Annotated in this window: 50 protein-coding genes, 1 tRNA gene and 1 pseudogene (1 of these 52 running past the window's edge); 18 read left to right on the top strand and 34 right to left on the bottom strand. The window is 69.8% G+C overall.

Annotated features, from left to right (window positions below; all coding sequences use genetic code 11):
- Positions 1 to 191: 191 nt before the first annotated feature.
- From ACSMXV_RS22470 to urtA, 9 genes are all read right to left on the bottom strand, one after another.
- A complete protein-coding gene (locus ACSMXV_RS22470) occupies positions 192 to 1064 on the bottom strand; it encodes an alpha/beta fold hydrolase (RefSeq protein ID WP_473173111.1) in 873 nt (290 codons plus the stop codon).
- A 38-nt stretch (positions 1065 to 1102) separates the two neighbouring features.
- A complete protein-coding gene (locus tag ACSMXV_RS22475) occupies positions 1103 to 2008 on the bottom strand; it encodes a 3-carboxyethylcatechol 2,3-dioxygenase (RefSeq protein ID WP_473179036.1) in 906 nt (301 codons plus the stop codon).
- Positions 1983 to 3653: a bifunctional 3-(3-hydroxy-phenyl)propionate/3-hydroxycinnamic acid hydroxylase gene (locus ACSMXV_RS22480; RefSeq protein WP_473173112.1), complete on the bottom strand. Its 1671-nt coding sequence runs from the start codon at positions 3651 to 3653 to the stop codon at positions 1983 to 1985. The genes ACSMXV_RS22475 and ACSMXV_RS22480 overlap by 26 nt, the downstream gene beginning before the upstream one ends.
- A gap of 533 nt (positions 3654 to 4186) precedes the next feature.
- Positions 4187 to 4906, bottom strand: a complete 720-nt coding sequence (locus ACSMXV_RS22485) for an IclR family transcriptional regulator (RefSeq protein ID WP_473173113.1) — start codon at positions 4904 to 4906, stop codon at positions 4187 to 4189.
- Between the two features lie 66 nt (positions 4907 to 4972).
- On the bottom strand, positions 4973 to 5665 hold the full coding sequence (gene urtE / locus ACSMXV_RS22490; RefSeq protein WP_473173114.1) for an urea ABC transporter ATP-binding subunit UrtE: 693 nt from the start codon (positions 5663 to 5665) through the stop codon (positions 4973 to 4975).
- Entirely contained in the window at positions 5665 to 6501 is an 837-nt protein-coding gene (gene urtD / locus ACSMXV_RS22495) for an urea ABC transporter ATP-binding protein UrtD (protein WP_473173115.1), read from the bottom strand. Before urtD ends, urtE begins: the two co-directional genes overlap by 1 nt.
- Entirely contained in the window at positions 6498 to 7625 is a 1128-nt protein-coding gene (gene urtC / locus ACSMXV_RS22500) for an urea ABC transporter permease subunit UrtC (RefSeq protein WP_473173116.1), read from the bottom strand. The genes urtD and urtC overlap by 4 nt, the downstream gene beginning before the upstream one ends.
- Positions 7622 to 8509 carry an urea ABC transporter permease subunit UrtB gene (urtB, locus tag ACSMXV_RS22505; RefSeq protein ID WP_473173117.1) on the bottom strand — a complete coding sequence of 296 codons (888 nt, stop codon included), beginning with the start codon at positions 8507 to 8509 and terminating at the stop codon, positions 7622 to 7624. Before urtB ends, urtC begins: the two co-directional genes overlap by 4 nt.
- Before the next feature lie 92 nt (positions 8510 to 8601).
- On the bottom strand, positions 8602 to 9858 hold the full coding sequence (urtA, locus tag ACSMXV_RS22510; RefSeq protein ID WP_473173118.1) for an urea ABC transporter substrate-binding protein: 1257 nt from the start codon (positions 9856 to 9858) through the stop codon (positions 8602 to 8604).
- A gap of 488 nt (positions 9859 to 10346) precedes the next feature.
- Here urtA and ACSMXV_RS22515 point away from each other — a divergent pair, with 488 nt between their 5' ends.
- Both ACSMXV_RS22515 and ACSMXV_RS22520 read left to right on the top strand, forming a co-directional pair.
- A complete protein-coding gene (locus ACSMXV_RS22515) occupies positions 10347 to 10817 on the top strand; it encodes a MarR family winged helix-turn-helix transcriptional regulator (RefSeq protein ID WP_473173119.1) in 471 nt (156 codons plus the stop codon).
- A 190-nt stretch (positions 10818 to 11007) separates the two neighbouring features.
- Positions 11008 to 12690: a glycoside hydrolase family 13 protein gene (locus ACSMXV_RS22520; RefSeq protein ID WP_473173120.1), complete on the top strand. Its 1683-nt coding sequence runs from the start codon at positions 11008 to 11010 to the stop codon at positions 12688 to 12690.
- Between the two features lie 250 nt (positions 12691 to 12940).
- Here the strand turns inward: ACSMXV_RS22520 and ACSMXV_RS22525 are convergent, their stop codons facing one another.
- Entirely contained in the window at positions 12941 to 13207 is a 267-nt protein-coding gene (locus ACSMXV_RS22525; protein WP_473173121.1) for a hypothetical protein, read from the bottom strand.
- Positions 13208 to 13287: 80 nt separating this feature from the next.
- Positions 13288 to 13548, bottom strand: coding sequence for a hypothetical protein (locus tag ACSMXV_RS22530; RefSeq protein WP_473173122.1), 261 nt, complete (start codon positions 13546 to 13548; stop codon positions 13288 to 13290).
- Between the two features lie 268 nt (positions 13549 to 13816).
- Between ACSMXV_RS22530 and ACSMXV_RS22535 the strand changes: the two genes are divergently transcribed.
- Positions 13817 to 14299: a DUF5994 family protein gene (locus ACSMXV_RS22535; protein WP_473173123.1), complete on the top strand. Its 483-nt coding sequence runs from the start codon at positions 13817 to 13819 to the stop codon at positions 14297 to 14299.
- A 77-nt stretch (positions 14300 to 14376) separates the two neighbouring features.
- Here ACSMXV_RS22535 and ACSMXV_RS22540 read toward each other — a convergent pair whose 3' ends face one another.
- Together ACSMXV_RS22540 and ACSMXV_RS22545 are read right to left on the bottom strand one after the other, a co-directional pair.
- Positions 14377 to 14826 carry a DUF5994 family protein gene (locus ACSMXV_RS22540; protein WP_473173124.1) on the bottom strand — a complete coding sequence of 150 codons (450 nt, stop codon included), beginning with the start codon at positions 14824 to 14826 and terminating at the stop codon, positions 14377 to 14379.
- 563 nt (positions 14827 to 15389) lie between these two features.
- Positions 15390 to 15740 (bottom strand): MerR family transcriptional regulator, encoded by a 351-nt coding sequence (locus tag ACSMXV_RS22545; RefSeq protein WP_473173125.1) that lies wholly within the window; start codon positions 15738 to 15740, stop codon positions 15390 to 15392.
- Between the two features lie 502 nt (positions 15741 to 16242).
- On the opposite strand from ACSMXV_RS22545, the gene ACSMXV_RS22550 reads away from it, so the two are divergent.
- On the top strand, positions 16243 to 16617 hold the full coding sequence (locus ACSMXV_RS22550; RefSeq protein ID WP_473173126.1) for a hypothetical protein: 375 nt from the start codon (positions 16243 to 16245) through the stop codon (positions 16615 to 16617).
- 154 nt (positions 16618 to 16771) lie between these two features.
- Here ACSMXV_RS22550 and ACSMXV_RS22555 read toward each other — a convergent pair whose 3' ends face one another.
- The 4 genes from ACSMXV_RS22555 to ACSMXV_RS22570 all read right to left on the bottom strand — a co-directional run bounded on the left by ACSMXV_RS22555 (position 16772) and on the right by ACSMXV_RS22570 (position 20723).
- Positions 16772 to 17086 carry an SCO5918 family protein gene (locus tag ACSMXV_RS22555; RefSeq protein ID WP_473173127.1) on the bottom strand — a complete coding sequence of 105 codons (315 nt, stop codon included), beginning with the start codon at positions 17084 to 17086 and terminating at the stop codon, positions 16772 to 16774.
- Positions 17087 to 17490: 404 nt separating this feature from the next.
- Positions 17491 to 19011 (bottom strand): DEAD/DEAH box helicase, encoded by a 1521-nt coding sequence (locus ACSMXV_RS22560; protein WP_473173128.1) that lies wholly within the window; start codon positions 19009 to 19011, stop codon positions 17491 to 17493.
- Positions 19012 to 19264: 253 nt separating this feature from the next.
- Positions 19265 to 19468: a cold-shock protein gene (locus tag ACSMXV_RS22565; protein WP_037734387.1), complete on the bottom strand. Its 204-nt coding sequence runs from the start codon at positions 19466 to 19468 to the stop codon at positions 19265 to 19267.
- 703 nt (positions 19469 to 20171) lie between these two features.
- Positions 20172 to 20723: a tellurite resistance TerB family protein gene (locus tag ACSMXV_RS22570; RefSeq protein ID WP_473173129.1), complete on the bottom strand. Its 552-nt coding sequence runs from the start codon at positions 20721 to 20723 to the stop codon at positions 20172 to 20174.
- A 361-nt stretch (positions 20724 to 21084) separates the two neighbouring features.
- Here ACSMXV_RS22570 and ACSMXV_RS22575 point away from each other — a divergent pair.
- Both ACSMXV_RS22575 and ACSMXV_RS22580 read left to right on the top strand, forming a co-directional pair.
- Positions 21085 to 21192, top strand: a pseudogene (locus tag ACSMXV_RS22575) (TetR family transcriptional regulator); the annotation flags it as partial.
- A 24-nt stretch (positions 21193 to 21216) separates the two neighbouring features.
- Positions 21217 to 21687, top strand: coding sequence for an SbtR family transcriptional regulator (locus ACSMXV_RS22580; RefSeq protein ID WP_473179037.1), 471 nt, complete (start codon positions 21217 to 21219; stop codon positions 21685 to 21687).
- Between the two features lie 267 nt (positions 21688 to 21954).
- Here ACSMXV_RS22580 and ACSMXV_RS22585 read toward each other — a convergent pair whose 3' ends face one another.
- The 5 genes from ACSMXV_RS22585 to ACSMXV_RS22605 form a co-directional block, all read right to left on the bottom strand.
- Positions 21955 to 22359 (bottom strand): hypothetical protein, encoded by a 405-nt coding sequence (locus ACSMXV_RS22585; protein WP_473173130.1) that lies wholly within the window; start codon positions 22357 to 22359, stop codon positions 21955 to 21957.
- A gap of 60 nt (positions 22360 to 22419) precedes the next feature.
- Positions 22420 to 23661 carry a serine hydrolase domain-containing protein gene (locus ACSMXV_RS22590; protein ID WP_473173131.1) on the bottom strand — a complete coding sequence of 414 codons (1242 nt, stop codon included), beginning with the start codon at positions 23659 to 23661 and terminating at the stop codon, positions 22420 to 22422.
- Between the two features lie 59 nt (positions 23662 to 23720).
- Entirely contained in the window at positions 23721 to 24203 is a 483-nt protein-coding gene (locus tag ACSMXV_RS22595; RefSeq protein ID WP_473173132.1) for a hypothetical protein, read from the bottom strand.
- A gap of 168 nt (positions 24204 to 24371) precedes the next feature.
- Positions 24372 to 26690, bottom strand: a complete 2319-nt coding sequence (locus ACSMXV_RS22600) for an ATP-binding protein (protein WP_473173133.1) — start codon at positions 26688 to 26690, stop codon at positions 24372 to 24374.
- A gap of 454 nt (positions 26691 to 27144) precedes the next feature.
- Positions 27145 to 27218, bottom strand: a tRNA-Gly gene (locus tag ACSMXV_RS22605).
- A 672-nt stretch (positions 27219 to 27890) separates the two neighbouring features.
- Between ACSMXV_RS22605 and dcd the strand changes: the two genes are divergently transcribed.
- Both dcd and ACSMXV_RS22615 read left to right on the top strand, forming a co-directional pair.
- Positions 27891 to 28466, top strand: a complete 576-nt coding sequence (gene dcd / locus ACSMXV_RS22610; RefSeq protein ID WP_473173134.1) for a dCTP deaminase — start codon at positions 27891 to 27893, stop codon at positions 28464 to 28466.
- 17 nt (positions 28467 to 28483) lie between these two features.
- A complete protein-coding gene (locus ACSMXV_RS22615) occupies positions 28484 to 28975 on the top strand; it encodes a phosphoribosyltransferase (RefSeq protein WP_473179038.1) in 492 nt (163 codons plus the stop codon).
- 21 nt (positions 28976 to 28996) lie between these two features.
- On the opposite strand, the gene ACSMXV_RS22620 is transcribed toward ACSMXV_RS22615, so the two are convergent.
- Entirely contained in the window at positions 28997 to 29272 is a 276-nt protein-coding gene (locus ACSMXV_RS22620; protein WP_473173135.1) for a DUF5988 family protein, read from the bottom strand.
- 124 nt (positions 29273 to 29396) lie between these two features.
- The gene (locus ACSMXV_RS22625) at positions 29397 to 30662 is read right to left on the bottom strand and encodes a sulfite oxidase (RefSeq protein WP_473173136.1); all 1266 of its coding nucleotides are present in this window, start codon (positions 30660 to 30662) and stop codon (positions 29397 to 29399) included.
- 263 nt (positions 30663 to 30925) lie between these two features.
- Between ACSMXV_RS22625 and ACSMXV_RS22630 the strand changes: the two genes are divergently transcribed.
- Entirely contained in the window at positions 30926 to 32326 is a 1401-nt protein-coding gene (locus ACSMXV_RS22630; RefSeq protein ID WP_473173137.1) for an FAD-binding oxidoreductase, read from the top strand.
- 61 nt (positions 32327 to 32387) lie between these two features.
- Here ACSMXV_RS22630 and ACSMXV_RS22635 read toward each other — a convergent pair whose 3' ends face one another.
- Both ACSMXV_RS22635 and ACSMXV_RS22640 read right to left on the bottom strand, forming a co-directional pair.
- On the bottom strand, positions 32388 to 33329 hold the full coding sequence (locus ACSMXV_RS22635) for a Yip1 family protein (RefSeq protein WP_473173138.1): 942 nt from the start codon (positions 33327 to 33329) through the stop codon (positions 32388 to 32390).
- Between the two features lie 145 nt (positions 33330 to 33474).
- Complete coding sequence (locus ACSMXV_RS22640; RefSeq protein ID WP_473173139.1) at positions 33475 to 33921, bottom strand: ATP-binding protein; 447 nt, start codon at positions 33919 to 33921, stop codon at positions 33475 to 33477.
- A 214-nt stretch (positions 33922 to 34135) separates the two neighbouring features.
- Here ACSMXV_RS22640 and ACSMXV_RS22645 point away from each other — a divergent pair, with 214 nt between their 5' ends.
- Entirely contained in the window at positions 34136 to 34981 is an 846-nt protein-coding gene (locus ACSMXV_RS22645; protein ID WP_473173140.1) for a helix-turn-helix domain-containing protein, read from the top strand.
- 11 nt (positions 34982 to 34992) lie between these two features.
- Positions 34993 to 35181: a DUF397 domain-containing protein gene (locus ACSMXV_RS22650; protein WP_473173141.1), complete on the top strand. Its 189-nt coding sequence runs from the start codon at positions 34993 to 34995 to the stop codon at positions 35179 to 35181.
- On the opposite strand, the gene ACSMXV_RS22655 is transcribed toward ACSMXV_RS22650, so the two are convergent.
- From ACSMXV_RS22655 to ACSMXV_RS22680, 6 genes are all read right to left on the bottom strand, one after another.
- Positions 35175 to 36623, bottom strand: a complete 1449-nt coding sequence (locus ACSMXV_RS22655) for an FG-GAP-like repeat-containing protein (RefSeq protein WP_473173142.1) — start codon at positions 36621 to 36623, stop codon at positions 35175 to 35177. The two genes, ACSMXV_RS22650 and ACSMXV_RS22655, sit on opposite strands and share 7 nt — an antisense overlap.
- Positions 36624 to 36748: 125 nt before the next feature.
- Complete coding sequence (locus ACSMXV_RS22660) at positions 36749 to 38224, bottom strand: FG-GAP-like repeat-containing protein (protein WP_473173143.1); 1476 nt, start codon at positions 38222 to 38224, stop codon at positions 36749 to 36751.
- Positions 38225 to 38461: 237 nt separating this feature from the next.
- Positions 38462 to 39907, bottom strand: a complete 1446-nt coding sequence (locus ACSMXV_RS22665; protein ID WP_473173144.1) for an FG-GAP-like repeat-containing protein — start codon at positions 39905 to 39907, stop codon at positions 38462 to 38464.
- A 304-nt stretch (positions 39908 to 40211) separates the two neighbouring features.
- Positions 40212 to 41720, bottom strand: coding sequence for an FG-GAP and VCBS repeat-containing protein (locus ACSMXV_RS22670; protein WP_473173145.1), 1509 nt, complete (start codon positions 41718 to 41720; stop codon positions 40212 to 40214).
- Positions 41720 to 43120: an FG-GAP repeat domain-containing protein gene (locus ACSMXV_RS22675; protein WP_473173146.1), complete on the bottom strand. Its 1401-nt coding sequence runs from the start codon at positions 43118 to 43120 to the stop codon at positions 41720 to 41722. Before ACSMXV_RS22675 ends, ACSMXV_RS22670 begins: the two co-directional genes overlap by 1 nt.
- Before the next feature lie 191 nt (positions 43121 to 43311).
- Entirely contained in the window at positions 43312 to 45579 is a 2268-nt protein-coding gene (locus tag ACSMXV_RS22680) for a heterodisulfide reductase-related iron-sulfur binding cluster (protein ID WP_473173147.1), read from the bottom strand.
- Positions 45580 to 46003: 424 nt separating this feature from the next.
- Between ACSMXV_RS22680 and ACSMXV_RS22685 the strand changes: the two genes are divergently transcribed.
- From ACSMXV_RS22685 to ACSMXV_RS22715, 7 genes are all read left to right on the top strand, one after another.
- Positions 46004 to 47512 carry a tyrosine-protein kinase domain-containing protein gene (locus ACSMXV_RS22685; protein WP_473173148.1) on the top strand — a complete coding sequence of 503 codons (1509 nt, stop codon included), beginning with the start codon at positions 46004 to 46006 and terminating at the stop codon, positions 47510 to 47512.
- Positions 47509 to 48087: an arsenate reductase/protein-tyrosine-phosphatase family protein gene (locus ACSMXV_RS22690; protein WP_473173149.1), complete on the top strand. Its 579-nt coding sequence runs from the start codon at positions 47509 to 47511 to the stop codon at positions 48085 to 48087. The genes ACSMXV_RS22685 and ACSMXV_RS22690 overlap by 4 nt, the downstream gene beginning before the upstream one ends.
- Positions 48088 to 48532: 445 nt before the next feature.
- Complete coding sequence (gene dnaK, locus ACSMXV_RS22695; protein WP_181863017.1) at positions 48533 to 50383, top strand: molecular chaperone DnaK; 1851 nt, start codon at positions 48533 to 48535, stop codon at positions 50381 to 50383.
- The gene (grpE, locus tag ACSMXV_RS22700) at positions 50380 to 51048 is read left to right on the top strand and encodes a nucleotide exchange factor GrpE (protein ID WP_181656118.1); all 669 of its coding nucleotides are present in this window, start codon (positions 50380 to 50382) and stop codon (positions 51046 to 51048) included. The genes dnaK and grpE overlap by 4 nt, the downstream gene beginning before the upstream one ends.
- A 54-nt stretch (positions 51049 to 51102) precedes the next feature.
- Positions 51103 to 52287: a molecular chaperone DnaJ gene (dnaJ, locus tag ACSMXV_RS22705; protein WP_473173150.1), complete on the top strand. Its 1185-nt coding sequence runs from the start codon at positions 51103 to 51105 to the stop codon at positions 52285 to 52287.
- A 4-nt stretch (positions 52288 to 52291) separates the two neighbouring features.
- Positions 52292 to 52744 carry a heat shock protein transcriptional repressor HspR gene (locus ACSMXV_RS22710; RefSeq protein WP_181863015.1) on the top strand — a complete coding sequence of 151 codons (453 nt, stop codon included), beginning with the start codon at positions 52292 to 52294 and terminating at the stop codon, positions 52742 to 52744.
- Between the two features lie 287 nt (positions 52745 to 53031).
- Positions 53032 to 54642: a hypothetical protein gene (locus ACSMXV_RS22715; protein WP_473173151.1), complete on the top strand. Its 1611-nt coding sequence runs from the start codon at positions 53032 to 53034 to the stop codon at positions 54640 to 54642.
- A gap of 21 nt (positions 54643 to 54663) precedes the next feature.
- Here ACSMXV_RS22715 and ACSMXV_RS22720 read toward each other — a convergent pair whose 3' ends face one another.
- Positions 54664 to 55083, bottom strand: coding sequence for a VOC family protein (locus ACSMXV_RS22720; RefSeq protein WP_473173152.1), 420 nt, complete (start codon positions 55081 to 55083; stop codon positions 54664 to 54666).
- A 102-nt stretch (positions 55084 to 55185) separates the two neighbouring features.
- Positions 55186 to 55189: the 3' portion of a DUF397 domain-containing protein gene (locus ACSMXV_RS22725; RefSeq protein WP_473173153.1), read on the bottom strand. Its footprint extends 191 nt past the window's final position; the window shows 4 of its 195 coding nt (coding positions 192-195); the start codon falls outside the window, past its right edge; it ends in the stop codon at positions 55186 to 55188.

Raw genomic sequence — 55189 nt, forward strand, 5'->3', positions numbered from 1 at the left:
AGCGGCCGCGGTCTGGGGAGCCGGCCCTTGCTCAGCAGTGCCTGGCACGGCTTGGCGGCGCGCCGGGCACGGCCCAGTGGCGTCGGGCATGGCTCGGTGGCGTCGGGCGCGGCTCGTTGGAGCCCGGCCCGGCTCAGTGGCGCCGGGGCGCGGCTCGGCGCGGCCCAGGCTGCCGGGGACGACTCAGTGCCTCAGTTGTCCTCGGCCAGGAAGTCGATGACCAGCTTGTTGAAGTACTCGGCCTGCTCCCACTGCGGCCAGTGGCCCGCGTTCTCGACCAGCGCGAAGCGGCCCTGCGGCATCTTCTCGGCCATGTCCAGGCCCGCCTTGGCGGGACCCGACGGGTCGTCGGACGACCAGATCACCAGGGCCGGGGCCTTCACGGCGGCCAGCTCCTCGTCGGTGATCAGGTTGCGGCGGCGGATCTCCGGGTCCTGCAGGCAGAGCAGGGCGCGGGCCGACTCGGCGTAGCCCGGGCGGGAGTAGTGGGCGCGGCGGGTGGCGATCAGCTCCTCGGTGACCGTGGCCGGGTCGGCCATCAGCCACTCGAGACGGGCCTTCACGCGCTCGTACGACGGGTCGTCCGCGGCGGCCTGGCTGAGCGTACGGATCTTGTCCATCACCTCGGGGCGGGCCATGGTGCCGCCCGGGGTGTTCGGGATGATCTTCCGGGTGCGGTCCGGGTACTGGGCGGCGAACTTGATCGCGACCCAGCCGCCCAGGGACTCACCGCTGAGGTGCGCCTTCTCGATGCCGAGGACGTCGAGGAGGCCGAGCAGATGCTCGACGTAGTGCGGGAGTTCGAGGTCCTCGGTGGCGTGGGTGGTACCCGCGTGGCCCGGGAAGTCGTACGCGATCACGCGGTAGCCGGCGTCCGTGAACGCCTTCACGTTGTGCGCGTACGTCTCCAGGTGGCCGCCGGTGCCGTGCATCAGCACGAGGGGCTCGCCGTCGGCGGGGCCGGCGGTCAGCACGCGGGTGCTCCACTGGCCGACCTGGACCTGCTCGAGGGTGAACGACGTCTGGGAGAAGCCGAGCCAGACGGAGGGGTAGATGGCGGACATGTCTCTCCTGCCGTAGGTGGGTTGTGCGGGGAGCGAAGTCAGGCGGTGACGGCGGTGGTGACCGCGAAGCCCGCGATCCACGCCTCGATGGCCTCGTAGAAGCGGCTGGTGACGCGGTAGTCGCCGGCAGCGGCCAGTGCGGAGTAGGCGGCGATCCAAGTGCGCACCTCGTGCGCGGAATTGCCCGCCTGCTCGGCGAACCAGTCCGTGGTCCAGCCGTCCACGTCCGGGCGGCGCGCGGGGTCGCCCAGGGTGTCCAGGACGAGTTCGTCCCACTCCGGGTTGAGCGGGTGCATGTCCGACTCGCCCTTGGCGAACGCCTCGGCCGCGGCGATGGTGCGGGCCTGGCGGGCGGCGCGTGCCTCGTCCGATGGGTTGCGGTTGTTGATCAGCTTGCGGACCTTCTCCTCGGTGTCCGCCTGGGCCATACGCGGCACCGGCGGATCGTGCGAGAGGCCGCCGGAGCCGACCATCAGCACGCGCTTGTCCATCGCCGCGGCGGCCCGGCCGACCGCCTCGCCGAGCTGCCGGATGCGCGACACGGGCGCGAAGGGCTCGGCGACGGAGTTGATGAACACCGGCACGACCGGCTTCTTGTCGATGCCGCCGAGCAGGATGTCCAGCGGCTGCGAGAAGCCGTGGTCGACGACCATGTCCTCGGACAGCGCGGTGTCGATCCCGGCATCGAGGACTCCGCGAGTGATCGCGAGCGCCGCGTCGTGGTCCACGGACAGCGGGCCCTCGGGCGTCTTGAAGTCGCCGATGGCGTGGGCGCGTCCGCCGATGCAGAACGGCGGCATCATGTCGTAGAAGAAGCCGTTGTAGTGGTCCGGCGCGAAGATCACGACCAGCTCGGGGTCGAAGTCCCGGGCGAACGAGCGGGCGGAGGCGAGGGCCTCGTCCACCCGGCCGCGGACGTCAGCTTGCGGCTGCACGTACTCCATCAGCGGGGAGTGCGACAGGCAGCACAGGGCGAGGGGCATCGTTGCCTCCGGGGATCAGGTGCAGGGACTCGGCGATGCGGTGGGTGAGGGACGAGGCGTTCTGGGCGAGGCAGGCGCCGGCCACGAAACGGTCGGGGCGCACCACGACGAACGACTCCGGGCGCTGGTCGAACCAGGCCTTGAGACGGCCGGTCGTGTCGCCGACGAGGGTCACGCCCTCGGGCTGCTCGCCGTAGTGCAGGCCCGAGTCGGGACGGACCTCGACGAAGCGGGCGCCCAGCTGCCGCCAGACGGCTCGGGCCTGGTCGTCGAGCAGTGCCAGGGGGTTGTTGTTCCAGGCGACGACCGTGAACCAGGGGCCGGTGACCTCGTCCAGCAGCACGTCCGTCTGGTCCCGGGTCGAGACCCGCGGCTGTATGAACAGGCGTCCGGCACAGGGGGAGCCGGTCGTGTCCGCCTCGCGGTGGACGACTGCGCCCTGCTCGTAGAACGGCATCGGCTTGAACTTCATCTGCGCGACGTAGTCCTTGACGGCGGGCACCACGCCCAGGCCGCGAAAGACCAGGTCACGGGCCGATGCGAGCACCCGGCTGGTCGGTGAGATGACCTTGCCGACCTTGTCGGAAAGGTCGACCATCGCGGCCGCGTGCGGACGGCGCTCGCTGTCGTACGAGTCGAGCAGCCGCTCGCTCGCCGTGCCGCGCACCACGCAGGCCAGCTTCCAGCCGAGGTTCACGGCGTCGCGGATTCCGCTGTTGAAGCCCTGCCCCTGCCATACGGGCATGAGGTGCGCGGCGTCGCCCGCCACCATGACGCGGCCCTTGCGGAAGGAACCCGCGACGCGGGAGTGGTGGGTGTAGACGCGGCGGCGGATGATGTCGGCGCGGGCCGGGTCGGGGATGAGCTGGCCGAGCAGTTTGTGCAGGTTCTTGTCGTCGTCCGCGAACGTCTGGTCCTCGCCGGGCATCAGCATGAACTCGAAGCGGCGGATGCCGTGCGGCAGGCCGATGGAGACGTACGGACGGGCCGGGTCGCAGCCCATGTACGCGTTGGGGGTGCCCAGCGGGTCGTTGCGGATGTCCACGACCAGCCAGCTGGACGGCTCGGTCTTGCCCTCGAAGGGCAGGCCGAGGGCCTTGCGGGTGCAGCTGCGGCCGCCGTCCGCGCCGACCAGGTAGCGGGCGGTTACGGTCAGCGGGTCGCCGTCGGGGCCGATCAGGTCCACGGTGACGCCGTCGCGGGTCTCGGCGAAGGACGTCATCTGGTGGCCGAACACGACATCGACGTGCTCGAAGCGGGTGGTGCCGCGGTGGAGCTCCGCGTCCACCAGCGGCTGGATGAAGGCGTTGCGCCGGGGCCAGCCGAACTCGTCGGTCTGTGGGTCGAGTTCGGCGAGCAGCACGCCCTTGCCGTTCACGAACCGCATGATCTGGTGCGGCGTGGTGTGGTTGCGGACCTCGTCCACGAGGCCGATCTGCTGGAACGCGCGCAGGCTCTCGTCGTCCATGCCGACGCCACGCGGGTAGTCGATGAGCTCGTTGTTCGCCTCGACGAGCAGGGCGCGCACGCCGTAGAGACCCAGCAGATTGGCCAGCGTCAGCCCGGTGGGGCCGGCTCCCACGATCACGACGTCTACGGGATCCATGGCTGCTGGAGATGGGTTCTCAGGCATATCGCGTGCTCTCCGTCGAGGTAACGAGGCTGACGCAGGTTGTTCATTTATCGCTCACAACCGTGCGATAGATGCATCGTCTGGGGCGATGCGTGGAACTGTCAACCCCTGACGGGGAACCGGAGATGTGGCCCACACGGCCCTGCGGGCGCGTCGGGGGCGGTTCGCCACCTGCCGGTGGCGGGCCGGGGCGCGTGCGCGACCTCCGGCCGGTGGCTGGTTCGCCACCTGCCGGTGGGTGCCTCGGGCGTCCGCGGCCGCACGCCGCGGGTGGGTGCGGCACCTGCCGGCGGCTGGGTCGGGGCCGCGCAGGGATGTACTCCCCCAGTGCCTTAAGGGTCTGGGGGCACGCCCAGCGGGCGCACATCCCTCCCCCATTGTCGTAAGGGCATGGGAGCACCTCCCAGCGGAAGCTGGGGGAGGGGTGGGCACAACCCACGCCGTACGGTGCCGTCGCGTATGACCTGCGCCAGGCCAGAGGGCGGGCGCCCTCAGACGACGGGCGGTCAGCCCGCCGCGGCGAGCCCCGCGATCTCGTCGGCCACAGCCCGCATCACAGGAACCGCATCCCGCGCCACGTCCTCCCGGGACGTGATCAGGTTGACGCACATGTGCAACGCCGGGTCAGCGGTACGAAGCGGCACCGCCACCCCGTACGCCCCCGGCTCGATCTGCCCGAACGTCCGGGCGTACCCAGCAGAGCGCACCTCGCGGACCTCCTCCGGCTCCGTCGGGGACGGCGGCCGCATCGCCGCCAGCGCGAGCCCGGCCGCCCCGATCCCGATCGGGTTGCGGCTGCCCACCCGGTACGAGAGGTGGTAATCGACAGAGCGCGGTTCCACGACCGCCACGGCCACCGCCTCGTCACCCTCGGCCGAGATCAGGGCGACGGTCGCCCCCAGGTCGTCGGCGGCGCGCCGCAGCACTGGCAGCGCGGCCTCGCGCACCCCGGCCGCGTACCCGCGCGCGAGCGTCACCGTGCCGGAACCGGCCCGATAGCGGCCGTCCGGGCCGCGAACGGCCAGGTGGAAGTCGGAGAGCGTGGCCAGGATCCGGTACGCGATGGTCCGGTGCACCCCGAGCCGCTCGGCCACCTCCTGGATGGCGAGTCCCTGAGGATGAGCGGCGACGAGCTCCAGCGCCGACAGCCCCCGCGCGAGCGTCTGGGATCCGGTGACCCTGGAGCCCGTCGCGGCGCCGTTCTGCTGTGTGGCCTTCTCGCTCATCCGTGCATCCTATGCCGGTGACCGGCCCCGGACGCGGCCCGTTCCAGCGGCCGCCGGGGCCCTGCTTCATACGCTGAGCGCCGCCCGTACGGCCTGCTCGGCCTCCGCCCCGCCCTCACCCGAGGAGGTGACCCGGCCCGCCTCCAGTACGTAGTACCGCTGGGCCGCGCGCATGGCGAAGCCCACGTGCTGCTCGACGAGGAGTACGGACAGGCCGCCGCGCCGGGTCAGGGCGAGGATCGTCTCCTCGATCTCGGCGACGACGGAGGGCTGGATGCCCTCGGTCGGCTCGTCGAGCAGGAGCAGCCGGGGGCGGGTGATCAGGGCGCGGGCGATGGCGAGTTGCTGGCGCTGGCCGCCGGAGAGCAGCCCGGCGCGGCGACCGGACAGCTCGCGCAGGGCGGGGAAGAGGTCGAGCGCCTCCGCGATCGCCTCTTTTCCGTCCGGCCTTCCGTCCGCGACGAGTTGGAGGTTCTCGGCTGTGGTCAGGTGAGGGAAGGCCTGCTGGCCCTGCGGTACGTACGCCATGCCGCGGGGCACCCGCTGGTGCGGGGCGAGGCGGGTGATGTCCTCCCCGTCGAGACGCACCGTGCCATTGCCGGGCTTGAGCAGTCCCATGGCCGCGCGCAGCAGGGTGCTCTTCCCGGCTCCGTTGTGGCCGAGCACGGCGGCCACGCCGTCCTTCGGAACGGCGACGGTGACGCCGTGCAGGACCGGGCTGCGGTCGTAGCCGACCCGGATGTCGTCGATCTCGAGCATCACGCCTCCTGGGCCGAGGCCGTCGTGGTGGGGGTGGCTTCACCGGTGGCCGGTGACAGAACAGCGGGTGCCGCGTCGGCGGACTCCTCGTCACGGGCGCGCCCCAGATACACCTCCTGCACCTTCGGGTCCGCCTGGACCTGCGCCACCGTGCCCTCGCTGAGCACCTTGCCCGCGTGCAGCACCGTCACGCTGCGGGCGAAGGCGCGCATGAAGTCCATGTCGTGCTCGATGACGACGACCGTACGGTCCTCGCCGACCCGCCGCAGCAGCTCCCCGGTCGCCTCGCGCTCCTCGTGGCTCATGCCCGCGACCGGCTCGTCGAGCAGCAGCAGCCGTACGTCCTGGACCAGCAGCATGCCGATCTCCAGCCACTGCTTCTGGCCGTGTGCCAGCACGCCCGCGGGCCGGTCGCGCAGTTCGGTCAGGCCGGTGGTCTCCAGCGCCTTCGCCACCGTGTCCGGTATGCCCTTGCGGCGCCGCAGCATCGTCAGCGGCCCGCGCCCGGCCCCGGCGGCGATGTCGAGGTTCTGCAGTACGGTCAGCTCCTCGAACACCGTGGCCGTCTGGAACGTACGGCCGATGCCCAGCCGCGCGATCTTGTGCACGGGCTTGCCGATGAGTTCCGTACCGTCGCCGTTCGTACCGAAGCGCACCGATCCGGTGGCCTTCACCAGGCCGGTGACCGCGTCGACCAGCGTGGTCTTCCCCGCCCCGTTCGGGCCGATGAGGAACCGCAGGTCGCCAGGGTGTACGTCGAGATCGACGCCGTCGACCGCCGTGTAGCCGTCGAACGACACCCGCAGACCGCGGATGGTCAGCCCCTCGCCGCTCATGCTGCCTCTCCCGTACGAGTACGAATGCGGTTGCGCCGGATGACCGCCCCGAGGGATGCGAGTCCGCCGGGCAGGAAGCCGACCGCCACGACGAACAAAAGCCCCTGGAGGTACGTCCATGCGCCGGGGAACGCGTCCGAGAGCGTGCTCTGCGCCCAGGCCACCGCGATCGCGCCGAGCACCGCGCCCACCAGGGACGCCCGTCCGCCGACCGCCGCGCCGATGACGAAGCCGATGGACGGCACGACGCCGATCAGCGCGGGCGAGATGATCCCGACGGCCGGTACGAAGAGGGCCCCTGCGAGGCCCGCCATGCCTGCCGCCACGACGTACGCGACCAGCTTGACGTTGGCCGGGTCGTAGCCGAGGAACCGGACCCGCTCCTCGGAGTCCCTTACGGCGACGAGGAGTTCGCCGTAGCGGCTGACGAACAGCTGCCGGGCCGCGGCCATGAGCAGCAGCAGGCTGACGGCGATGATGAAGTAGACCGTCCGCTGGTTTGCGGGGTCGTCCAGGTCGTATCCGAAGAAGCCCTGGAAGTCGGTGAGCCCGTTGGTGCCGCCGGTGGTCGCCTGCTGGCCGACCAGCCAGATCGCGAGGGCCGCGGCGAGCGCCTGGCTGAGGATCGCGAAGTACGCGCCGCGCACCCGGCGGCGGAAGACGAAGAAGCCGAGCAGCGCGGCGACGGCCATGGGCAGCAGCACGGTCGCGGCGAGCGCGAAGACCGGGTTGCCGAAGGGTTTCCACCACCAGGGCAGCGCCTCTCCGGTGCCGTACAGCTGCATGAAGTCCGGCAGCGCGCCAGGGATGCCCGTGTCGGCCGCGTCGGCGAGTTTGAGGTGCATGGCCATGGCGTAGCCGCCGAGGCCGAAGAAGACGCCCTGGCCGAGTACGAGCAGCCCGCCCCGCCCCCAGGCGAGGCTGACGCCGACCGCCACCATCGCCCAGCAGAGGTACTTGGCGAGCAGCGCGAGCCGGAAGTCGGTGAGCGCGAGCGGTGCGATGCCGAGGAGGAGGACGGCGCCCAGGGCGAAGCCTCCGGGAACACGGAACCGCGTGACCGGCGAGACGCGCTCGGGAGCGGTCCCGGGCTCCGGGGTCGTGGGTGCGGATGTCGTCGTCATGCCAGGCTCCGGGTGCGCAGTGTGTACAGGCCCTGCGGACGCCACTGGAGGAAGGCCACGATCGCCACCAGCACGACCACCTTGGCGACGCTGACCGTCGTCGAGTACTCCAGTACGGACTGCAGGACGCCGAGGACGAAGGCCGTGATCACGCTGCCCTTCAGCTGCCCGATGCCGCCGACGACCACCACGAGGAAGGCGTCGACGATGTAGTTGGTGCCGGTCGTCGGCCCGATCGGGCCGACCAGGGTGATCGCGACGCCCGCCACGCCCGCGAGGCCCGACCCGATGAAGAAGGTCATCCGGTCGACCTTGCCGGTCGCAATGCCGGACACCTCGGCGAGGTCACGGTTCTGCACGACGGCCCGGATGCGCCGGCCGAGCGGGGTGAACCGCAGTACGAGGGTCAGCGCGAGTACGGACAGCAGCGCGAGCCCGAGGATGAACAGGCGGCTGTTGGCAAGGGAGATGCCGTCTGCCACTGCGATGTTGCCGGTGAGGATGTCCGGGGCGCGGGTCTGCACATTGGGCGCGCCGAAGATGTCCCGGGCGAGCTGCTGCAGCATCAGCGAGACGCCCCAGGTGACCAGCAGGGTGTCCAGCGGCCGGGTGTAGAGGCGCCGGATGAGCAGCCATTCGAGCAGCGCGCCCATGGCACCGGCGACCAGGAAGGCCACGGGCAGGGCGACGAGCAGCGAGACTCCGGCGCCGCTGATGGCTTTCTGCAGGACGTACGTGGTGTAGGCGCCGGCCATGATGAACTCGCCGTGCGCCATGTTGATCACGCCCATCTGCCCGAAGGTGAGGGTCAGACCGAGCGCGATGAGCAGCAGGACGGCACCGATGCTGATGCCGGTGAAGGACTGGTTGAGGATGACCGTCATGGAGCGGCTCCGGGTCGGGACGGGGTGCGGGCGCGGTGGGACCCGGCCTTGTACGAAGGCCGGGTCCGCATGACAGGGACCGAGGCCCCGACTCAGGAGAGGCCGGACGCCCAGTCGTAGCCCTTCAGATACGGGTCCGGCTTGACCGGCTTGCCCGAGTTCCACACCTCGGTGATCAGCCCGTCCGAGCCGATCTTTCCGATCCGGGCCGTCTTGTAGACGTGCTGCGTGGCGCCGTCGACCGTGACCTTGCCCTCCGGGGCGTCGAAGGTGATCCCGTCGGCCGCCGCCTTCACCTTGGCGACGTCGAACGAGCCCGCCTTCTCGACCATCGCCTTCCACAGATAGACCGAGATGTACGCGGCCTCCATGGGGTCGCTGGTCGGCTTCTTCGCCCCGTACTCGGCCTGGTACGCCTTGACGAACTTCTCGTTCGCCGCTCCGGGCGTGGTCTCGTAGTAGTTCCACGCCGTCAGCTGGTCCTCGAGGTACTGCGTGCCGATGGACGCTACCTCCTCCTCGGCGATGGAGACCGAAAGCACCGGCATGCTCTTCGCGGTGAGCCCCGCGGACTTGTACTCCTTGAAGAACGCCACGTTGCTGTCGCCGTTGAGGGTGTTGAACACGGCGTCCGCGCCGGAGCCCTTGACCTCGTTGACGATCGTGCTGAACTCCGTGGAGCCCAGGGGCGCGTAGTCCTCGCCGACCACCGTCATGCCGTTGGCCTTCGCGTACGCCTTGATGATCTTGTTGGCGGTGCGCGGGAAGACGTAGTCGCTGCCGACCAGGTAGAGCCGCGTCAGGCCCTGCTTCTTGAGGTAGTCGAGGGCCGGGACGATCTGCTGGTTGGTCGTCGCGCCGATGTAGAAGATGTACGGCGACTGCTCCAGGCCCTCGTACTGCACGGGGTAGAAGAGCGGCGACTTGTACTTCTCGAAGACCGGCTTGACGGCCTTGCGGCTGGCCGAGGTCCAGCAGCCGAACGTGGCCGCGACCTTGTCCTCCTTGATCAGGCTCTCCGCCTTCTCGGCGAAGGTCGGCCAGTCCGACGCACCGTCCTGGCTGACGGCCTTGAGCTTCTTGCCGAGCACGCCGCCGGCGGCGTTGATCTCCTTGACGGCCAGCAGCAGCGCGTTGTGCACCGTCACCTCGCTGATGGCCATGGTGCCCGACAGCGAGTTCAGCAGGCCGATCTTCACCGTGCTGCCGGAGGTGTCCGCCGTGGCCCCGGCCGCTTCCGAGGACGTGTCGCTGCCGGTCTTCGCGCCACAGGCGCTGAGGGCGGCGGACGCGCCGACGGCCGACGCGGCCGTCAGAAGTCCGCGTCTGGTGATGCTGAGCCCGGACATGGAATACCTCCTTGCCCAAGAAGGGCGGTGGGAAAATCGAGGGCGAATCGGTGAGGTGTGTGAGGGGAATGAGAGGGCAATGGGGGGAGGGGAGCGGAGGGGGTTGGGGAAAGAGACACAAGGCGCTTCAGAGGCGGCGGCGTTGGCGCGCGAATTCCCAGCCGTCCAGTGGTGGTGTCCGGGCCGGATCCGCTGAAGTGCGGTCCACAGCCTGGGGGGATGCCGTTTCCACGGCGTTTCGGCGGACTTAAAGAGCGGTTTCGCCTCGCGCACGGAACCGGCCGGTGAAAAGAAAAAGCCGCCACCGGAGATGCGCGCGTTCGGCATCTCGGCAACGGCTTTGATAACGGATTGGGGAAGGTCAATTAATGCTTCCTGCGGGAAGTATTGGCTTTCCGTTGAAGGCTGTCAAGAGTGCAGGTCCCGGCAGTACGCTGCTGGGGGTTCCCGCGGACTGGCGGGCCAAGGAACCGAGTTGAGGAGTGCCGATGGCCGGCCGGCCCCACGAACTGCTCCGGCTGCTGACGCGGGCCGAACGCCTCTCCGTACGCCGAGTGCAGTCCGTACTCGACGAGTTCGACTGCTCCATCGAGGCCTGGCGGGTGCTGGACCTGCTCTCCGACGGCCGGGGGCACAACATGTCGGCCATCGCCGACTGCGTCTTCCTGCCGATGTCCAGCCTCACCAAGATCGTCGACCAACTCGTCGACCAGAACCTGGTGTACCGGCGGATCGACCCCGCCGACCGGCGCCGCGTACTCGCCCAGCTCACCCCGCGCGGACTCCAGCGCCAGCAACAGATGGACCATCAGATATCTGCGTGCCTTGTGGACTTGGGCCACCTGTTCACGAAGGACAACGGGGAGCAGCTCCGTACCCTCCTGGCGCGGCTCGCCGACGCGCTCGACGACCCGGACGCCGCGCTCACAACAGGTCGTAGGGAGCGGACGGTCGGGTGAGCACGTTGAAGTCGAGGCCGTCCGCCTGCGCCAGATTCCCGGGCATGAATGCCCGGGCCAGGTGAACGCCGCCGTGTGCGGCATCCGGCGCCCTTGATTCCGTGCCGCAGGGGGAAGGCATGTGAGAGTCCCGATCGTAGCCACGTGCTCTTGGACCCGCCGACGAATTCCGCACCCCCAGGGAGACCGCGTGACCGAACGCTCCGCGTCCGCGCCCGACATCTCACCCAAGGACCCCAGCTGGTGGCGCCAAGCCGTCATCTACCAGATCTATCCGCGCAGCTTCGCCGACGCCGACGGTGACGGCCTCGGCGACATCCGGGGCATCACCCACCGTCTGACACATCTGAGCACCCTCGGCGTCGACGCCCTGTGGCTCAGCCCCTTCTACCCGTCCGAGCTCGCCGACGGCGGCTACGACGTCGCCGACCCCCGGGACGTCGACCCGCGCCTCGGCACGCTCGACGACTTCGACGCGATGGTCGCCGAGGCCCACCGCCTGGGCCTGAAGGTGCTGGTCGACATCGTCCCGAACCACACCTCCGACCAGCACGTCTGGTTCCAGGAGGCGCTGCGCTCCGGGCCGGGTTCGGCCGCCCGCGACCGGTACGTCTTCCGGGACGGCCGAGGCGCCCACGGCGAACTCCCGCCCTCCGACTGGCAGTCCGTCTTCGGCGGCAGCGCGTGGCGGCGGGTGCCGGACGGGCAGTGGTACCTGCATCTGTTCGCCCCCGAGCAGCCCGACCTCGACTGGGACAACGAGGAGGTCCGCGCCGACTTCCGCACCACACTTCGCTTCTGGTCCGACCGCGGCGTCGACGGCTTCCGTATCGATGTCGCGCACGGTCTGGCCAAGGACCTCACGGAACCGCTGCGGGACCTCGGCGACGACCTGCAGGGCGAGGAAGCACTGGTCGCCATGGCGGACGGCACCCATCCGTTCTACGACCGGGACGAGGTCCACGAGATCTACCGCGACTGGCGCAAGGTCCTCGACGCCTACACTCCGCCGCGGATGGCGGTGGCCGAGGCGTGGGTGCCCAACCACCGGCGCGTGCTGTACGCCCGCGCGGACGAACTCGGGCAGGCGTTCAACTTCGAGTACCTGAAGACCGGTTGGTCGGCCCGCGAACTGCGCGAGGTCATCACCGTCTCGCTGGACACCGCACGCGCCGCCGGTGCCTCCGCCACCTGGGTGCTGTCCAACCACGACGTGGTGCGACACGCCTCGCGGCTCGTCCTCCCCGAGGGCACCGACCCGGACGCCTGGCTGCTGTCCGGCGGCCGTGCCCCCGCGATCGACGCGGCACGCGGACTGCGCCGGGCCCGCGCGGCGACCCTGCTCATGCTGGCGCTGCCTGGTTCCTCGTACGTCTACCAGGGCGAGGAACTGGGCCTGCCTGAGGTCGCGGACCTGCCCCCAGAGGTTCTCCAGGACCCGATCTGGGAGCAGACCGGCCATGTCCGCAAGGGCCGCGACGGCTGCCGTGTCCCGCTCCCGTGGACCCGCACCGGCCCGTCGTACGGCTTCGGCCCGGGCGCCGCCTGGCTGCCGCAGCCGGAGAGCTTCGCCTCCTACTCCGTCGAGGCCCAGGAAGAGGCCGAGGGCTCCACACTGGAGCTCTACCGCACGGCCCTGCGCCTACGCCGCAAACTGCTCGGCGACGAGTCGCTGACCTGGGCGGACAGCGCCCCCGGCGTACTGCAGTTCGCCCGCTCCGGCGGCTGGAGCTGCATCACGAACCTGTCCCCCGAACCGGTCCCCCTGCCCCCGGGCGAACTCCTCCTGACCAGCACACCACTCGAGAACGGCCACCTCGGCCCGGACACCACGGCCTGGCTCGGCACGACGTCACAGCGACCCGGCACCTGACGGTTCGGCGCCCTTCCCGTCCTTCTCGCCGTTCCCGCCGTTCCCGTCCTCTTCGCCGTTTCCGTCCTTTCCGTCCTTCGTGCAGTTCCCGCCTTCTCGCGCGCCGTCCCGCGCCGGCCAGAGACCCGCCGACCAGAGACCCGCCCGTCAGGGGCCGGGGGATCGATGCCCCGGCCCCTGACGCACGACGCCCGCCCAGCCGCCGCGGCATTGCGGCGGGCGACCGTGACGGCGGGATGCCTCTCGTGCTTCAGTCGCGTTCTTCCTCCGCTTCCATGAACCGGATGCCCTCATGGGTCAGCGAGACGGTCGCGGGTGTCTTGTGCGATGTCCAGTCGACGGTGATCAGGCCTTCGCCGACGAGGTAGGCGCAGGCTGCGGACAGGTCCTCGTCGGGCATACCGAGCGCGTCGCGGAGTGCGGATCCGCTGACCTCCGGGCGATTGGCTGCGACGGCCGCGTACAGAGAATTCATGACCGCCTGCCGGTAGTTCTTGCGTTCACGCAGTGTCGCCATGGCTGTCGCTCTCCCGATCGTGGCCGGCGGTGCGGGCGCGCGGGTGTGAGGCCGGGCTTTTCGCGGTCCTCTCTGTCCGGTCACACTTCGTCCGCCTGTTGGTGGTCCTCGAAGGACGACTGGCTGGTGGACAGCCAGGTCCGTGCGGGCTCCGCGGCGTTCGTGGTGTCGATGGTGAGATGAAGGCGCGTCGCCCCTTCGTCGCCGGCGGGGTAGCTGCGCTGTTCGGTCGAGGAGAAGCAGCGGCGGAGCACTTCGGCGACGCGACGAGCGACCTCGGGCGTCGCCGCGACGATACGGACCTCGGCGCGGCCTGCGGAAGGCAGTGGTTCGTGATCCATGGCGTACCTCCTGCAGGGCGGCGGCGCTGAGGATCGATGAGGTCGCCGCTTCACATGTCCGGGTCGGGGCACAAAGCGCCGCACTCCCACGTACGCCCCTTCTGCAGCGTATGCCCGGTCCGGTGGTCCCTGCCCGCCGAACGGGCACCGGCAGTCACGGTCACGGGGGTCCCCGGAGGGCCGATGCTCGTCGGCACGCGGAGTAGCGTGGTAGCGGCGAATCCCTGTTCGCCGGACGCACCGACCTCGAAGACGGGCGGTCCTCCTCATGGCCGACTCCGACACCCCCTCCGCCCTCGGGCATCTGCCGAGCAGCATCCGAGAGGCTGTGAAGCCGGGGAGCGCGCTCCTCCGCCTGGAGACGACGCCGTCACGCGAGGGCATCCTCGACGGAGCGTGGTGGCCGCGGTCACGCGACATCGTGGGCGAGCTGCCCGCTCTGGTGCGAGCCCTCACCGAGCACCTGGGCCCGGTCACCCGCGTGGGCCTCGACGCTGCGGCCTGGGAAGCGCTTCCGACACGTCTGGTCGTCGATGACCGCGTGGTGCACATCGACTCCTCCCCGGTCGGTGACGACACCGTCCTGATCACCCGAGGCGACCAGGACCACTTCTCGCTGCTGGTGGTCCCCCCGCACGCCACACCGGAGGCGGCGCGCGCCGCGATGGCCCAGGCTGTCAGGGCCGACAATGTCGCCCAGGCGGAACAGATCCTGATCGACACCGGAACCGGGCTGAAAATCTCGACTTGACCCGGCCGTGTCATCGACGCCTCGCGAGGTGGCGCGGCGCGGAGCTGGGTGGCCATGCGGAGCGGACAGGGGAGAGGTCAGCCGCGGTGCCCTCCTTCTGTCTCCCAGGCGGCCTCTCCGGCAAGGTCGGCCTCGGCGAGCGCCAGCATCCGCGCGGCCGTCAGCGGGTTCCACGGATCGGCCGCGGCGGTCAGCATGCGGGAGGCCGCTCCGGCGGGCTCGTCGGGCGGAATGACCAGCAGCTCCCAGCGGCCCACGGTGCCGCAGTCCACGGTGATGACATGCGCCCCGGTCGCGGTGTCCGTCCGTGTCACCTCGATCACGTGGCCAGGCGCCATGACCGTGCCCGGGGCGTGAGGCCACGAAGCCGCGCCCACGGTGACACGGGTGACAGTGCCGCAGCCCGGGTCCAGCGCCCCGACGAGCGAGGGCAGTTCCAGTTCGAGGGCGGAACATCGCGGCCACCAGGCTCCGTCCAGCGGGCCGTGGCTGACGTCGGGCGCGAGGGCCAGACGGGGCAGGGGCATCGAGTACGTTCGTGCCCCCACTGGTGACGTGCATGCGGCGGGCATTTTCGCCAGGTCCATCACGCGATCCCGTTCCGGGTGCCTTCTCGGCTCCCCGTGTCGTCATTCGCCGGGAACGGCACCGCCGTGGTCGCGCTGCGCGAAGTGCCCTCGGTACGGCCACGGTACTCCCGGCCGTGCAGAAGGGCGAGGCACGGCCTTTCCGTACATGGGCCGTGCCGCTGGCGCAGGAGGCCACCTCGTGCCGTCCCACAGCCGCCGTAACTCCTCGCTGCACGCGGGCAGTTGGGTCGCCGGTGCGAGGGCATGGTGCCGGGCATCGTGGGACGTGGCGCTCATCCCGTGGGCATCGCACCTTGAACGCGAGCAGTTCCGCGAAGCGGCTTTCCGGGCGGTTGGCGGGACCGCGGCGACTCGTCGCCGGGCCATGGGCTCAGCGCCTGTCGGCAAGGGCGGTGGCAGCCCTGGGGAGCGCGGCGCACAGTGTTTCGCGTGGACGGTACAGGTGCCGCCAGGCCTCTCGCGGGACGCTGTTCGAGCCGACCGGCCCGGCGCCCACGTGATCAGCTGGAACCGGGACGCGAACCGTCGGCCGCTTCGTTCGCGGCGCGGCGGTACTCGGCGTTGATGCGCTGAGCTTCCTCGAGCTGGTCCTCAAGGATGATGATGCGGCAAGCAGCCTCGATGGGGGTGCCCTTGTCGACGAGCTCGCGGGCGCGAGCGGCGATCCGCAGTTGGTAGCGGGAGTACCGGCGGTGCCCGCCCTCCGAGCGGAGGGGAGTGATCAGTCGGGCCTCGCCGATGGCTCGGAGGAAGCCCGGGGCGGTACCGAGCATCTCCGCGGCTCGGCCCATCGTGTACGCGGGGTAGTCGTCGTCGTCCAGACGACCGCTGAGCGGAATATCTGCTGTCATGTCACCTCGTAGTGCAACGCGTCGAGGGGCCCTGGCGCCGTACGGCACCAGGGCCCCGAAGGAAATTCAACACCATCTGTCGGCCCTACTGCTGTGCCGACCTTCTGCTTCCGCTACCCGGCCCGGCAGACGGGCGGGTGTGCGGGGATCGCGGCTGCGTGACCGGGGACCACCTTCCATTCCGGGGTCTTGCGGTACCCGGACCGAATGCTTCTCGGGCCGGGCGATCCTGATGGCGTCTGCTCCTCCGTCCTTCCTCTGAATCAACCACTTGCAGAACTGGTACTGCGGTACTTCCACCCGCCAGTTCGTGTCTGCCGGGTCTCTTCTGACCGTATCTACGAGAGAAACCTTAACCAGCCCAAGGGGCAATGTCTACTCCAGCAAAAGTAGATTTTCAGCGCTCGTGGGCCGCAGATATGGGGCACCTGTCTCTCGACGCCCCCGCAGCCGCTACGCCCAGGGGTCCGCCTGGACAGGCCGCTGAATAGAATGGGCTCTCATGCCGAACGCTGACGAGCTGCTGGTCGCCATCTGCGCCATGGTGGAGTCCGAGCAGAGCAATCAGATGTCACTGACCGTGGTCGTCGGCGGTGCCGTCATCACCGGCCGACTGGCTCCCGAAGCCGTGTGGAGGGAGCGTGTGTCGGAGGTCCTGAGGGACTCCGCCCGTCTCGGCCCGTTCGCCGACGTCTTCACCTTCGACCGGCGAGAGGGCCGGCCCGACCGGGGCGAGGCGCCCACGCATCTGCACTTCCATCTCGCCCGGATCCTGCAGGGCAGCCTCGGTATCCCCGAGACGGGCGGAATGTACCGTGTCGCGATCAAGGACGTCAGCGCCTGGACCGTGGGCGATTTCAGCTACTCCGACCAGTAGGACGCTGTTAACGCCCTCCAGCTGTCACCGCCGCTCGGTCGCCGCCCTCTACTGGCCGGGACTCTCCGGGAGGACGACGAGAAGCGGTGAGGGCCCTGTCGACATCTGTCGACAGGGCCCTCACCGCTGACCTGATGGCGGTCTCCGCCCGTCCTCACACTTCCAGGGGGGCGGGGCTGCCGAGCAGTGCCGACGCGGTCTGGAGCGGGGTGAGGACGGGCACGGGCGCGGCCTCGGGGTGGTCGTGGCACGTGAAGCCCAGGCGTGCCATGGCCCGGGTGACCTCGCCGCTGGTGAAGTCGCGGCGGTCCTGTCGGGTGATGACTTCGCCTACTTGCTTGACGGGGTAGCGGCGGCGGCCGATGGTCACGGACTCACCCGTGATGAGCTCGGGCTTGACGCCCTTCATCAAGGCCAGCACTCCGCTCTTGGAGAGGTCGAACGGGTACCGGGCGATGACACAGCGCATGATGCCTCACAGACAGAAGGAGAAAGGGCCAGCCGGGGCGAGGTGGGTCAGCGGGAGAGGGTGCGAACGCCCAGGGCCCGGCCATGCTCCCCGACGGTGGCGGGTCGAGCGCCGGGCTGCCGGTGCCGTACGCTGCCGGTGCCGTACCGGGTGTCCGGCTCCGGCCATCGCGGCGACAGGCGAGCTGAACGGTCCGCCGAGGACGTCCCGTAGACGGATCTGGTCCGTCTCGGGGAAGTGAGGCACGCCCCCACGCCGCCCGGCACGGCACCTCGCCGCACTGCCGAATCACCCAAGTACGTCCCGTACGAGGGCGATCCGGCGGCACGCCGATGCACCGCACCGCGGTGACATCAGCCGCTCCGCGGCGGGCGCGGGAACGCACCCCACTTCCCCGAGGCGGCCTAGGCCGCCGGGTCGAAGGCGGACTGCCGCTGCGCCCTACGGCGCGCCGCTTCACCGGTGGGCCGGGCCTGACCGGTGCGGCCACGGCCTCCCCGGGATGAAGAAGACGCGGCGCGGCGGGGACGCTCCACGGCCGGCACGGTGATGACGACCGGGACACCGGAAGGGGCCTGGGCCCCTGTGATGCGGCTCAGCTCCGCCTCACCGGAACGTACTCGGGTGATCTGCGGGGTGATGCCGGCCGAAGCCATCAGCCTGCTCATGCCGCGGCGCTGGTCGGGGGTCACCAGGGTGACGACGCTGCCGGACTCGCCGGCGCGGGCCGTCCGGCCGCCGCGGTGCAGGTAGTCCTTGGGGTCGCTGGGCGGATCCACGTTGACGACCAGGTCGAGGTTGTCGACGTGGATGCCGCGCGCCGCGACATTGGTCGCCACGAGTACCGTCACATGTCCGCTCTTGAACTGGGCGAGGGTCCTCGTGCGCTGCGGCTGGGACTTGCCACCGTGCAGGGCCGCGGCCCGGACGCCGCTGTTCAGCAGGTGCTTGGTCAGCCGGTCCACCGCGTGCTTGGTGTCCAGGAACATGATCACCCGGCTGTCTCGCGCCGCGATCTCGGTGGTCGTCCGATGCTTGTCCGCGTCGTGCACGTGGAGTACGTGGTGCTCCATCGTGGTGACCGCACCCGCCGACGGGTCGACGGAGTGGACCACCGGGTCGGTCAGATAGCGGCGGACCAGCAGGTCGACGTTGCGGTCAAGGGTGGCCGAGAAGAGCAACCGCTGCCCCTCGGGACGCACTTGGTCGAGCAGGGCGGTGACGTGGGGCATGAAGCCCATGTCGGTCATCTGGTCGGCCTCGTCGAGGACGGTGATGCCGACGTCGTCCAGTCGGCAGGCGCCACGGTCGATGAGGTCCTTGAGCCTCCCCGGCGTCGCGATGACGACCTCCACCCCGGCACGCAGCGCACCGGCCTGTTTGCCGATCGACATCCCGCCGACCACGGTGGCCAGCCGCAGCCCCACAGAGCGGGCGTACGGAGTGAGGGCGTCGGTGACCTGCTGGGCGAGCTCGCGGGTGGGTACGAGGACGAGGGCCAGCGGTTGCCGTGGCTCGGCACGCCGACCCTCTGTACGGGCCAGCAGCGCGAGGCCGAAGGCGAGAGTCTTGCCCGAACCGGTGCGGCCACGGCCGAGTACGTCACGGCCGGCCAAAGAGTTCGGCAAGGTCGCCGCCTGGATCGGGAACGGTACGGTCACGCCTTCGTGGCCAAGCGCTGCCAGCAACCGCGCCGGCATGGCGAGATCGGCGAACGACTCGACGGCGGACAGGGCGGGCGTGATCGTCGCCGGCAGCGCGAACTCGCCTGGTGCTGCGGCCTGTCGGATTCCGTAGCCCTTGGGGCGGCGCTGGGCACCGGAGCGGTTGGTGGCAGAGGCTCCTATGCGGCTGTCGCTCCTCCCGGAGCCCGAACTCCCCGTGCGAGTGCGGGAGAATCGATCGTTTGTGCGTGCGCGGTTCATGCGGAACCTTCCTTGATGTGGCACGTATCAAGGAATTCCCGCAGCGAATGGGCAGCCCAGAAATCGCAAGAACGAGCCAAAGGTGATGGGGCCGGATCGGATATTCCACCCGGTCGGCTTGGTGAATTCACGCCGAGATGAATTCATGCCGAGAGTGCTGGCGGGTGGAGCATTCCCGTAAGGCGCCCTGAAATGCAGCGAGCTGGGGCCCGCACCCCAAGGTGCGGGCCCCAGCTGCGAAGTAAGCGTCGCGTCAGGCGGGAACGATGTTCTCGGCCGTCGGGCCCTTCTGGCCCTGTGCGATGTCGAACGTCACCTTCTGGCCTTCCGACAGCTCGCGGAAGCCCTGGGTGGCGATGTTCGAGTAGTGGGCGAAGACGTCGGCGCCGCCGCCGTCCTGCTCGATGAAGCCGAATCCCTTTTCCGCGTTGAACCACTTCACGGTGCCAGAGGCCATGTCGAATCTCCTTCGGGGCGGTGCTCGGAGTTCGCCGTGTGCGGACTCCGTGTCGCCGTGATGATCACCCCGCCGGGAAAATAACCGGGCACACGAAAATGCTCCACCGGTCCATAAAACCGGTGCGGAGGCCTAAAGCTTTTGGTAACCACAACTGCAACTGAGATCGACAGTAGCACGGCGCGATCGGTCATGCACGGTCAATAATTCCGCGCCGCCCGTGGACGGCGGAATCCTCATCGCGTATCGCGGGAATCCTCATCGCGCATCGCGTCGATTTCTCATTTCGTGGCCATAGATATTGGCCCGCCCGGACCGCAGCGTTTCTGCCAAGGGGACGTGCGGCGGGGGCCGATACCGCGCTCAGGGGGTCGGCCGGCCCCATGTCCCGCGCGACCTCGCGCGCTATGGAACCGAAGAGTTCTGTCGCCCGGTTTGCGGCCGCTCCTGCCTGGTCGGCGGGACCGGCCGCTCATGTGACGCCGGGCGGTGATCCATCCAGGAAACAGCGCGATGCGACTGGCAACGGCTCCGCCGGGCATCGTCCCCTGCACGGGGACGACGTCGCGGGTCACGACCAGTACGAACGCCACGCGGCCGGTCGGCACTCGCCTCCGCGCTCGAAAGCGGGAGTCCTGAGCGGGGCAGCAGCCGTGCGCTCGCGTCCGCCGAGTGGTCCGGCCACCTACGGCGGTACGTGTCGTCAGAGGCCGAACTCCTGGGTGGACAGGCCGAGTACCGAGCACGCCTCGCGCAGGATCTGCTCCTCGGCCGGCGCGACGTATCCGTCCGCACCCGCGACGACGAAGCCGGTCTGCACGACCGCCCTGGCCTCCGTCGGCTTCTTCGCAGCCTTGGCGATCTCCTGCAGGGCCTCGGCCTTGCCCTGCTGGAAGTTGAGCGCCAGCTGGTCGACGTGCTTGTTGAAGCGCTGCCGCAACTGGTCGGACGGGAAGTTCTGCAGGACGTCGTTGTGGAGGATCAGCGACTCCACATGCTGCCGCTCGGCCGGGTCGACATGCCCGTCGGCGGCGGCGACCAGGGCGCACATGGCCATGCTGGCGTCCCGGTAGGCGCCGCTTTTCAGCTCCGTCTTGAGGGAAGTGAGCTGGGACTTGAGCGTGTTCACCAGCTGCGCCCGCGATCCCCCGGCGGACCCTGCGCCGGGCCGCCCGTGTCCGCCGGCGCCCCTCGCCCCCTGCGCCTGCTGCTGCAGACCCTTGGCCTGGTCCTTGATCCGATCCCACATCGCCATCCGTGCCACCTCTGCTTCAGCCCATGTCGTTCCGGTCGTCCGCGTGCGTTCCGCGTTTCCTCCTGCCAACTCCTCCCAGCTCCCCGAAGTTCCATGGCCGGCCTCCGGCCTCGCGGAGTGGGGCACCGGTGCCCACGGAAGGGAGCGCCCGCCCCGACGTGTGCGCCGGGACACACACCGGGATCACGCCCTTACCCGTGCTCGGGCCGTGCGGGTCAGGCCGGCGCGATCCTGATCTCCGCGATTTCCGCTGGTGCTGCGCTCCGGGACTTCGCCCGGCATTTTCTCCTGCTGGTGTTCCTCTCCACGGGCCCAGTAGTGACCATCGCCCTGGTGACGCTCATGGACCGCTGCCGGGCGCACGGTGTTCGGACGCGACGGCCTGAACGCCTCCATGGCCTCCGTGGCCCGTGAGGCAGGAGTGGGGATCGCCACCATCCTCCGCCACTTCCCCGCGAAGGAGGACCTGGTCGCCGCCGTCTTCCTCGACCGCATGGACGCCTACGCCGACGCGGTCGCCGTCGCCCTCGACGACCCCGACCCCTGGAACGGTTTCACCGGCTACATCGAGGCCGCCTGTGCGATGCAAGCCGCCGACTACGGCTTCGCCGACGTCCTGACCATGACCTTCCCCACCGCCAAGGCTCTGGAGAAGCGCCGCAACGAGGCGTACGAGGCCATGGTGGAGCTCATCAACCGTGCCAAGGCGACGGGCCGTCTGCGCGAGGACTTCGACCCCTCGGACCTGGTGCTGATCCACATGGCCAACGCCGGTGTCGTCAACGCCTGCGGCGATGCCGCTCCCGATGCCTGGCGACGCGTCGTCGCCCTGATGATCCAGTCCCTGGAGGCCCCTGCCCGCGGCCCCCTGCCTGCCTCGCCCGAGCACGACAGCCTCTACAAGGCCATGCTCCGCGCCAGCCCGGCAGGCGTCACCTCGCCGGAGCCGGGGAAGAGCAGCTGAGCCCCACTCGACGCGGACCCGAAAATGCGTGGTCGCCCGGTCGGTGGCCGACATGGCCGTGCAGGAGGCTCTCGCAAGTCGCCCTTGGATCGGCGGGACATGCGTGAGCGCGGTGGTCGAAGCGGCGGAGCCGACTCGCTCTGCTGCCCGGACGAGAAGCCGGCGATCAATCCTTCGCGGTGTGCAAGGGCGCGCCATATGGCATGAGCGTGCGTTCACGTTGCACGCCCATGCCAATCAGGTCGCCCCGCGCGGGCAGGCGTCCAGTCAGGCCGCGTCGAGGACTTCGGTGATCTTGCGGGTCATCTCGGCCATGACGGGGCTGGGCTTGCTCTGGTGGGCCTGGGCGGCTTCAACCGCGATGAGGACGGTGCGGCGAAAGTTGTCGGCCTCGGCGGGGTCCTGCTTGCTCAGCAGGCCCATGGCCGCGGTCAGGGCCGGCAGCACGCGGTCGGCGATCTCGGCCGCGGACCTGCCCGCCAGGTCCTTGCCTTCGGGGTACTCGGCGAGCACGTGGCCGACCAGGCCGGTCGCCGAGGCCAGGGCTATGGAACCGTTCTTGGCGATCTTGTGGGGCTTGTCGGTGGCGCCGGCGGCGGCAAGCAGCGTGACGGCGCCGTAGGCGGCGGTCCGCAGGGTGGTCTCGTCCTGCTCGGTCAGGGTGACGGACATGGTGGTCTCCGTGGGACGAAGGGCTGGGGCGATGGGTGAGGGCGAGCCGGTTCGACGTCGTCAGTCGTCGATCGCCTGGTAGAGCGTGGTCCAGAAGTCGAGCATGATCCGGATTCCGTCCGGGACGGTCGCGCCGACCTGGGTGAGCAGGATGCCGGTGATCCCGTTGACAGGGTCGGCGTACGTCGACGTACCGCTTCCGCCGTCCCAGCCGAACTGGCCGACGGACGCGTAGTCGCCCTGGTAGGTCCGCACCGCCATTCCGAGGCCCCAGCCGCCGTGCTGGCCCTGGCCGAAGGAGATGTGGACGTTGTTGAGGGCCAATTGCTGCCGGGCGGCCTGCTGTTCGGAGGTGAGGCGGTTGGTGGTCATCAGCCGGACGGCGGGCCTGGACAGGATCCGCTCGCTGCCGTGCTTGCCCTGGCCGAGGAGCATCCGGAAGTAGGCGTGGTAGTCGTCGGCGGTGGAGTTCAGCCCGCCGCCACCTCCCTGGAACGCGGGTGGCGCGCTGTGGCGTCCCGTCGCGGCTTCGTCCCACACCTGGAACTCGCCGGTCTCCGGGTCGGGGGCGTACAGCGGAGGCAGCCGGTGGATCTGGTCCGCGGGGACGTGGAACCCGGTGTCCTTCATGCCCAGCGGCTCGAAGATCCGCTCGCGCAGGAACGACTCGAACGACTGGCCCGTGACCCGGGAAACCAGAACGCCGACCAGGTCGCTGCTGATCTGGTACTGCCAGCGCTCTCCCGGCTGGTACATCAGCGGAAGCGAGCCGAGGCGGCGCATCCACTCGTCCGGCTCGGGCATCGGCACCGGTCCGTTGGGCGTGATCCCCTGCTCGAAGACCGCGTTCATGATCGGCGTGCCGATCACCGTCATATCCATGCCGAGCCCGAACGTGGAGGTCAGCACGTCCCGTACGGTGATCGGCCGACGCGCCGGCACGGTGTCGTCCACCGGACTGCCGATCGTCCTGAGCACCTGGCGGTCGGCCAGCTCCGGCAGCCACTCCTCCACCGTGTCGTCCAGGCGCAGCCGGCACTCGTCGAGCAGGACCATCGCCGCCGCGATCGAGACCGGCTTGGACGTCGACGCCATCCGGAAGATCGTGTCCCGGCGCATCGGCGCGCCGCCGTCGTGCCGCATCGTCCCGAGGGTCTCCACATGCGTCTCGTCCCCCTTGCTGAACAGGGCGACCACTCCCGGGATCCTGCCCGAGTCGACATGCCGGGCCAGCACGTCGCGCACTCGTTGCAGTCCCGTCTTGGAGAAGCCGTGGTGCTGGTCGGTGTGGCCGATGGACATGGCTGTGTGCTCCCTTGTCGATTGAGCGGAGGGGTGGTGCGGGCGGGTGGTGCGATGCGTCAGCAGCCGAGCCGGTCGGCGATCACGTCCAGGACCTGCTTCAGATCGCGTGACATGCGGGCGTGCATGCCGAGCTCGGCGATCCCGGCCGCGAACCCGGGATGGCCGGGGAGAACCCGATGGACGCGATGGGTCACCCGGGTGCCGTCAGGGCAGGTGGTGACGGTGTGCACTCCGGCGTACCAGCTCTGCACCGCCAGCCTGGACCGGGCCCGGTCCACCTGGATCTCCACCGGCTCCACCGGCCCGGCGAACTCGGCGCGGTAGGTGTCGGCGCCGGAGCCGGCCACGACGGTCATCGCCCCCTGTCGAGCGGCCGAAGCCCTGGCCAGCACCAGCAGGTTGTCGCCGCCGACCCGTCCCTCGGCGACGGCGAGCAGGAGCGCGGCGACCGCGGCGACGGGCGCGGCGAGCGTCCGTTGCACCTCCCATTGGGCGGGCAGCGCGTCCAGTTCGGCGAGGAGGGAAGGCGTGGTGTGCATGGCGAGAAGGTTCGTCGCGGCGTCCCGTCCGGGACAGCCCTTGCCGCGCCTCCGGGACGGGGGACACCCCACCGACATCCGGCCGACCTGCGCTGTCACGTCGGCGTACGGCTGCATTGCGGGTGTCCCGGGACGGGACGGGACACCCGGGCCGGCATGGGGACGAGCTCAGTGCACCCGGGGCACTCCTGGAACAGCCCCAGGCACCCGCGCCAGTCCCGAACGCGCAGTCGGCACCAGATAGGTGACGCCGTGCGCGGTGGCGAGCTCCAGCGCCTGCCGGAAGTGCCGCGCCGCGGCTTCCCGGTCGCCCGTGGCCAGGCATGCCTCCGCGTACGAGAGGAGGCTGCGCACCATCCGATGAGACTCGCCGGCCTCTTCGAGCAACGCCATGGCCTCGGCGTGCACGGCCATCGCCTCCTCGGTGTCACCGAGGTGGCGCAAGGCCACGGCGACGTCCGTCAGGCTGACGGCCTCCAGGACCGGATGACGGGTCTCCCGGCTGATCGCGACGGCCTGCTCCGCCAGGTCGAGCGCGGTCCGGGCGTCACCCCGGCCGAGTGCCGACCGGCCGAGCACGTCCAGGCACATGCGCACCTTCTGCCGGTCCAGCTCGCGCGCGATCTCCAGCAGGTCCGAGACGACCTCGTGGGCTTCGCCGTGCTCTCCCCGCAGCACCAGGGCCCGCCCGAGGCGTACGCCTATGTACACGCGGACGGCGCCCTCGCGGGGAGGCACCAGTCCGGCCGCCTCGCGCAGGAGTTCCATGGCGCCTTCGGAGTCGGCGGCGTACAGCCGGACCTCCGCCAGCTGTTCGACGGCCAGGGCCTCGCCGACGATGTCGCCCTCAGCGGCCATCAGCGTGCGGGCTCCCTCCAGCTCCGGCACCGCCTCCTCCAGCCGGCCCACCCGCAGCAGCGCGGCGCCCAGCAGGTACCGGTGGGAGGCGAGTATCCGGCGCGCGCCGAGCGCTTCGGCGGCGGGTCTGCTCACCTCCAGTCCGCGGCACAGCTGCGGCATGCCACCGCGTCGTCCGAGGGAGATCACGAAGGCGAACTGGGCGAGTCCGACAGCGGGTGCGTCGACGCGCAGTTCCACGGCGAGCGAGAGCGTCGCGGTGACGTTGGCCCACTCGGTGTCCAACCAGTCGAGGGCTTCGTCATGGGAGAGGTCGGGAAGTGCGGGAGGCCGCTGCGACACGATGACCGGTACGGGGACGACGACCAGCTCGATCAGCTCCGTCGCGGCCAGCATGCCGCTCAGGTAGTAGTCGGCCAGCCGGGCGATCGCCGCTCCGGGGTCCGCCGCGGCGTCCTCGGTGCGGGCGGCCTGCCGCAGCAGGTCGTGCATCCGGTAACGGCCCGCCGTCGGCTCCTGCAGCAGATGGACGTCGACCAGGTCCTCCAGCAGGGAACGGGCGTTGGCCAGCGGGATCCCGGCCAGGGCCGCCGCGCCGTACGCGTCGATGTCCTCGCCCGGCACCAGACCCAGCAGCCCGAACATCCGCCGCTGAGCGGAGTCGAGCTGCCGCAGCGACATCTCGAACACGTCCGAGACCGCCAACTCGCCCTCGCGCAGCCGCACCACCAAGGTGTCGAGGGTCCACGCGGGCCGGTGCCGCAGCCGTGCGGCGGCCACCCGGATGGCCAGCGGCAGGTTCCCGCAGCGGCGCAGCACCTCGCCGACATCACCGGGACGGGCCCCGCCCGCGGACTCGACGAACAGCTCCGCCGCCTCCTGGGCCGGCAGGACGTCCAGCGATATCGGCTGGACGCCGTCCAGCCCCACCATCCGCCGACGGCTGGTGATCAGGACGAAGCTCTGCCCGGCACCGGGCAGCAGATCACGCACTTGATCGGCGTCGGCGGCGTTGTCCAGCAGCACGATCGCGCGCCGCGCCGCCAGCTCCGACCGCCACAGCGCGGCCCGTTCGGTGACCCCGTCGGGAATCCTGCCGGGCGGCACCCCGAGCGCGGCCAGCAGCACCCGCAACGCCTCCACGGGCTCGACCGGCTCCCGGCCCGGAGTGAACCCGTGCAGGTCCAAATAGAGCTGGCCACCGGGGAATTCGGCGGTCAGCCGATGCGCCCCGTGCACGGCCAGCGCGGTCTTGCCCACCCCGCCCATACCGTCGATCGCCACCATCGTCGTGGCCCGCGCGGAGCCGAGCAGCGCGGCCAGCTCCTTGCCGCGCCCGGTGAACGCGGTAATGTCGTGCGGCAGATCGTTGCGCACAGGCGCGAGCGCGGCGGTGACGCTCGGCTGGGACGCGTCCTTGGCCCGCTCCCACACCTCACGCAGCGGCCTCGGGTCGCGCCCGGCCGCCTTGCACAGCGCGACCACCGTCGGCCAAGGCGGAACGGCCTGCCCGGAGAAGTACCGCGACAACGAGGAACTGCTCCCGCGCACATCATGGGCCAGCTCCCGCAGACTCCGCCCGGTCAGATCACGTAACTGCCGTAACTGCCCCGCCAATTCCTCACGCATGCTTGCCAGCCCCCTCCAGCTTCACGCGAGCTTCACGCGGTGATCCTGCGGTGATCCTAGAGGGAGCGAAGTCGACTGAGGCTGGTCCCGGGGCATCCGCGTGGATCGCGCGGACGGAGTTCCAACGCAGATCCAACGGAGATCCAGGGGGAACCGCATCCGACGAACATGGGGACGCCGAAAGCATGAGATGCCGACCTCGTTCCGCCGCCCGCCCGGGGGCAGGCAGCATTCGCCCACTGCGCCGGAGCCTCCGCAGATGGTGGGGCCGCCCCGCATCACCAGCCGAGTCCGCGCCGAGCGCGCGAAGCATCACAAGGGCGACGTCGACGATCCCGCGCACCATAAGGAGGAGGCTGCCGAGAGCTGATGGTGCGGTTGTGGTGAGCGACGCGACCGGTCCGCCGGTCTGGACAACAAAGAACCCCCGGGTCTCTGACCTGGGGGTTTCGCATGGAGCGGGTGACGAGAATCGAACTCGCGCTCTCAGCTTGGGAAGCTGATGTTCTACCATTAAACTACACCCGCGTAAGACGCCGACCTGATCGGTGTCGTTACCGTCGCACACTGTACCTCATGCAGGGCCCCTGATGCTCAGGCGTTGGGGGCTCGCTTGCTGTCCGGGCCTGGGCCGAGGCGGGCTGGACCTGGGGGAGGCGGGCTGGGCCTGGATGGGGCTTCGGGGTGGGCTCGGGCGCGGCCGTCGACACGACGCCGACGTGCCTTCGACGCGGCTGGGGGCATGGGCCGGACTCGGCTGCGGACGGCGTGAGTTGAGGCGTACGGTGGGGCGCGGCCCGCGCGTTCCCGGGGGCTTGAATGTGGCCGGAGTGCCGCTTGAAGAGCCGTCCTCTTCATCCCGTAATGTGGCGTTCGCCGTCAGTCGTTTCCGGTTGTTCGGCGGCAGTCATTCAGCGGCTCGTGGGGAAGGACTCCAGGTCTTGGTGGAGCGCACCGTCGTCCGTTGTGCCGAGGGGCACGTGTTCAGCACATCTTCGTTCCCGATGCAGCAGGCCGACCGGCTCGGCCCCGGCCGGCTCATCCGGTGTCCGCGGTGTTCCCGGCTGAGGAACGCCGTCCCGGTGGCGCTCGAGAAGCGCTAGCGGCACGCGCGTACGTACGTCCGAGGAGCGCGGGTCCGTCGCAGTGTCGCAGTGACCGCGTTTCGGCGAGCCCGCGCCCTCTGCGTATCCTCAGGACGTGCTTCTCTCAGACAAGGACATCCGGGCCGAGATCGACGCGGGGCGTGTGCGCATCGACCCGTACGACGAATCGATGGTGCAGCCCTCCAGCATCGACGTGCGTCTCGACCGCTTTTTCCGGGTGTTCGAGAACCACCGCTACCCCCACATCGACCCCTCCGTCGAGCAGGCCGATCTGACCCGCCTCGTGGAGCCCGACGGCGACGAGCCGTTCATTCTCCACCCCGGTGAGTTCGTGCTCGCTTCGACGTACGAGGTCATCTCGCTTCCCGACGATCTCGCCTCCAGGCTGGAGGGGAAGAGCTCGCTGGGGCGGCTCGGGCTGGTGACGCACTCCACCGCCGGCTTCATCGACCCCGGTTTCTCCGGCCATGTGACGCTCGAGCTGTCGAATCTCGCCACGCTGCCGATCAAGCTCTGGCCGGGCATGAAGATCGGCCAGCTGTGCATGTTCCGGCTCACCTCGCCGGCCGAGTTCCCGTACGGGTCCGAGCGCTACGGCTCCCGTTACCAGGGGCAGCGCGGGCCCACCGCCTCGCGCTCGTTCGTCAACTTCCATCGGACCCAGGTGTGAGCGCTGTGAGCGATCCCATGAAGCGCGAGAACCTCACGTACGAGGACTTCGGCGTCGCCGTCCGTGAGCTGGCGCAGACGATCGCCGACGACGGGTACGAGCCGGACATCGTGCTGTCCATCGCGCGCGGCGGCGTCTTCGTGGCGGGCGGGCTCGCGTACGCGCTCGACTGCAAGAACATCCACCTTGTGAATGTCGAGTTCTACACCGGAGTCGGGACGACCCTCGAAATGCCGGTCATGCTCGCGCCCGTCCCCAACGCGATCGACTTCACCGACAAGAAGATCCTGATCGCCGACGACGTCGCCGACACCGGCAAGACCCTGAAGCTCGTGCACGACTTCTGCCTCGACACCGTGGCCGAGGTGCGCTCCGCGGTGATCTACGAGAAGTCGCAGTCGCTCGTGAAGTGCGAGTACGTGTGGAAGCGGACCGACGAGTGGATCAACTTCCCGTGGAGTGTTCAGCCGCCGGTCGTGCGGCGCGGTGGGCAGGTTCTCGACGCCTGACGGGTGGGTGGTGGCGCCGCGCTACTCGGCGATCTCCGTCCGCTCCCACCACTCGTAGACCGGCACCTTTCCCTCCGGCGTCTTCTTCTGCCGTTGGGTGGCGCGGTAGTGCTCGTAGCCGCCGCGGTGCGGGATCTTCAGGTCCTGTTGGGCGGCAGGTTCGGGAGCGGTGAGGGGCACGATCTGTTCGCGCAGATCGTCCGGGCCGCCCTCGAGAGCCGCCTTGTCCGCCTTTGCCGCTTTGCCTGCTTCAGCCGCCTTGCCTGCGTTGCCTGATGCGCCTGCCTTTGTCGCCATGAACCCAGTTTTCCCGGCCCTCGGGGGCCGCGCATTTCGGGCGGTTCGAGTGCTTCGGGTGGTTGGGGTGCTTCAGTTCAGGCGGATCAGGCGGTTCTGGCGGTGGTGGTCCAGCCTGTCCGGTTCAGTCGCCCTGTGGCAGGCAGAACACGGCGATCCGCTGGACGAGGTTGTTGCCGAAGCCGCCTCGGTTCCAGGACTGGGCGAGAGGCTGGGAGTGGCCCGCGGCGTCGGTGGCGCGGGCACTCAGGACATGGGTGCCGGGTGCGGCCGTCCATGTCGTCCGCCAGCTTCGCCAGGCCCATCGTGCGCGGCCGTCGTCCCCGTCCGGGCCCTCGGGCGATGCCAGCTCCGCCTCCTGCCAGGACTCCCCGTCGTCCGTGCTCACCTCGACCTTCGTGACCGGGGCGTGGCCCGACCACGCCCGGCCCTCCAGCTGGACCGTCCCCGGCCGTACGACGCGGGTCCGGGACATGAAGTCCGGGAAACCCGGCGGGATCATCAGCGCCCGTGGGGCGATACGGGTGACCGGGTCGCCGAGGTCGTCGGGCGACTGGCGGTAGCGGTAGGCCACCGCCTGCTGGAAGCCGGTGAAGGGCGTGCTGGTCAGGGCGATGTCGCGGAGCCATTTCACATGGGCCATGCCGTACCAGCCGGGGACCACCAGCCGTAGCGGGTGTCCGTGCTGCGGGGGGAGCGGGGCGCCGTTCATCTCGTACGCCACCAGTACCTCGGGGTCGTCGGCGGTGGCGTCCTCGAGCGGCAGGCTCCGCTGGTAGTCCTGTTCGACGCCGCGTTCGACTCCGTGGTCGGCGCCGGTGAAGACGGCCTCGAGGGCGTCCGGCTCGATACCGGCCTCGGCGAGCAGCGTCCGCAGCGGGACCCCGGTCCAGTCGGCGGTTCCGACTGCCTCCACCAGCCAGGGCTGGCTCACGGGCCGCGGTGTCAGCCGGGCCCGGCCGTTCCCCGCGCACTCCATCGTGACCCTGTGGGTGACCGGCGGGAACGAGCGCAGGGCCGTCATGTCGAGGCTCAGCGGTGTGCGTACGCGGCCGCCTACGGTGAGCGTCCAGTCGTCGGCGTCGGCGACGGGGATGTCGTAGTGGACGAGTACGTAGTGCAGTCCGGGCGGGGTGAGGTCGTAGCGGAGGGCCTCCAGCGGCAGCCCGTGGTTGCGGGCCGCGAGCGCGAGTTCCTCCGGACTGATGCCCTCGACGGGCTCGGCGACGCGCGCCGGTGCGCTGACGGCCCGTAGGGCGCTGATGTGCGCCTCATGGGTCTCATGCGTCTCATGGGCCTCATGTGTCCGACCGTCCGCCTCGCGTGCCTGACGGCCCGCCTCATGTGCCTGACCGCCGGCCTCGTGTGCTTCACCGTCGCGTCCGCCCATGTACCCATGGTGCGCTCGTGCCCCGGGCCGCGCGAGGGCGGCGATTGCGAGTCCCCCCGTACAGCGGGACGCTGGTGACGTCAGCCATGTGGCGTCGGTTCTGCTCTGCGGCCCATGAGGTCCCCGAATCCGGACGGGACGGGCACCGGCGCGCACCACCTGTCCCGGCCACCGCCCGGAGGGTCACGGACGACGGAACCGTCATTCATCCCCACACCCGTACCCGCACCCGTTCCCGTACCTCGCCTCGCAAGGAGATCGTCATGGCCAACGTGGACGACACGACCCTGGAGGCGATGCGGACCGTGCTGCGCGGTCCGGTCATCTCCCCGCAGGACCCGGAGTACGACGAGACCCGCAAGATCTACAACGCCATGATCGACCGCCGCCCTGGGGCCATCGTGCGCTGCATGGATGCCGCGGACGTCATGAACGCGGTCGACTTCATACGGGACCACGGTCTCGAGCTCGCCGTCCGCGGCGGCGGACACAGCGGCGCCGGGCTGTGCCTGGTGGACGGCGGTGTCACCGTCGACCTCGCCCCGATGCGCTGGGTGCGCGTCGATCCGGCGACGAAGACCGCGCAGGTCGGTGGTGGCAGTCTGCTCCGCGACCTCGATCATGCCGCGCACGCCTTCGGTCTCGCGGTCCCGTCAGGGATCAATTCGAGGACAGGAGTCGGGGGCCTCGCCCTCGGCGGCGGACACGGTTACCTCACTCGCAGGTACGGCCTGACGTCGGACAGTCTGCTGTCCGCGGACGTGGTGCTGGCCGACGGCAGCTTCGTCACCGCGAACGAGAAGGAGCACGCGGATCTCTTCTGGGCGCTGCGCGGCGGCGGTGGGAACTTCGGGGTCGTCACGTCGTTCACCTTCCAGCTCCACCCCGTGCACACCGTGGCCGTCGGGATCACGGTGTGGACGCTCGACCACATTCGTGAGGTGCTGGAGTGGTACCGCGGCTTCATTCCGCAGGCGAACGAGGACCTGAACGGCTTCTTCAGTTCTTTCGTCGTGCCGCCCGGACCGCCGTTCCCGGAAGAGCTCCACGGCCGGAGGATGTGCGGCGTCGTGTGGTGCTGGACGGGGGACATGGGCCGGGTCGACCAGGCCTTCGCCGCGGTGAACGAGCCCGCCGAGCCGGCCTTCCACTTCGCCGCGCCGATGCCGTATCCCGCGCTGCAGTCGATGTTCGACGATCTGTTGCCCCCCGGCTTCCAGTGGTACTGGCGCGGGGACTTCTTCGACCGCATCACGGATGAATCCATCGCCGTGCACGCGAAGTACGCGGAACGCATCCCCACCGACCTGTCGCTGATGCATCTGTATCCGGTCGACGGGGCGGCCCACCGCGTGGCCCCGGAGGACACGGCATGGGCGTACCGGCACGCCCTCTGGTCCGGCGTGTTCGCCGGCATCGACCCCGACCCGGCAAACGCCGGGACCGTGAAGCAGTGGTGCGTCGACTACTGGGAGGAGATGCACCCGCACTCGATGGGCGGCTCCTACGTGAACTTCATCGGTGAGGGCGAGACCGAGGACCGCGTCAAGGCCACGTACCGCGACCACTACGACCGCCTGGCGGAGATCAAGCGGACGTACGACCCCCACAACCTCTTCCACGCGACCCAGAACATCAAGCCGGCCCCGGCCCCGGCGGCATAGTGCCGCAGGAGACGGGGCCGGTACGGCCGGTAAGGCCCTTAACTGGGCTGGGCGTCGCTCGTCAGAACGTGCCCAGCTTGATCAGCGACAGCAGGGCGACCAGCTGGATCGCGGAGGCCGCCAGGGCGCGCGGCCACGGCAGGTCGTGCGACTTGGAGACCATCGACGTGAGCAGCGCGCCCGCCGCGATCCACGTCACCCACCCGAGGACCTGGACGAAGGACTCGTCGCCGCCCAGGAACAGCGCCACGACCAGGCGTGGCGCGTCCGTGAGGGACGTGATCAGCATGGACAGGCCGACCGTCGGCTGCCACGCCCCGTCACCGCCGAGCTGGCGCGCGAGCGTGTGCGTCACCACACCCAGGACGAAGAAGCTGATGACGATGGCGACGCCGGTGAAGAGGACGTACGGGATCGCCGACGACAGGGTGGCGTTGATCGCGTCCTCGCGGGCGCCGTCGAACCCGAAGAGGGCCAGCAGGCCGTAGAGGAAGGTGACGACGAGGGCCGGACCCCACATCGTGTAGTCGCGCATCTGCAGGAAGGTCGCGCCGGGGCGCAGCACGATGCCGCTGAGCAGCTGCTTCCAGTGCAGGCGCGGGCCGGCGGGAGGCGCGGTGGTCTGGCCGGCGCGGTACGTCCCGCCCTGGTTGTACGGGTCCTCGCCGACGGAGAACGCCTGGGTGTGACCGGGGTTGTCCGCCGCGTACGGGTCGGGGCCCTGCTGGTATCCGTGCTGGTGGCCGCCGTCGCCGAAGTACTCCGGCTCGCCATGGCCACCGGCGCCGTTCGTCTGGGCCCACTGATGTCCGCCGTACTGCTGCTGTCCGCCCGGCTGCGTCCCGCCGTACTGCGGGTGCGTCTGCGGGCCGCGCGGCGGGTAGCCGTACGGCGCCTGCCCGCCGCCGCTGTGCGGGGCCTGCTGTCCATACGGCTGCTGCTGCCGCGGTTGTTGTTGCGGAGTGCGGTTGTCCCGGCCGCGTCCGATCCTGAATCCAGCCACGTAATCGAACGTACCTGGTCCCGACGGGTGACGTGCCCAGCCTGGGACAAGGCGTGGGCTTTGCGGCCGAGCTGTGACATCCCTTACGGGGACCCTCCGGGGGACCTGGGGGAACTCTGGGGGATTTCTGGGGGACGCGAGAGGCTTACGCCGGGCTTACGTCAGGGGTTACCGGACTCGCCCCGAGTTCACACCAGACGTATTTGCCCGAGCCGCCGCCGTACCCCGGACTGACCTGGAACCAGCCCCAGTCGTCTGCGTACGCCCGCACGAGCCGGAGCCCGCGGCCCGCCTCGGCGGCGAGCGGTGGCGCGACGGGCGCCTCCGGCGGCGCGGGGTCCGTGTCCCACGCCCCCAGCCGCAGGGCCCCGCGGGACCGCCTTAGTTTCAGGGCGGCGGGCCCTTTCGTGTGCCGGATGGCGTTGCTCAGCAGCTCGGAGGCGAGGAGTTCGGCGGGTTCGAGGAGGGCCGGGAGGTGGTGAGTGGTGAGGATGTCGCGAAGGGTGCGGCGACCGATCGCCACGGCGCGGGGGTCGTGGGGGATGTAGAGGGTGTACTCCCACGGTTCTTCTTCGTCAGCGCATTCAGGCATACGGAACTCCGGTGGAGGAGGGGAGTTGAGGGTGAGCGGCGGAGTCGGGCGGTGGCTTTGTCGCGGCCGGCATGGCAGGGCGGGGCGGTGCGCATCCGGGGTCCCGGCGTTCCGCAGCGTGTGCGTCGCGTCACTAAAAGTAGGGGAGCAGCTTGACCCGGGTCAAGCTGCTCCCCGATTATTGTGTCCTCAACTCGCGTGAAAGCAGGGGCACATGGTCGCAAGGAGCGTCATCACGGTGCGGCAGGAGCGCCTGGGCAGGGAGCTTCGCAAGCTGCGGGAACAGGCGGGACTGGGCCTTCGGGAGGCGGCCCGCTCGATGGGAATCAACGAGGCCAAGCTCTCCAACGTGGAGTCGGCGCGCGTCGGCGTGAGTGCGGAACGCGTTCGGTTCTTGGCCAGTTATTACGGAGCTGGGGATACCCCGCTCGTCGATGCGCTGGCGGTCATGGCGACCGAGCGGGCGCGCGGTTGGTGGGAGGAATACCGCGGCCAGCTCTCGAGGGGTTTCCTCGATCTGGCGGAACTGGAGCACCATGCAAACCACGTGAGGTCGTTCGAGCTTGTGTTCATCCCTGGTCTCTTGCAGACCGAGGAGCATGTTCGGGCCGTCTACGCCGAATCCACCTGGGGGATGGCTGAGGAGCAACGTGAGCTTCGTACGCGGTTCCGTTTGCGGCGCCAGAAGATCCTCGACAGAGACGACCTCATGTACGAGGTGGTGATCCATGAGGCGGCTCTGCGTATCAGAAGGGCTGACCACGGTGTTGCCCGGCGGCAGTTGCTGCACATCCTCGAGCAGTCCGAACGACCTCACGTCACCGTGCGTGTGGTGCCCTTCGACCTGGACGGCTTCAATATGGGCTATTCGCCGCTGATCCTGGGCGGCCGCGTCCCGCAGTTGGACACCGTCCTGATGGATACCCCGCACGGGGGGAACCTCCTGGACGCAGAGGCGCAGCTCAACCGGTACCGGCGGGCGTTCGTCCACGTGCAGAAGTCAGCGCTGGGCGTCGTAGAGTCGAGGGACTTCATCCACCGCTTGGCTCAGGACGTCTGAAAGGCCCCGACATGGCAGAGGCCCTCGTATGGCAGAAGTCGTCGTTCTCCGGTGATGACGAGGACGCCGACTGCCTGGAGCTCGCCGCCCGCCAGGGCATCCCCCTGCTCCGCGAAAGCGACGAGCCCGGCACGGTGTTGGTAACCACCCGTTCCGGACTCGCCGCTCTCATACGTCACCTGCGCGACGACCGCTACTGAAGCATCCGGCCGCCGAACCCCGGGTAGCCGGACGTCGAGACGCCCGCGGACGAAGCGCCGAAGGCGACCGCGTTGTTCGTGGTCACGCCCGATGACGAGCCGCGCAGGCTCCACAGGGCGCCGTCCGCGCTGTTCTCTCCGTCGGCGCCGACGGAGAGATCCGCGTGGCCGTCGCCGTTGAGGTCGGCGAGGCGTACGGCCGAACCGAAGTGGTCGTTGTCCTCGGCGGCGCCGGGAACGCCGGCCGTGTCCTGGTGGAAGGTCTTCGCATCGGTGGTGGACAGCCCGGTGGGCGCGCCGCGGAGCACGGTGACGGCGCCGGTGAGCGTGTCCGCGCCGATGGTCTCGTAGAACGCGGAGACGGCCGCGTCGGCGCGTCCGTCGCCGTCGATGTCTCCGAGCGAGACGGCGTACCCGAAGTAGTCGCTCGTCTCGTCCTCGCCCGGGACTCCGGACGTGTCCTGGTCGATGGTCTGCGACGCCTCGGTGGCGATCCCCTCGGCGCTGCCGAGGTAGGTGCTGATGGAGCCGCCCTCGTTGCCGTCCAGGCCGCCCCAGTACGCGCTGGTGACCACGTCGTCGTGGCCGTCGCCGTTGATGTCGCCGACAGCTGCCTCCATGTCGCTCTCCAGTACGGCCTGGAAGGCGAGTCCTGAGGACGAGCCCAGGTACACCAGGGTGCCGTCGTACTTGGTGGACGTGTTCGGGAAGTACGTGCCGTTGGCGATCAGGTCGACGGTGCCGTCGCCGTTCACGTCGCCGGTGAGGAGGGAGACGGCGCCGTGGTCGGTGCCGGTCTGGAGAGGCGTGGTGAGCTTGTACCTGGACGCGGCCCCCGAGGACTTGGTGAAGCCACCGTTGTGGATCCAGATGTCCTTGCCCGAACTGCCCACGGCCAGGTCCGCCTTGCCGTCCCCGCTGAAGTCGCCCACGGCGAGCGACTGACCGAACCAGTCGTGGGCCGAGGCGGCGGGGTCGCCGATGGTCCGTCCGCCGGACAGGCCGGACGCGCTTCCCCAGACGACGACGGCGGTCCCGCCGTTGGTGTCGTCGCCGACGTCCTCGCCGGGCGCTCCGACCACGAGATCCGCGTACCCGTCGTTGTTGAGGTCGCCGGAAGCGAGAGCAGAGCCGAAGAAGTCGTTCGCCTCGGCCGTACCGGGGATCCCACTCGTGTTCTGGGTGAGGACCGTGCGTCGGGAGGCGCTGACGCCGGACGCCGAGCCGTAGTTGACGACCACGGCACCGGCGTACTTCGCGCCGCCTACGGTGGCGCGGGTGGCCGCCGTCACGAGGTCCCGGTAGCCGTCACCGTTGAAGTCGTCCGCGTACTTGGCGGCGGCTGCGGCCGGCGGGGCCGTCGCCCACGTGAGTAGCCCGCCCGTCAGGGCGACCGCCGTCGCGGCGGCCAAGGTCGTGCGCAGGGGGTGCCTTGTGCTCATGTGTCTCCTGAAGTGGGGGGGATCGAGTGATGTGTGGGGCACTCGGCCGGTTCGTACCGGCGCTGGTCTACGGGCCGGGCCCGCACCCGGGTGGGGGTGCGGGCCCAACCAGGCAGCGACGTACGTCAGTTGGCGGCATTCGCGCCGAAGAGCGGGTACGCGTCCGTCGAGACGCCCACCGAGGTCGCAGAGAGGGAGCGGGCACCGGTGGTGGTGATCTTGGTGCCGTCGGAGGGCAGGTAGACCACCGATCCGTTACCGGTGTTCTCGCCGTACGCGCCGACCGTCAGGTCCGCCTTGCCGTCGCCCGTGACGTCGGTGAGCTTCACCTCGCCGCCGAACGCGTCGTCCTTCTCGTCCGAGCCGGGGACACCGGCCGTGGACTGGGCGAAGTACTGGTAGCCGGAGGCGGTGTTCACGCCGGACTCCGAGCCGTACAGGACCGTCAACGCGCCCGTGTTCACCACACCGTTCAGGTTCTCGCCGGGCGCGCCGACCACCAGGTCCGTCTTGCCGTCGCCGTTGATGTCACCGAGCGACAGCTCGCTGCCGAACCAGTCGCCGCGCTCGGAGGAGCCAGGCACGTTGCCGCTGTTCTGGGTCACGGCGACGGTGGTGGCCGGGCCGTCGGCGGAGCCGTAGATGATGTGCACCTTGCCGCCGGTGGACGACTCGGGGACGGACGGCTCACTGCCGTCCTTGGACGGGTCCCAGTCCTGACCGGTGACGATGTCGCCGAAGCCGTCGCCGTTGACGTCGCCGATGCCGGTGATGACGCCCCGCTTCAGCTCCTGCGCGTACGCCGCGTCCAGGCCCGAGGCCGTGCCGGGCACGTAGAAGTTGGTGTTGTAGCCGTAGTTGCTGTCGGTCTCGTAGCCGTCGACGACCAGGTCGGTCCGCTTGTCGCCGTTGACGTCACCCGCGGTGAGCATGAGCGTGCCCGAGTCGCCACCGGAATGGATGTCCGTCGTGAAGGAGTAACGGCCACCGTACGTACCCGACTTGGTGATGCCGCCCTTGAAGACGTAGACCGAGTTCGACGAGGAGCCGACCGCGAGGTCCTCCGTGCCGTCGCCGTCGAAGTCGCCCGCGGCGAGCGCCTTGCCCCAGCGGTCGTGGGACGAGACTGCCGGATCCTTGATCGTCGTGGCACCGGACAGACCGCTCGCCGAACCCCACACGATGAGAACGGTGCCGCCGTCGGTGTCGCCGTCCACGTCCTCGAGGTCCGCGGCCACGGCGAGGTCGTCGAACCCGTCGGCGTTGAAGTCGCCGTACGCGCTCATCCAGCCGAAACCGTCGTTGGTCTCGGCGGTGCCGGGGATGCCTGTGGTGTTCTGGCTGATCGTGGCGCGCTTCGTGGACGTCACGCCGTTGGCCGAGCCGTACAGGGCGACGATCTGGCCGGCGCCCTTCTTGCCACCGACGGTGGCTGAGCCGGCGGAGTACGCGACATCGCCGTAGCCGTCGTTGTTGAAGTCCGCCACGGGGTGGTGGACGGAGTCGGCCGCCGTCGCCGTCACGGCCGAGAAGGTGAGCAGACCGCCCGTCAGCGTGGCCGCGGCGGCCGTCGCGAGGGCGAGTCGCAGGTGCTTGTGCATGCGGGTTTCTCCTGCTGCATGCGGGGATGCCTGGTGCGGCATCCGCAGTCGATGGGGTGCGTTCCGCCCGTGTTGCCAGGAATTCGCCGGAAGTTGGCGCAGGGTTCACGATGGCGGTCGGCGAACAGGAGACTCACGCCGGGGCCGAAGGGTTGTACGTGGCCCATGAATTTATTCGTGCTGCTGGGGTTGTTGGGGCGTGGCGCGGCCACCTGCCGACCACGCCCCCCTTCCTGGTCAGCCCGCGAGCACGTTGCCGAAGTACGCCAGGCCCGAAGGGCCGCCCAGCGTCGTGCTGTTGAAGGACTTCGAACCCGTGGTGGTGATGCCGGTCGAGGCGGCCTTGAGGTGCCAGGCTGCGCCCGCGCCGTCGTTCTCGCCCATCGCGCCCACGACGAGTTCCGTACGGCCGTCGCCGGCCGCGTCGACGAGGCGGACCGCGTCGCCGAAGTGGTCCTCGGACTCGGCCGTGCCGGGCACGCCCGAGGTGTTCTGGGAGAAGGCCTTGGCGCCGCTGCCGGTCAGGCCCGACGCCGAGCCGCGCAGGACGACCACCGAGCCCGCGCGCCTGGCCGAGCCGATGGTCTCGTACGCGACGCCGACCGCGATGTCCGCGTACCCGTCGCCGTTCACGTCGCCCGCCGCCAGGCTCCAGCCGAACGCGTCGCCCTTCTCGGCGGTGCCGGGCACGCCGGTGGTGTCCTGGTTGATACGGACGGGGGTGCGGGAGCTCAGTCCGGTGGACGCGCCGTACGTCACCGTCACCGCGCCGCCGAGGCCGCCGTTGGGCTCGCTGGCCGACTTCTCCATGAAGTTGCCGGTGACGATGTCTCCGTAGCCGTCCTTGTCGACGTCCGCGATGACCGCGTCGTAGCCGCCCGCGACCTTGCTGCCGGCCGTCAGGCCGCTCGCCGAGCCCCTGTAGAGGACGCCGCGGGTGCGGTAGCCGCCGGTGATCTCCTGCTGGCCCATGACCAGCAGGTCCGTCGTGCCGTCGCCGGTGACGTCACCGGCGACGATCTTGTCGGTGTTGATGCCGGTCTGCTCGTACGTGTCGATGCCGACGAGTTCCGTCGCCGCGCCCGTGCGGGAGATCGGGCCTTTGAAGATGTTCAGCTCGGGGTAGGCGAGGTTCGCCGCGGCCAGGTCGGTGTCGCCGTCCCCGTCGAAGTCGCCGGTGGCCACGGACCAGCCCAGCTCGTTGAGGTTCTCGGGAAGCGGAGAGGTCAGATTGGTCGCGGTCTTCAGGCCGTCGGCGCCGCCCCAGACCACGGTGATCGTGCCCGAGTCGCCGGTCGAGCCGATCTGCTCGCCGTGCACGCCGACGACCAGGTCCGTGTAGCCGTCGTCGTCCAGGTCGCCCGTGGTCAGGCGGTCGCCGAAGTAGTCGTACGACTCGGGGGTGCCGGGGATGCCGGTGGTGGCCTGGCTGATGATCTGGCGCTTCGAGGTGTCGAGGCCGCTCGCTGTGCCGTAGACGACGGCGACGTAACCGGCGCCGGACTTGGTGGCCACCTTGGCGATGGGCGCGGCGATCGCGAGGTCGCGGTAGCCGTCGCCGTTGAAGTCGCCGGAAAGGCCGGAGGGGGCCGCCGAGGCGGTGGTGGCCGAGAAGGCGAGCAGACCGGCCGTCAGCGTGGCCGCGGAGGCCGTCGCGAGGGCGAGTCGCAGGTGCTTGTGCATGCGGGTTTCTCCTGCGGCATGCGGGGGCGCCTGGCGGGCGCCCGCAGTCGATGGGTGCCGAACCACCCGGGTTTGCCCGGGGTTCATCCGCGCTTTGCACGGCGGTCGGCGATCAGGAGACCGATGGGACCGGGTGACGGTTGTAAGGAAGTTCGGAGTTTTCTGTGGCCAGAGGGGTGTGTGAGGAGGAGGTCGGCCACCCCGCACTCGGTTGTCGGCCACCCCGCACACCCACGCCCTGCGTGCCGAGCACCGTTCCGTTACGCGACCGCCCCCGACTTGGCGGACTGGCGGTGGACGCGTCCTACGTGAGCCGGAGTGAGACGCCGACGTCGGCCGGCGTGAAGAACTGGACCTGCTGTGGGTCGAGCCCCTTTTCCGTACCGCGCAGTACCAGGAACGCTCCCCGCCGCTTCTCGTACAGCGGCCCGAAGACGATCACGTCGGAGCGGCCGTCCCCGTCGACGTCGAGCAGCGGCGGCTGATGGTGGAACGCGTTCCAGTAGTGCGGGTTGGGGGTGCCGGGCAGGCCCCCGGTCTCTGCGTCGACGGACTGCTCGCCCGAGGCGGACGGCACGCCCGCCGAACTGCCCGGCAGGAGCGTGACCTTGCCGTCGTGCCTCCGGAAGTCCGGGGTGTTCACCACGACGTCGGGCCTCTTGTCGCCGTTGACGTCGCCGACGGCGGGCGTCGATCCGAAGTCGATACGGCGCTTTCCAGCGATGACGGTCGCCTCCCGGCCCGTGCCGAGGCCGGACTTCGCTCCGTACATGATGGTGAGCGCCCCACCGCTGCCGGGCATGTCCGCGGGGGCGACGGCGAGTTGGGTGGGCAGCAGCAGATCGTCGGTGCCGTCGCCGTCCGCGTCGCCCGTGGCCGGCGTTCGGGGGCCGTCGAAGGTGGAAACGGCCTCGGCGATACGGGCCTCCGGGCCGCCGACGCGCACGAGGCCCTGCTCGCTGCCCTCGTAGTACGCGACGGTGTGCAGGTCGGAGGGTGCGTTCTCGTCCTCCTCCGCGTCGAAGCCGTAGGTGAGGACCACTTCGGCGCGGCCGTCGGCGTCGAAGTCGCCCGTCGTGGCGGAGGACGGGGCGGCGTAACCGTGCTGCCCGAGATCGAGATCGGCCGTCCGCTCCGGCTTTCCCGAGCGGCCGAACGGTCCGTAGAGCAGGCGCCCGGCGGTCGCCGATTTGCCCCCCATCGGCGGGCCGGAGCCCTTGGTGCCGGCATCCAGCACATCGGCCGAGCCGTCGCCGTCGAAGTCCGCGACCGCGAGCGGCCGGGTGTCCTGAGGGACGTCGAGCGCCTTGGGCGTGTCCAGCCCGCGCGCACCGCCGTACATGACGAATACCTGCTGGCGCGGCGATGTGGCGTCCGGCGCCGACGGGCCGCGGCTGCCGACCAGATCCGTGAAGCCGTCGCCGTCGAGGTCGGCGCGGAGAAGGGGACCGGTGAACCATGCGTCGTCGCCCGAGCCCGCGGGGATGCGCACCGCCCAGTCGGTGTTGAGACCCTTCTTCGAGCCGTACACGATGACCAGGGTCGTCTTGGACCGCTTGCGGTCGCGGTCGGTGGCGGTGACGACGTGGATGTAGTCGTCGTACCCGTCGCCGTTGAAGTCCCCGGGATCCGGGTCGGCGGCGGGCTTGCCGGGCGGCGGGGTGCCGTTGGACTCCCGGGCGTCAGTGCCGCCGTCACCGTTACCACCCCCGCCACCGCCGCACGCGGCGAGCGCCATGGCGCAGCACAGGGCGACCGCGCACCGTCTGACCGCCCTGCGCTTCTCCGCTTGTCTCCGCGGCCTCCGCGTCATCAGGATCCCCCCAGGAACTCGGCGGTGGAGAACGTCACTTCCGGCTCCACCGCGATCAGACCGTTCTTCCTCCCCGGAAAGAGCGCCACCGTATCCTTCGTCTCCCCGCGATACGTCCGTACGACGAGATCAGCCCGTTTGTCCCCGTCGAAGTCGGCGACGGCGAGGAGCTGGGTGGAGCCCGGCGCCGCTGGTGCCACGGTGACCGCGCCTGCCGCCGAGAGACCCTTCGGGCGCCCCTTGAAGATCTGCAACCGGTCGCCGCCGACGACGAGGTCGCTCAGCCCGTCGCCGTCGAGGTCACCGGCCGCCAGGACTGCGCCGGCTCCGGCGTTACCGGACCGGGCAAGGTTCTCGCGAAGCGTGCCGGGCACGTCGTAGCGCAAGGCGATCCCGTCGCTCGTGCCGATCGCGGCGTCCATGCCCCGGCCCTTGCCGAAACGGCCGAACGCCACGGTGGAGCCCGCCGGGAACACGACGCCGGTACCGGTGGGGCCGGCCGGACCCCCGAGGACGAGGCTCGACGCCGACTCGGGGGAGGCGGTGGCGCGCACCAGCACGTCGTCGTAGCCGTCGCGGTCGACGTCGACGGAGGGCCCGACGGGGGCGTTCCCTGGCGCGGCCAGCGGAGTGCCGGCGGCACGGGGGGAGCCCTTACGGCTGAAGGGCCCGCGCAGATAACTGATCCGGCTGTCCGACGCGTGTACGACGAGGTCCATGGCCCCGTCCCCGTCGAAGTCGCCGCACACGGGCTGGTCGGGCCAGTCGTTGCCGAACCGGGCAGGGGCGGGGATGCGCACGGTCACGGCCTTGCCGGCCAGACCCTTCGGCGAACCGAAGAGCAGCTGCAAGGGCACCGGCGGCTGCCCCTGACCGTCGTACGGCGGGTCGGTGGAGACGACGAGGTCGGTGAAGCCGTCGTCGTCGAGATCGCAGGAGGCCTCGGCGTCGAAGGCGGCGGGCAGCTGCCCCTTGGTCGGCGCGGCGTACTCGGCGGGGCTCAGCAACTGTCGCGCACCGGGCACGAGTCCCTGCCCTCGCCCTTGCCCGCCGCCGTACACGACCCCGATGCCGGCGTCGTCGCCGTGCAGCTCGTCCGGGCCCTTCACCAGGTCGTTGAGGACGAGATCGCGGTGCCCGTCGCCATTGAAGTCGTCGGCGACGCGGCTGCCCTTGCCGCGGGGGACGGGCAGGCGCGGGGTGCCCCCGTCCTTGCCCGGAGCCCTGGAAGCACCAGCGGTCCTGGTCGCGGGCTGATGCTTCGTGGCGGACCCGCCGTCGTGCGCGAGTTCGCCGCAGCCGGAGAGCAGAAGGGCGCAGCTCAGGACGGCGGTGGTGGCTCGCAGACCGATGTGGCGGTGGCGCTGACTTCTGCTTCCTGCGCTCGGTATACGCACCATCCACCTCAAAGGCATCGGCATTACGGAGAACAACAACCGGCTCATGATGCTCTTGTTTCACCGGCCACGTAAGGGCAGGGCGGACAACGAGGCACCAGGCGGCACCAGGAGGCATGCGAAGGGCCGGGCCCCAGACGGGAACCCGGCCCTTCGCGTTGCGTACGAAGCGTACGGAACGGTACGAACCTCGCCTACTTGACGGGCTCCGGCTCCGGCTCGCTCTCCGCCTCGGCCTCGCCCGCCGGGTCGACAGGCGTCTTCACCGAGTCGAGCAGCAGCTGGGCCACGTCCACGACCTGCAGCGACTCCTTGGCCTTGCCATCGTTCTTCTTGCCGTTGACCGAGTCGGTCAGCATGACCAGGCAGAACGGGCAGGCGGTCGAGACGATGTCCGGGTTGAGGGACAGGGCCTCGTCGACGCGCTCGTTGTTGATGCGCTTGCCGATCCGCTCTTCCATCCACATCCGGGCACCTCCGGCGCCGCAGCAGAAGCCGCGCTCCTTGTGGCGGTGCATCTCCTGCTGGCGCAGGCCCGGGACCTTGTCCATGATCTCGCGCGGCGGCGTGTAGATCTTGTTGTGGCGGCCCAGGTAGCAGGGGTCGTGGTAGGTGATCAGACCGTCGACGGGTGTGACGGGGATCAGCTTGCCCTCGTCGATGAGGTGCTGCAGCAGCTGCGTGTGGTGGATGACCTCGAACTCGCCGCCGAGCTGCGGGTACTCGTTCGCGATCGTGTTGAAGCAGTGCGGGCAGGTGGCGACGATCTTCTTGGCGGACTTGGGCTTCTTGGTGCTCTCGTCCTCGTCGTCCTCGCCGAAGGCCATGTTCAGCATGGCGACGTTCTCCTGGCCGAGCTGCTGGAAGAGCGGCTCGTTGCCCAGGCGGCGGGCGGAGTCACCGGTGCACTTCTCGTCGCCGCCCATGATCGCGAACTTGACGCCCGCGATGTGCAGCAGCTCCGCGAAGGCCTTGGTGGTCTTCTTGGCCCGGTCCTCCAGGGCGCCTGCGCAGCCGACCCAGTAGAGGTAGTCGACCTCGCTGAGGTCCTCGATGTCCTTGCCGACGACCGGCACCTCGAAGTCGACTTCCTTGGTCCACTCGAGACGCTGCTTCTTGGCGAGCCCCCAGGGGTTGCCCTTCTTCTCCAGGTTCTTGAGCATCGTCCCGGCCTCGCTCGGGAAAGCGCTCTCGATCATGACCTGGTAGCGGCGCATGTCGACGATGTGGTCGACGTGCTCGATGTCGACCGGGCACTGCTCCACGCACGCACCGCAGGTGGTGCAGGACCACAGCACGTCCGGGTCGATGACGCCGTTCGCCTCGACGGTGCCGATCAGCGGCCGCTCGGCCTCGGCGAGCGCCGCGGCCGGGACGTCCTTCAGTTGCTCCTCGGTCGCCTTCTCCTCGCCCTCCATGGTCTTGCCGCCACCGGCGAGCAGGTAGGGGGCCTTGGCGTACGCGTGGTCGCGCAGCGACATGATCAGCAGCTTCGGCGACAGAGGCTTGCCGGTGTTCCAGGCGGGGCACTGGGACTGGCAGCGACCGCACTCGGTGCAGGTCGAGAAGTCCAGCAGGCCCTTCCAGGAGAACTGCTCGACCTGGGAGACGCCGTAGACGTCGTCCTCGCCCGGGTCCTCGAAGTCGATCGGCTTGCCGCCGGACGTCATGGGCTGGAGTGCGCCCAGCGCGGTGGAGCCGTCGGCGTTCCGCTTGAACCAGATGTTCGGGAAGCCGAGGAAGCGGTGCCAGGCGACACCCATGTTGGTGTTCAGCGAGACCGTGATCATCCAGATCATCGAGGTGCCGATCTTGATCATCGCGGTGAAGTAGATGAGGTTCTGCAGCGCACCGACGCTCAGGCCCTTGAAGGCCAGGACCAGCGGATACGAGACGAAGTACGCGGCCTCGTAGTGCTCCACATGGTGGATGGCGCCCTCGAGACCGCGCAGGCCCAGGATCGCCAGACCGATGGTGAGGATCACGTACTCGACGAAGTACGCCTGCCAGGCCTTGGAGCCCGCGAACCGGGACTTGCGGCCGGCCCGGGAGGGCAGGTTCAGCAGCCGGATCACGATCAGAACCAGGATGCCGACGACCGTCATCAGGCCGATGAACTCGATGTACATCTCGAACGGCAGGAAGCCGCCGATCACGGGCAGCGTCCAGTCGGCCTCGAAGAGCTGCCCGTACGCCTGGGCCAGCGTCGGCGGCAGGGTCAGAAAGCCGATCGCGACGAACCAGTGCGCGAAGCCGACGATCCCCCACCGGTTCATCCGGGTGTGGCCCAGGAACTCCTTGACCAGGGTGATCGTCCGCTGCTTGGGGTTGTCCGTGCGGCTGCCGGCGGGCACGGGCTGACCGAGCGTGATGAACCGGTAGATCTGGGCGACGGCTCGGGCAATGAGCGCAACGCCGACCACGGTCAGCACCAGCGACACGATGATCGCGGCGAGTTGCATTTGGGGGCTCCTCGGGCCTGCGAGGTGGTGCTTCAGCGGGGTGCTTCAGCGGATCTTCAGTGATTACTAAGCAGTAACTTATGCAGTCCGTCTGAGACTACCCAACATATGCCGCCGCGCTGTAGTCGCGCGGGCGGTGATCTGCGTCGCTGAGGCAGACCTTCCCAGGCGGTCGGCCTGTCAGCCGACGGCCGCAGTAGCTACCCGCGCGGCCCACGTGACGCGGCAATGCCGACAAAGTGCGCAAGGCTGTACACCGCACTCCGCAACGACCGCTCCCCGATGTCGAACCGCTGATGTTGACGTGCCCTCGAACGAGTGGCTCCCGCGGTCTGAGTGGCTCAACTGTCTATCCTCGCCGTGCACATAGGGAATAAACCAACCCTTTCTAAGACCATTTCTTCAGCCCTGTGAGGGGTGGACGTTGCATCTCCGTGGTTTTCTCAAGGTTCTCGCCAGACGCTGGCCGACCGTCATGGTCTGCCTGGCGCTCGGCGCCGGGGCGGGCCAGGCCGCCACCGAGCTGAGCACGCCTGTCTACGAGGCCAGCACTCAGCTCTTCGTCGCCACCCGCGCCGGTGTCGACACCACCCAGCTCAACGAGGGGCAGAGCTTCTCGCAGGCACGCGTCAAGTCGTACGCGTCGATCGCAGCCACCCGTCAGGTGACCGCACCTGTGGTACGTGAGTTGGGGTTGCACACCACTCCGGAGAAGCTGGCGTCCCAGATCAGCGCGCAGGCGCTCCCTGACACCGTGCTCATCGACATCACGGTCCGCGACACCGTTCCGCAGCGTGCCGCGCGCATCGCCAATGCAGTGGCGGTGCGATTCGGTGCCGTTGTCGAACAGCTGGAGGTGCCGAAGCAGGGGGCGGCGCCCGGCTCTGTGGTCGACGGCCCGCCCGCGGACGGTCAGCCGGCGAGCGGCCAACCCGCCGAAGCCGTCCCGGCGGCCTCGCCCGCCTCACCGGTCTCGCTCCGTGTCACCGAGCAGGCGAGCGCTCCCAGTGACCCCGTCTCGCCGCACCTCCTGCTCAACCTGGCCGCCGGGCTCATCGGAGGACTGCTCCTCGGCGCCGGACTCGTCGCCCTGCGCGAGACGCTCGACACGACCCTCAAGACCGCTGAGGCACTCAGCCAGCTCACCTCGCTGCCGGTCCTCGGCTCCATCCCGTTCGACAAGGACGCCACGAAGCAGCCGCTCGCGACCGGTGCCGCCAAGCACTCGACCCGCGCGGAGGCCTTCCGGAAACTGCGCACCAACCTGCAGTTCGCGCAGGTCGACGACCGGCCGCGGGTGATCGTCGTGACCAGCCCGGTACCCGGTGAGGGCAAGACCAACACCGCCGCCAACCTGGCGCTTTCGCTCGCTGAGGCGGGCATCGTGACCTGCCTGGTCGACGCCGATCTGCGGCGGCCGTGCGTGGCGCGCACCTTCGGCCTGGTGCAGAACGCCGGACTGACCACCGTGCTCATCGGACAGGCCCGCATCGAGGAAGTGATGCAGCAGGCAGGGAGCCGCCTCTCGGTGCTCACCAGCGGCGCGGTGCCGCCCAACCCGACGGAGCTGCTCGCGTCGGACCGGATGGGCGAGCTGCTGCGGGAACTCGCCGGGCGCTACGAAGCGGTGATCGTCGACACCGCGCCCCTGCTGCCGGTCGCCGACACCGTCGGCCTGGCCCCGCTCGCCCAGGGCGCGCTGCTCGTCGTACGTGCCTCGAAGACCGGTCGGGACCAGGTCCGCACGGCCGCCGAATCCCTGAGCCAGGTGGGCGTACGCACCCTCGGCACCGTCTTCAGCATGGCCCCGCTGAACAAGGGCAAGGGCTATGGCAATTACGGGAACTACGGCGATCTGCCCGCCCCCCGGCCGTCCGCCCGGCGCAAGGAAGCTGCCGAGCCCGCTCTGACCCACCTCGCGGGCGACAAATGACCCGGGTGCTCTTCGTCTGCACGGGCAATGTGCACCGCTCGGCGCTCGCCGAGCGGCTGCTCGCGGCCAGGCTCGCGCCCGCGTCGGCCGTGTGGCCGGAGAGCGCCGGCACCGGGGCGCCGCACCGCAGCGGCATGGAACGGGCCACCCGGCGGGTTCTGGAGGAACTGGGCGGCGACGGGGCCGGGTTCGCGTCCCGCCCGCTCACCGAGGACCTCGTCGGCGGGGCGGACCTGATCCTCGGGCTCGCACGCGAGCACCGGGAGGCCGCGGTGCGGATCTCACCGCTGGCGATGCGGCGCTGCTTCACGCTCAAGGAGTTCGTACGGCTCGCTGACGGGGCCTCCGCGGATGTGGTCGCGGAGGCCGCCGGCCGCAGGGGCTTCGTCGCCGCGGTCCCCGGCGCGGAGGACGACGTCGCGGACCCGTGGATGCAGCCGCTCGACGTCCTGCGCGAGTGTGCGCGGGAGATCGACGCGGCGGTGACCCGGCTCGCAGGGCTGCTGGACCCGGCATCTGCACGGACGCTCTCCGGTGTCGCGGCTGGGTGCCCCTTCGACGACAGGGCTGGGTAATACGGACCGCGCCTCGGGCGGGACCGTGGCACCCCAGGGGGCCGCGCCCTGACGGCCCACGGCCCCTGCGCCTGCGCCGGGGCACCTCTGTCCGGGCTTGCGATGGCCTGCCGGGCGATGGATCTTCGGAGGGCTCATGCAGGGACCTTCGGAGGGCTCATGCAGGGACCTTCGTACGGTTCATATACGGACCTCTGGACTCTCCGCAGCAGACAAAACGGGCGTAGTCTCCAAGACGGCGCCAGCGCCACGTGCAAGTCGCGCGCTCGCCCGTGAGCCAGGGTCCCGGTTGCCCATAAGCCCGGATGCCCGCCCGTAAGCCACGGACGCTTGCCCGTAAGCCCCAGATAAAAGTTGAGCCCCCTCGACTCAGCTCTGTTGACTCGCCCACATCCTTCATGCATCCTTGAGCCTGTTCCACTCAAGTCATGCTGGAGGAATTGAAATGGCACGTGCGGTCGGCATCGACCTGGGCACGACTAACTCCGTCGTCAGCGTTCTGGAGGGCGGTGAGCCCACCGTCATCACCAACGCCGAGGGCGCCAGGACCACGCCGTCCGTCGTCGCCTTCGCCAAGAACGGTGAGGTGCTCGTCGGCGAGGTCGCCAAGCGCCAGGCGGTCACGAACGTCGACAGGACCATCCGGTCGGTCAAGCGCCACATGGGCACCGACTGGAAGATCAACCTGGACGGCAAGGACTTCAACCCGCAGCAGATCAGCGCCTTCATCCTGCAGAAGCTGAAGCGGGACGCCGAGGCGTACCTGGGCGAGAAGGTGACCGACGCGGTCATCACCGTCCCGGCCTACTTCAACGACTCCGAGCGCCAGGCGACGAAGGAGGCCGGCGAGATCGCCGGTCTGAACGTTCTGCGTATCGTCAACGAGCCGACCGCCGCCGCCCTGGCGTACGGCCTCGACAAGGACGACCAGACCATCCTCGTCTTCGACCTCGGTGGCGGCACCTTCGACGTGTCCCTCCTGGAGATCGGCGACGGCGTCGTCGAGGTGAAGGCCACCAACGGCGACAACCACCTCGGTGGTGACGACTGGGACCAGCGCGTCGTCGACTACCTGGTCAAGCAGTTCAACAATGGCCACGGCGTCGATCTGTCCAAGGACAAGATGGCCCTCCAGCGCCTCCGTGAGGCCGCCGAGAAGGCCAAGATCGAGCTGTCCTCGTCCACCGAGACCTCGATCAACCTGCCCTACATCACGGCGTCCGCCGAGGGCCCGCTGCACCTGGACGAGAAGCTCACGCGCGCCCAGTTCCAGCAGCTCACCGCCGATCTGCTCGAGCGCTGCAAGACCCCGTTCCACAACGTGATCAAGGACGCGGGCATCGCGCTCGGCGAGATCGACCACGTCGTCCTCGTCGGCGGCTCGACCCGTATGCCCGCCGTCGCCGAGCTGGTCAAGGAGCTGACCGGCGGCAAGGACGCCAACAAGGGCGTCAACCCGGACGAGGTCGTCGCCATCGGCGCCGTCCTGCAGGCCGGTGTCCTCAAGGGTGAGGTCAAGGACGTCCTGCTCCTCGACGTGACCCCGCTGTCCCTCGGTATCGAGACCAAGGGCGGCATCATGACCAAGCTCATCGACCGGAACACGACCATCCCGACCAAGCGGTCGGAGATCTTCACCACGGCCGAGGACAACCAGCCGTCCGTGCAGATCCAGGTCTACCAGGGCGAGCGCGAGATCGCGGCGTACAACAAGAAGCTCGGCATGTTCGAGCTGACCGGTCTGCCGCCGGCCCCTCGCGGTGTCCCGCAGATCGAGGTTGCGTTCGACATCGACGCCAACGGCATCATGCACGTCACGGCCAAGGACCTCGGCACGGGCAAGGAGCAGAAGATGACCGTCACCGGCGGCTCCTCGCTGCCGAAGGACGAGGTCGACCGCATGCGCCAGGAGGCCGAGCAGTACGCGGAGGAGGACCACCGCCGCCGCGAGGCCGCCGAGAGCCGCAACCAGGGCGAGCAGCTCGTCTACCAGACCGAGAAGTTCCTCAAGGACAACGAGGACAAGGTCCCGGGCGAGATCAAGACCGAGGTCGAGTCCGCCGTCGAGGAGCTGAAGGAGAAGCTCAAGGGCGAGGACACGGCCGAGATCCGCACCGCCACGGAGAAGGTCGCGGCCGTCTCGCAGAAGCTGGGCCAGGCCATGTACGCCGACGCCCAGGCCGCGCAGGCCGCGGGCGGCGCCGGTGACGCCGGTGCCGGTCAGGCCAAGGCCGCTGACGACGATGTCGTCGACGCCGAGATCGTCGACGAGGACCGCAAGGACGGTGCCGCGTGACGGAGGAGACCCCGGGCTTCGAAGAGCAGCCCGACGTCCCCTCCGGCGCCACCGCAGAAGACGCCGAGTCGAAGGCCGCCGAGCCCAAGGAGGGCGCGGCGGCCCCGGCCGGGGACGCAACTCAGACGGCAGGCCTGACGGCCGAGCTGGACCAGGTGCGCACCGCGCTCGCCGAGCGCACGACGGACCTCCAGCGGCTGCAGGCCGAGTTCCAGAACTACCGCCGCCGGGTCGAGCGGGACCGGATCGCGGTCAAGGAGATCGCCATCGCGAACCTCCTGACCGAGCTCCTGCCCGTGCTCGACGACATCGGTCGCGCGCGGGAGCACGGCGAACTCGTGGGCGGGTTCAAGTCGGTGGCCGAATCCCTGGAGACGGTCGCCGCCAAGATGGGCCTGCAGCAGTTCGGCAAGGAGGGCGAGCCCTTCGACCCGACGATCCACGAGGCGTTGATGCACTCGTATGCGCCCGACGTCACGGAGACGACGTGCGTGGCGATTCTGCAGCCGGGGTACCGGTTCGGCGAGCGCACCATCCGCCCCGCGCGGGTGGCCGTCGCCGAGCCCCAGCCCGGCGCGCAGACCGTCAAGGCCGAGAAGGCCGACGGGAACGACGGTTCTTCGGAAGCGGCGGACAAGGAGAACGGTGGCCCGGACGAGGGCTGACGTCATACGAACGGTACGGATCGCCGTACGGACGAGGAAGGAGGGACGTCGGGGATGAGCACCAAGGACTTCATCGAGAAGGACTTCTACAAGGTCCTCGGCGTCCCCAAGGACGCCACCGAGGCCGAGATCAAGAAGGCGTACCGGAAGCTCGCCCGCGAGTACCACCCGGACGCCAACAAGGGGAACGCCAAGGCCGAGGAGCGCTTCAAGGAGATCTCCGAGGCGAACGACGTCCTCGGCGACCCCAAGAAGCGCAAGGAGTACGACGACGCGCGCGCCCTCTTCGGCAACGGCGGCTTCCGCCCCGGGCCGGGCGCGGGCGGCGGAACGTTCAATTTCGACCTGGGCGACCTCTTCGGCGGGGGACCCCAGGGCGGCGCGGGTGGTGCCGGGGGATTCGGCGGCGGACTCGGTGACGTCTTCGGGGGACTGTTCAACCGCGGTGGCGCGGGCGCGGGCACGCGGACGCAGCCGCGGCGCGGCCAGGACATCGAGTCCGAGGTCACGCTGAGCTTCACGGAGGCCGTGGACGGCGCGACCGTCCCGCTGCGGATGTCGTCGCAGGCGCCGTGCAAGGCCTGTTCCGGCACCGGCGACAAGAACGGCACGCCGCGTGTGTGCCCGACCTGCGTCGGCACCGGCCAGGTGGCGCGCGGCTCGGGCGGCGGCTTCTCGCTGACCGATCCCTGCCCCGACTGCAAGGGTCGCGGCCTGATCGCCGAGCACCCCTGCCTGGAGTGCAATGGCAGTGGCCGCGCCAAGTCGTCCCGCACCATGCAGGTCCGCATCCCCGCGGGGGTGACGGACGGCCAGCGGATCAGGCTCCGCAGCAAGGGCTCACCCGGTGAGCGGGGCGGCCCGGCGGGCGACCTGTACGTGGTCGTGCACGTCGACGCCCACCCGGTCTTCGGCCGCAAGGGCGACAACCTCACCGTCACCGTGCCGGTCACCTTCGCGGAGGCCGCGCTCGGTGGTGAGGTGAAGGTGCCCACGCTCGGCGGCCCGCCGGTCACGCTGAAGCTGCCGCCGGGCACGCCCAACGGGCGCACGATGCGCGCCCGTGGCAAGGGCGCGGTCCGCAAGGACGGCACCCGCGGCGACCTGCTGGTCACCGTCGAGGTCGCCGTGCCGAAGGACGTGACGGGCAAGGCCCGGGACGCCCTGGAGGCGTATCGCGAGGCGACCGCGGGGGACGACCCGCGGGCGGAGCTGTTCCAGGCCGCGAAGGGAGCATGACGCAATGGACGGCCGTCGGCGGAACCCTTACGAACTCACCGAAGAGACGCCGGTGTACGTCATCTCGGTGGCGGCCCAGCTGAGCGGGCTGCACCCGCAGACCCTGCGTCAGTACGACCGTCTCGGCCTGGTCTCCCCGGACCGCACCGCGGGCCGGGGCCGGCGCTACTCGGCCCGTGACATCGAGCTGCTCCGCCAGGTGCAGCAGCTGTCGCAGGACGAGGGCATCAACCTCGCCGGCATCAAGCGCATCATCGAGCTGGAGAACCAGGTCGTCGCGCTCCAGCAGCGCGTCGCGGAGCTCCAGGACGCGCTGGACGGCGCGGCGGCGACGATGCGGCAGCGCGAGGCGGCGGTCCATGCGTCGTACCGCCGGGATCTGGTGCCGTACCAGGAGGTGCAGCAGACCAGCGCGCTGGTGGTGTGGCGGCCGAAGCGGCAGCAGTCCTCGGACTGACGCAGTTCTCGGACTGACTCAGGCGCTTACGCGAAAAGGGGCCCGGAGAAGAAACCTCCGGGCCCCTTCGTCATGCCGTCATGAGGGCGGTTCCCGGGTCTGGCCAGGTCTGATCGGAGCGCATTGCGCTGACTGAAAAGGGTGATATCGGGCGGAATCGCCGGTCCGTTCCCTCTCCGTCCTCGACGCGCTCACCAAGGTGTCCCCCAGGGCGTCGGCCCGGCACGGCGTCGGCCTGTACGCGGCGCTTGCGCACCCCCTCGGTGACGAGAAGAGGTCCCACCTTGATGATCAGGCGAAGAGCGCGTCACCTCCTGCCTCTCGTACCTCTCGTACCGGTGGTGTTCGGACTGCTCATCGGCCTGGCTCCGGGGCCGACGAAGGCTCAGGAACGGTCCCCGGAACGGGCGATCGAGGCCACCGATGAGATCCGGGCGCCCGCGGCCAGGACCGCCACTCCGTCCGGGCACTTCCAGGCCGCCCAGCTGCCCCCGCTCGGACCCAGGCCCACGGAGACCGAGGAGGAGCTGCGCAGGTCCATGAAGATCCGTCCGCAGGAGCGCCCTGCGGACGGAACCGGTGACACCCCCCGGCGCCTGGCACCACCCGCCCCTCAGCTCAGCTTCGAGGGACTGAACGCGGGCTCCTGCTGCGCCCGCCCGCCGGACACCCATGGAGCCGTGGGTGTGAACCACTTCGTCGAGATCACCAACCACAGGGGCGTGGGCATCTTCCGGAAGTCGGACGGCGCGCTGGTCAAGAACACGACCCTCAACAGCTTCTTCGGCTACACGGCCAGGACCATCTTCGATCCCCGGGTCGTGTACGACCGGCGGTGGGACCGCTGGGTCGTCTTCGGCGTGGCCTTCCAGGAGAGCTCGACGGTCCAGTACGTCTTCCTCGGGGTGTCCAGGACCCCCGACCCCACGGGGGCGTACTACCTCTACAAGTTCGACGTGCCGGAGTCGACGGGCAACTTCTTCGACTACCCGCAGCTCGGCATGGACCAGGACGCCCTGATCGTCACCGCCAACATCTTCAGCGGGGACTCCTACGTCCGTACGCGGGCCTTCGGCATTCCCAAGGCGGCGGCCTACAACGGACGGTCGTTCTCGCGGCCGTACTTCGACCTCGGTACGCCCGGGACCGTGGCACCTCCGATCGTGGAGGACAACAACGCGAACGCGTTCCTGGTGGCGGCGAGCGCCGGGAACCCGTCCCATCTGAAGCTGTTCCGGGCCACGGGCATCGGCCGGAGCACCGCGAGCATCGCGCTCCAGGCCCATGTGCCGGTGCCGGCGTTCTCCGTTCCGCCGGACGCCCGCCAGCCGGGCACGACCGACCGCCTCGACACCCTCAACGCCCGCTTCCAGAACGTCAGTACGCAGATCGGCAACCAGCTGCTGAACGTCCACACCATCAACGCGGACAACCGCGCGACGGCGAAGTGGTACCAGATCGACACGGCGACCAACACCGTCCCCGTCGGCCGCTCCGGATTCGTCTTCGAGTCCGCGAACTCCGACGACTTCAATCCCTCGGTGGCGGGCTCCGCCGTGGGAGGCACATCGGCGAACCCGATCGGGCGGATGTTCTTCACCTGGACCTCCACCCGTGTCCCGGGCGGTCCAGCCCCCCACCAGGCCAGGGTCAAGGGCGGGGGACGGCTGTCCACCGACACGGCGAACGTCGTCGGCGGCTCGGACTTCGCCCAGGCACCCGCGGCGTACAACCCCTCGTCCGACCTCGTCGAACGCTGGGGCGACTACTCCGCCGTCTCGATCGACCCGGTGGGGACGAGCAGCTGCCCCGTGGGCCAGCGGGCCTGGATCGTGAACGAGCGGCACGTCAGCGCGACCGTGTGGGGGTCGCGGTTCGGGCGGCTCGGGTTCTGCTAGGCCGGGGTGCTTCGTCGCCGCTCAGCCGGCCAGGCCGTTCGCGGCCAGCCACTGCGGATCCGGCGCCACCGTCTGCAGTACTTCCACCAGTACGCCGTCGGGCCCGGCGACCTGGAACCGGCGCTGTCCCCACGGCTCGGTGACCAGCGGCAGGACCACCTCGAGACCGGCCGCCCGCAACCGCTCATGCTCGGCGTCGACATCCTCGACCAGGAACGCGAGGAGCGTGCCGACGACCGCCTTGCCCCGGGTCGCCTCAGGCCACGACTCGTGATCGCGCTGGACGAAGTCCAGGCTCAGGTTCGGGTGTTCGGGGTGCTGGGTGTTCACGTACCACCCCAGGTCGATACCGACCTTGAACCCGAAGTGCGCACTGAACCAGGCCGCACTGCGCGCCGGATCCTCCGCCGCCACGGCCATACCGACCAACGTGAACCGCATTCTGGTCCTCCCCCTTGTCGACGAGTCCCGGCACCAAGGCAGCGCTGGGGCTGAGCTGCCAAGGGTTCCCCATCTGCGGCGGGCAGGCAATGAGCAGGGGACTTAC

The sequence above is a fragment of the Streptomyces sp. DSM 42067 genome (assembly GCF_055792885.1).

What these genes read in the sequence shown, in the direction of transcription:
- ACSMXV_RS22470 (WP_473173111.1), bottom strand. Translation starts at nt 1,064, where the DNA reads ATGTCCGCCATCTACCCCTCCGTCTGGCTCGGCTTCTCCCAGACGTCG.
- ACSMXV_RS22475 (WP_473179036.1), bottom strand. Translation starts at nt 2,008, where the DNA reads ATGGAGTACGTGCAGCCGCAAGCTGACGTCCGCGGCCGGGTGGACGAG.
- ACSMXV_RS22480 (WP_473173112.1), bottom strand. Translation starts at nt 3,653, where the DNA reads ATGGATCCCGTAGACGTCGTGATCGTGGGAGCCGGCCCCACCGGGCTG.
- ACSMXV_RS22485 (WP_473173113.1), bottom strand. Translation starts at nt 4,906, where the DNA reads ATGAGCGAGAAGGCCACACAGCAGAACGGCGCCGCGACGGGCTCCAGG.
- urtE (WP_473173114.1), bottom strand. Translation starts at nt 5,665, where the DNA reads ATGCTCGAGATCGACGACATCCGGGTCGGCTACGACCGCAGCCCGGTC.
- urtD (WP_473173115.1), bottom strand. Translation starts at nt 6,501, where the DNA reads ATGAGCGGCGAGGGGCTGACCATCCGCGGTCTGCGGGTGTCGTTCGAC.
- urtC (WP_473173116.1), bottom strand. Translation starts at nt 7,625, where the DNA reads ATGACGACGACATCCGCACCCACGACCCCGGAGCCCGGGACCGCTCCC.
- urtB (WP_473173117.1), bottom strand. Translation starts at nt 8,509, where the DNA reads ATGACGGTCATCCTCAACCAGTCCTTCACCGGCATCAGCATCGGTGCC.
- urtA (WP_473173118.1), bottom strand. Translation starts at nt 9,858, where the DNA reads ATGTCCGGGCTCAGCATCACCAGACGCGGACTTCTGACGGCCGCGTCG.
- ACSMXV_RS22515 (WP_473173119.1), top strand. Translation starts at nt 10,347, where the DNA reads ATGGCCGGCCGGCCCCACGAACTGCTCCGGCTGCTGACGCGGGCCGAA.
- ACSMXV_RS22525 (WP_473173121.1), bottom strand. Translation starts at nt 13,207, where the DNA reads ATGGCGACACTGCGTGAACGCAAGAACTACCGGCAGGCGGTCATGAAT.
- ACSMXV_RS22530 (WP_473173122.1), bottom strand. Translation starts at nt 13,548, where the DNA reads ATGGATCACGAACCACTGCCTTCCGCAGGCCGCGCCGAGGTCCGTATC.
- ACSMXV_RS22535 (WP_473173123.1), top strand. Translation starts at nt 13,817, where the DNA reads ATGGCCGACTCCGACACCCCCTCCGCCCTCGGGCATCTGCCGAGCAGC.
- ACSMXV_RS22540 (WP_473173124.1), bottom strand. Translation starts at nt 14,826, where the DNA reads ATGCCCCTGCCCCGTCTGGCCCTCGCGCCCGACGTCAGCCACGGCCCG.
- ACSMXV_RS22545 (WP_473173125.1), bottom strand. Translation starts at nt 15,740, where the DNA reads ATGACAGCAGATATTCCGCTCAGCGGTCGTCTGGACGACGACGACTAC.
- ACSMXV_RS22550 (WP_473173126.1), top strand. Translation starts at nt 16,243, where the DNA reads ATGCCGAACGCTGACGAGCTGCTGGTCGCCATCTGCGCCATGGTGGAG.
- ACSMXV_RS22555 (WP_473173127.1), bottom strand. Translation starts at nt 17,086, where the DNA reads ATGCGCTGTGTCATCGCCCGGTACCCGTTCGACCTCTCCAAGAGCGGA.
- ACSMXV_RS22560 (WP_473173128.1), bottom strand. Translation starts at nt 19,011, where the DNA reads ATGAACCGCGCACGCACAAACGATCGATTCTCCCGCACTCGCACGGGG.
- ACSMXV_RS22565 (WP_037734387.1), bottom strand. Translation starts at nt 19,468, where the DNA reads ATGGCCTCTGGCACCGTGAAGTGGTTCAACGCGGAAAAGGGATTCGGC.
- ACSMXV_RS22570 (WP_473173129.1), bottom strand. Translation starts at nt 20,723, where the DNA reads ATGGCGATGTGGGATCGGATCAAGGACCAGGCCAAGGGTCTGCAGCAG.
- ACSMXV_RS22580 (WP_473179037.1), top strand. Translation starts at nt 21,217, where the DNA reads ATGGACGCCTACGCCGACGCGGTCGCCGTCGCCCTCGACGACCCCGAC.
- ACSMXV_RS22585 (WP_473173130.1), bottom strand. Translation starts at nt 22,359, where the DNA reads ATGTCCGTCACCCTGACCGAGCAGGACGAGACCACCCTGCGGACCGCC.
- ACSMXV_RS22590 (WP_473173131.1), bottom strand. Translation starts at nt 23,661, where the DNA reads ATGTCCATCGGCCACACCGACCAGCACCACGGCTTCTCCAAGACGGGA.
- ACSMXV_RS22595 (WP_473173132.1), bottom strand. Translation starts at nt 24,203, where the DNA reads ATGCACACCACGCCTTCCCTCCTCGCCGAACTGGACGCGCTGCCCGCC.
- ACSMXV_RS22600 (WP_473173133.1), bottom strand. Translation starts at nt 26,690, where the DNA reads ATGCGTGAGGAATTGGCGGGGCAGTTACGGCAGTTACGTGATCTGACC.
- ACSMXV_RS22615 (WP_473179038.1), top strand. Translation starts at nt 28,484, where the DNA reads ATGAAGCGCGAGAACCTCACGTACGAGGACTTCGGCGTCGCCGTCCGT.
- ACSMXV_RS22620 (WP_473173135.1), bottom strand. Translation starts at nt 29,272, where the DNA reads ATGGCGACAAAGGCAGGCGCATCAGGCAACGCAGGCAAGGCGGCTGAA.
- ACSMXV_RS22625 (WP_473173136.1), bottom strand. Translation starts at nt 30,662, where the DNA reads ATGGGCGGACGCGACGGTGAAGCACACGAGGCCGGCGGTCAGGCACAT.
- ACSMXV_RS22630 (WP_473173137.1), top strand. Translation starts at nt 30,926, where the DNA reads ATGGCCAACGTGGACGACACGACCCTGGAGGCGATGCGGACCGTGCTG.
- ACSMXV_RS22640 (WP_473173139.1), bottom strand. Translation starts at nt 33,921, where the DNA reads ATGCCTGAATGCGCTGACGAAGAAGAACCGTGGGAGTACACCCTCTAC.
- ACSMXV_RS22645 (WP_473173140.1), top strand. Translation starts at nt 34,136, where the DNA reads ATGGTCGCAAGGAGCGTCATCACGGTGCGGCAGGAGCGCCTGGGCAGG.
- ACSMXV_RS22650 (WP_473173141.1), top strand. Translation starts at nt 34,993, where the DNA reads ATGGCAGAGGCCCTCGTATGGCAGAAGTCGTCGTTCTCCGGTGATGAC.
- ACSMXV_RS22655 (WP_473173142.1), bottom strand. Translation starts at nt 36,623, where the DNA reads ATGAGCACAAGGCACCCCCTGCGCACGACCTTGGCCGCCGCGACGGCG.
- ACSMXV_RS22660 (WP_473173143.1), bottom strand. Translation starts at nt 38,224, where the DNA reads ATGCACAAGCACCTGCGACTCGCCCTCGCGACGGCCGCCGCGGCCACG.
- ACSMXV_RS22665 (WP_473173144.1), bottom strand. Translation starts at nt 39,907, where the DNA reads ATGCACAAGCACCTGCGACTCGCCCTCGCGACGGCCTCCGCGGCCACG.
- ACSMXV_RS22670 (WP_473173145.1), bottom strand. Translation starts at nt 41,720, where the DNA reads ATGACGCGGAGGCCGCGGAGACAAGCGGAGAAGCGCAGGGCGGTCAGA.
- ACSMXV_RS22675 (WP_473173146.1), bottom strand. Translation starts at nt 43,120, where the DNA reads ATGGTGCGTATACCGAGCGCAGGAAGCAGAAGTCAGCGCCACCGCCAC.
- ACSMXV_RS22680 (WP_473173147.1), bottom strand. Translation starts at nt 45,579, where the DNA reads ATGCAACTCGCCGCGATCATCGTGTCGCTGGTGCTGACCGTGGTCGGC.
- ACSMXV_RS22690 (WP_473173149.1), top strand. Translation starts at nt 47,509, where the DNA reads ATGACCCGGGTGCTCTTCGTCTGCACGGGCAATGTGCACCGCTCGGCG.
- dnaK (WP_181863017.1), top strand. Translation starts at nt 48,533, where the DNA reads ATGGCACGTGCGGTCGGCATCGACCTGGGCACGACTAACTCCGTCGTC.
- dnaJ (WP_473173150.1), top strand. Translation starts at nt 51,103, where the DNA reads ATGAGCACCAAGGACTTCATCGAGAAGGACTTCTACAAGGTCCTCGGC.
- ACSMXV_RS22710 (WP_181863015.1), top strand. Translation starts at nt 52,292, where the DNA reads ATGGACGGCCGTCGGCGGAACCCTTACGAACTCACCGAAGAGACGCCG.
- ACSMXV_RS22715 (WP_473173151.1), top strand. Translation starts at nt 53,032, where the DNA reads ATGATCAGGCGAAGAGCGCGTCACCTCCTGCCTCTCGTACCTCTCGTA.
- ACSMXV_RS22720 (WP_473173152.1), bottom strand. Translation starts at nt 55,083, where the DNA reads ATGCGGTTCACGTTGGTCGGTATGGCCGTGGCGGCGGAGGATCCGGCG.